Raw genomic sequence first — 57,671 nt, 5'->3', positions numbered from 1 at the left:
GTGTGGCCATGGGGCATTTTATTATTAATGAAGATTTAGAAAAACAAGGTCCTGTAGAAATTCAAGCTGTAGGGAAAAGTTTTAATCAAATGGTAACTGCATTAGAGAACTTATTAAATGCACAAAAAAGGATGCTTTCTGATATATCTCACGAACTAAGAACACCATTAGCAAGATTAAAACTATCTGCCGCAATTATTCGTCGTCGTTATGGCGAAACACCCGAGTTAGCTAGAATAGAACTTGAAGCTGAACGTTTGGAACAAATGATTTCAGATATATTAAATATCTCTCGTCAACAAATTAATAGCCATCTTGAACATGAAATTTCTCCAATTTCAGATATTTGGGAAGATGTCATTGAAGATACTAAATTTGAATTTGAACAATTAAATAGAGAACAAAATATCCATAAAAAACTCATTATAGAAAATAATATTCAAGAACCACATCGTTATTTTATTAATGGCAATGTTTCTGCACTCGCTGGTTCATTAGAAAATATTATTCAAAACGCTAAAAAATATGGTAATGAAATTATTAAAATCTCTTTTTCTATCCATAAAGATCAACTAATTATTGGTATTGAAGATGATGGTAATGGCATAGATCCAAGTGAATACCATAAAATTTTTGAGCCTTTTTATCGTGTAGATACTGCTCGTACTAGAGAATCTGGTGGATTTGGTTTAGGGTTAGCCATCGTAGCTAATACTGTTAAACAACATCAAGGATCAATTCACGCTCATCGCAGTGAACTTGGTGGTTTATCTGTTAAAATTCATCTTCCTTTATGGTTTGATTAGTAAATCAAAAATTTTGTGATATAAATTACAAAAAATAGATTTAATCATTGAATATTTTAAAATTAATATTCTTTTTATGATTAGGTTATGTTATGGTTTCGCCCATTTGTTAATCCCATAATAATTGGAGCCCATGAATGGAAGCCTTTCATAATTTAATCAATCTAATTAACGAGCCACTGTGGAATATCGTTATTATCACCCTATTAGGTACTGGACTTTATTTCACCCTCTCACTTTTCTTCGTTCAAATCCGTTTGTTGCCACAAAGTATTCGAGAAATGCTAGGCGGCAGAAGTGTTGAACGTAAACATGCAATCACCCCATTCCAAGCCTTTGTTACTGGTTTAGCTAGTCGTGTTGGTGTTGGTAATATCGCTGGTGTATCCATTGCCATTACAATGGGAGGACCAGGTGCAGTATTCTGGATGTGGGTAACCGCTTTATTAGGAATGAGTAGTGCTTTTGCCGAATCTTCACTTGCCCAATTATTTAAAGTCAAAGATTTAGCAGGGCATTTCCGTGGTGGTCCTGCTTATTACATTACTGCTGGATTAAAACAACGCTGGTTCGGTTGGCTATTCGCTATTTCACTTATTGCTACCTATGGTTTTGTTTTTAATGCTGTACAATCCAATACCATTGCCGAAGCCAGTAATGGGGCTTGGGGATTTTCTCCACAAGCAGTTGGTGTCGCACTAGTAATCCTTACTGCACCAATGATCTTCGGGGGTATTCGTAGAATTTCTCGCATTGCAGAAGTATTAGTTCCATTAATGGCATTACTATATATTGGCATGGCTATCTATATCTTATGTGCCAATATCAGTATGTTACCTGCAACCATTAATTTAATTCTCTCATCTGCTTTCAATTTTGACGCTGCTGCTGGAGGTTTCTTTGGAGCAGTATTCTCACAAGCAATGATGTACGGAATTAAACGTGGTCTTTACTCTAATGAAGCAGGTATGGGATCTGCACCAAATGCTGCAGCTACCGCAGATGTAAAACACCCTGTTAGCCAAGGTTTAATCCAAATGTTAGGTGTTTTTGTTGATACCATTATTATCTGTACAGCAACTGCAGTGATTGTCTTGCTTTCAGGTGAGTCAATTAATTCTGGTGTTACTGGTGCCCAACTTACTCAACTCGCGATTGAACATCAAGTTGGTGCTTGGGGGAAAGATTTCCTTGCGATTGTACTCTTTATGTTTGCCTTCTCAACCATCATTGGTAACTATGCTTATGCCGAAGGAAATATCCAATTTATTAAAAACAACCCAACCGTGATTATGATTTTCCGTATGGCGGTATTAGCCATGGTCTATTTTGGTGCGGTACAAAAAATGGCGCTCGTTTGGGATATGGCGGATACCTTTATGGGAATTATGGCGATGATTAACTTAATTGCTATTTTGTTACTCTCTCCATTAGTTTGGTTACTCTTAAAAGATTACCAATCTCAACTCAAAACGACCAAAGAACCTGAATTTAAAGTGGAAAAATATCCTGAACTAGCTGCTAAAGTTAAACCAAACATTTGGCGTTAATCTTTATTACAAACAAAAACGGTAACCTCATCTTTGAAGTTACCGTTTTTATTACCTTATAAACGTAAACTATGCTTGAGCGATAATTCCTTTATGCCGCAACAAAGCATCTAACTTCGGTTCCCGTCCTCTAAAACGTTTGAACAGTTCCATTGGCTCTTCTGAACCACCTTGTGTCAGAATATTATCTAAGAAAGATTTTCCTGTTTCAGCATTAAAAATTCCCTCCTCTTCAAAACGAGAGAACGCATCAGATGACAACACTTCTGCCCACAAATAACTATAATATCCCGCAGCATAACCACCAGCAAAAATATGACTAAAGCTATGTGGTGTTCTGACCCATGTTGGTGTTTTGATCACGGCAACATCTTGTTTCACTTCCGCAGAAATAGTTGTAACTTGATCACTCTTACTTGGATCAAATTCATAATGCAGACGGAAATCAAACAAACCAAACTCTAGTTGACGTAAAATAAACATCGCTGCTTGGAAGTTCTTCGCTTTAATTAATTGTGTTAACTTCTCTTTTGGCAGGGCTTCGCCTGTTTGATAATGACTTGAAATAAATTGTAAGGCTTCTTCTTCCCAACACCAATTTTCCATAAATTGACTTGGTAATTCGACAGCATCCCATGGTACGCCATTAATACCTGATACATCACCTGTTTCAATCTTAGTCAACATATGATGAATACCATGTCCAAATTCGTGGAATAATGTTGTTACTTCATCATGGGTAAACAATGCAGGTTTATCGCCAATCGGACGATTAAAATTACAAACTAAATAAGCCACTGGCTTTTGTAACGAACCATCTATCTTACGCTTGCGACTAATACAATCGTCCATCCAAGCACCACCACGTTTATGTTCACGAGCGTATAAATCCAAATAAAAACTTCCTCTAACTTCATTCTTTTCATCGATTAAGTCAAAGAAACGTACTTCTGGATCGTAAGTATCTACATCAAAACGTTCGACAGCTTTAATCTTGAAAATTCGTGCAACCACTTCAAACAATCCTGCCAATACGCGATTTTCTGGGAAATATGAGCGTAATTCTTCATCATTAATCGCAAATAACGCTTGTTTTTGCTTTTCACTATAAAAAGCAATATCCCATGCGGCAAGTTCATCAATACCAAAATGTTGTTTACAGAACTGTTTTAGATCTGCAACTTCTTTTTCTCCTTGTGCTTTAGAACGATCTGCTAAATTTTGCAAGAAATCTAATACTTGACGTGGACTTTCTGCCATTTTTGTCGCAAGTGATAAATCTGCATAGGTTGCAAAACCTAATAATTTCGCTAATTCATAACGTAAAGTCAGAATTTCTTGCATAATTGCCGAGTTATCCCATTTCCCTGCATTCGGACCTTGATCTGATGCTCGAGTCGTAAATGCACGGTACATTTCTTCACGCAATGCACGATTTTCACAATATGTCATAACAGGTAAATAACTTGGAAACTCTAACGTAAAGCGATAACCTTCAAGTCCTTTACTTTCTGCTGAGGCTTTTGCGGCTTGCAAGGCACTTTCTGGTAATCCGACTAATTCATTTACATCAGTAATTACCTTTTCCCATCCCATGGTTGCATCTAAAACATTATTACTAAATTGGGAATTCAATTCAGATAAACGAGTCACAATTTCTGCATAACGTTGTTGTTGCTCTGCTGGCAAAGAGATACCAGATAATTCAAAATCACGCAGACTATTTTCAATCGCTTTCTTTTGATCTTTTGCCAATGTAGCGAATTCGGCACTGTTTTTTAATTGTAAATAGGCTTGATATAATCCTTGATGTTGTCCAACCCACGTACTGTATTCTGACAATAATGGTAAACAGGCTTGATAAACTTCCCTTAGTTCTGGACTATTTTTGACTGCATTTAGGTGTGAAACAGGCGACCAAGCCTTACTTAACTTATCATTGACTTCTGCAAGTGGAAGATAAAAATTTTTCCATGTAAATGTAGTTTGTTTTAAGACTTGTTCAACGGTATCACGGCATTGTTGGATTAATTGAGTAATGGCTGGTTGAATATGTTCTAATTTGATTTTTGAAAATTCTGGTAATCCTTGCGGATCAAGTAATGGATTCGACATAATAATTATCCTTTTTTATAAAAAAACACGCCCCTAGTTATTGGGGATAAGCATTAGATTTCAAGAGTATTATCTTAAGAATTTTCTATTACTCCTCATTTTTATATCATAATGCAGAGAAATGAAATTTCCTTTTCAAATTGTGCCAATATTGCGTAGAATATTGATTACATTTCACTCATCCTACACAGAATTATGAATAAATCGATCAAAGTTGAACAATTAGAGAACCAAATCAGGGAACGTTATGACAGTTTAAGTAAACGCTTAAAGCAGGTCGCTAAATATATTTTAGATAATCCAAATAGCGTTGTATTTGATACCGTAGCTGTTATCGCTGAACGAGCAGAAGTTCCGCCATCAACCTTAATCCGCTTTGCAAATGTGTTTGATTTCAGTGGTTTTAATGAAATGAAGCAAGTCTTTAAAGAAAGTTTGATGGAATCAACAGCTGATTATAAAGAACGTGCCGAATTGTTTCATAAGATGGATGCAGACCATACTGAACAAAATAGCCCTGAAAATATTCTAGCGGTGTTCTCTCATGCGAATGCTACCGCATTAACTCAACTAGCAACTAACATTGATATTAAACAACTCAACGATGCAGTGAAATTGTTAGATAAAGCCAACAATATTTTTATTATTGGATTGAAACGTTCTTACAGCATTGCTTGTTATTTAAATTATGCTCTGCATCACCTCAATCGCCGTTCTTATATTATTGATGGTCTTGGAGGAATGTTTGAAGAACAGTTAAATCTGATTAAACCTGGTGATGTAGTCGTAGCAATCAGTTTTGCACCTTATGCAAAAGAAACACTGAATATTTTGGATTCCGTGGCACAAGCTGGTGTTAAACAAATCGCTATTACAGATAGCCAACTTAGTCCATTAGTGAGTTTTAGCGATATCGCTTTTGTGATTAAAGAAGCGCATATCAATGGTTTCCGTTCACAATGTTCAACGATGAATTTGGTTCAGAGCCTTGCAATTTCCTTAGCTTTCCAACAAGAAGAAAACTTACAATAATTCATAAAAAAATAACCTAACCAATTACTGGTTAGGTTATACGTTTACTCTTCTACTTAAAAAAGCCTATTTAACCACGATACTTCTTCCAAAGATGGATTAAGCGACGATATTTCTCTGAAACTGCACTAACCAATGCTTGATCATCTAACTCATTAGCTAACCATTGTGCAGAAGGTTCGCCAAAAATTGTTCTTCCAACAGCAAAACCTTTTACCATTGGTGCTAATGCAGCCTCTTTAAACGTTGCATCAAATACGCTTTCTGGTGCATCTAAACCTAAAATCAAGATACCTCGACAATATTTATCATTTGCATTGATTACTGCAGTAAGTTGTTGCCAAGTAATAGATGTCATTCCTGGTAATTTCCACCAATCTGGTTTAATACCCAACTGATAGATATGGCGAACAATATCTAAATAATAAGTTTCATTTTGCTCCATATCTTTTGGCAAAATAACCTCTAACAATAGCTCATGTCCAGTTCGACAACACGCTTGATACACCTCTAATAATTTATGGTCTTGGCGTTGTTTAATGCTTTCATTGTCATTTGGGTGATAGAAAGTTAAACATTTTACAACGTGTTCTTTCGGCCATGAAATTAATTGACTACCTAAATCCCCATGTTCAAGCTCTAGTGGACGTGAACCTGGTTTTTCAATAGGACGACCAATCCACCATTTTTTCCCTGTGATCGCATTCAACGCATCTTGCCCATAGGTAGTATCGGCTAAAATACCTGCTTGACCTTGGTAAATGCCTTCTTCTTTTGCTGTTTGTTCAGCAGCTTGTAACAATAACTGTTTAAGTTTTGGAATCCGTTTAACATCAGCCCCGCACTTCGCAGCCATATCTTCTAGCTGCATCCGATGGTCAAAGGCAAAAATACAGAGATTTTCCCAATCTTGTTTACGGGTAGTAACACGATGTAAATGATTTAAGGTTTCATCTAAATCAGGACGAGGAACCGATTCGGCACGAGAGAGATAGTCATCTAGCTCAGCTTTAGTTGGCATCGCTGGTGCACAACCATGGCGAGAAACGACTAATGCACCACAAGCATTCGCATAACGGCACGCTTGCTCCCAACCTTCACCGTTTACATAACCACGCAATAAGCCCGACATAAAGGCATCACCTGCCCCTAAGACATTTAATACGGCAACCCGCACTCCATAAACATTTAATCCGCCATCAAGATCATCTGGAATAGCTCCCTCAAAGACCGAACAACCTAAAGCACCTCGTTTACAGACTAATGTTGCTTGTGTGAATTTACGTACATTTTTTAATGCGGTTAAAGTATCGGTTGAACCTCCTGCGATATGAAACTCCTCTTCTGTACCAACCAATACATCAAAATGGTGTAGCACTTCTTGTAAAGACTTAGTTACTGCTGCAGAATCAATATAGCGAGTTTCCCCATCACCTAACGACGTTAATCCCCACAACACAGGACGATAATCAATATCTAATAAACGCTTCGTACCATTACGCCCTGCATATTCCAATGCCGTTAACACCGCATGGCGAGTTTTTGGGTGAGATAAGTGTGTACCTGTAATCGCTAATGCTTTAGCTGAAGCAATATAGTCTTCACTAAAATCCTCTGCGGTAATTGCCATATCCGCACAGTTATCACGGTAGAAAATCAGTGGGAAGGTTTCTGTATCTTTAATACCTAAAATAACAAGCGCAGTTAAACGTTCTTTATCCGTAATCAAATGGCTAGTATCGACACCTACACTTTGTAATTCTTCACGCAAGAAACGCCCCATATGTTCATCACCAACTCGTGCTAACATAGAAGACTTTAAACCTTGAATAGCTGTTCCATAAGCTACATTACCAGATGAGCCACCTAAATATTTAGAAAAGCTACTTACATCTTCTAAACGAGAACCTATTTGTTGTGAGTATAAATCCACTGCAACACGCCCTAAACAAATGACATCTAATGTTTTAGACATTTCCTGCCTCCTAAAATCAGTTTTAATTCACATTCAAAGAAAATAAAAAATCTATCGATTTTAATTTTAGAATAAAAATTTCAATTTTCCACCTATTATGCTCTATTTTGCGATAAAGATCGCAAAATTTTTTCTTACAAACCATAAAAAATTTTTTTCTCTACCCAACAGAATAAGTTAACTGAACAATTAATCCTCATTTTTTAGTAAAAATTTTTAAAATAGTTGATCTACTTCTCAAAAATGAAATTTATATTTCATATTTCATTTTATTGAAAAATTTTTTGAGTAAAATAGATGCCAATCAAGAGTAATTGATCCGATTTATTAAAAGGAGAAAGCAATGAAAACTCAACGTCTCACTGTTGCTCAAGCACTCGTCAAATTTCTTGATAATCAATATATTGAAGTTGACGGTAAAGTAACAAAATTCGTTAAAGGTATCTTTGGCATTTTTGGTCATGGGAATGTATTAGGTTTAGGCCAAGCATTAGAACAAGACAGTGGTGATTTAATTGTTCATCAAGGACGAAATGAACAAGGAATGGCACATATCGCAACTGGCTTTGCCAAACAAAAGCTCAGAAAACAAATTTATGCGTGTACTTCTTCCGTAGGTCCAGGTGCAGCAAATATGATCACTGCTGCCGCAACCGCAACAGCAAACCGTATTCCACTATTATTATTACCAGGTGATGTATTCGCTACTCGTCAACCAGATCCTGTATTGCAACAAATTGAACAACCTTATGATTTAAGCATCAGTACTAACGATGCATTCCGTGCTGTAAGTAAATATTGGGATCGTGTAACTCGTCCTGAACAATTAATGAGTGCGTGTATCAATGCAATGCGTGTTTTAACTGATCCAGCTGAAACTGGTGCCGTTACTATTGCATTACCACAAGATGTACAAGCAGAGGCGTATGATTATCCTGACTATTTCTTTGCCAAACGTATTCATAGAGTAGAAAGAACGCCTGCTACCGAAGCAATGCTTACCCAAGCTGTTGAATTAATTAAAAGTAAGAAAAAACCATTAATTATTTGTGGGGGCGGTGTTCGTTATTCTGAAGCAGCACAACAACTCAAAGCATTTGCTGAAGCCTATCAAATTCCATTTGCCGAAACGCAAGCAGGCAAAAGTGCGATTGTGGCAGATCACCCATTAAATGTAGGTGGTGTTGGTGAAACTGGCTGCTTAGCAGCAAATTTACTTGCTAAAGATGCTGATTTAGTGATTGGTATTGGTACACGTTATACCGATTTCACCACTTCCTCTAAATGGATTTTCCAAAATGAAGAAGTTGACTATCTCAATATCAATGTAGCACGTTTTGACGCTTATAAACTTGATGGCGTACAAATGACTGCTGACGCAAAAACGGCACTCCAACAGTTACAACCTCTACTTGTTGGCTATCAAGCACAATGGGGTGAACAAGTTACCGCAGCTAAACAACAAATGGCAGAAGAGTTACATCGGGTTGCACACGTTACTTACGCAGAAAACTTTGTGCCTGAAGTCAATGATGCATTACCTAATCGCAACAAAATTTTTGATGAATTTATCAAATTAACAGGTTCTTGCTTAACACAAAGCCGTGTACTTGGCATTTTAAATCAACAACTTGGTGAAAATGACATCATTGTGGCTGCCGCAGGTAGTTTACCAGGCGACTTACAACGTGTATGGCAAGCAAAAGGGGAGAACACTTACCATCTTGAATATGGCTACTCTTGTATGGGATATGAAATTGCCGCCTCTTTAGGGGCAAAATTGGCAGAACCAAACAAAGAAGTTTATACCTTACTCGGTGATGGCTCTTACCTCATGTTACACACTGAATTAGTGACTGCCGTACAAGAACACAAAAAAATTAATGTTGTGCTCTTCGACAATATGACCAATGGTTGTATCAATAATTTACAAGTTGGACACGGTATGGACAGTTTCTGTACTGAATTTCGTTTCAGAAATCCAGCCACCAATAAACTAGATGCTGGCTTCATTCCGATTGATTTTGCTATGAATGCGGCAAGTTATGGTTGTAAAACTTATACCGTTCGCAATGAAGATGAATTACTCGCTGCTTTAGCTGATGCTAAAACACAAACTGTTCCAACATTAATTGATGTAAAAGTTTTACCTAAAACGATGGTTCACGGTTATGGCAGTTGGTGGCACGTTGGGGTAGCAGAAGTTTCTAGCAAAGAACGTATTCGTCAAGCCTATGCTCACTCACAAGTACGCATCAATGAAGCAAGACGTTATTAATATTTACTCATTTTTCCTTTAGGAGATATTTATGAAATCTGAAAATGTAAAACTCGGTATTGCCCCTATCGGCTGGACCAACGACGATCTTCCAGAATTAGGGAGCGAAAATACATTTGAACAATGTGTGAGTGAAATGGCACTTGCTGGCTATCAAGGTTGTGAAGTAGGCAATAAATATCCTCGTGATATTGCAGTATTAAAGCATAAACTTGATGTTCGTGGCATCCAAATTTGTAATGCGTGGTTTAGTACATTCTTTGTTGATGGTAAAAAAGAAGAAACTATTCAAGGATTTATTCAACATCGTGATTTCTTACACGCAATGGGAGCAAAAGTTATCGGTTGTTCAGAACAAAGTCGTAGTATTCAAGGACAAGCAAAATCTATTTTCAAAGAAAAAACTGTCTTTACTGAAGCAGAATGGCAACTACTAGCAGAAGGCTATAACGAATTAGCCAAATTAGCTGCTGAAAAAGGAATGAAAGTTTGTTTACACCACCATATGGGTACTGGTATTCAAACCCCAGCTGAAATTGATAAATATATGGAAATCACCAATGATGATGTTTATCTCCTCTTCGACTCTGGCCATATCTATTATTCTGAAGGTAGCCAACAAGCTATGTTAGCGGTACTGGAAAAATATGTTGATCGTATTGTTCATGTGCATTTAAAAGATGTGCGTGATGAAGTAGTTGCAGAAGTAAAAGCAAACGATCTCAGTTTCTTAGAGGGGGTGAAAAAAGGAACCTTTACTGTACCTGGAGATGGTGTTATTGATTTCAAACCAATTTTTGACATTCTCGAAAAACATAATTACAAAGGCTGGATGGTCGTCGAAGCAGAACAAGATCCTGCATTAGCTAATCCATTTGAGTATGCCGTTAAAGGTCGTAAATATATTAAAGATGTAGCTGGAATTTAAGGAGTTTTAAAATGATTAAAGTGGGTATTATTGGTGCAGGTCGTATCGGTCGTGTACATTCAGAAAGTATCAGTAAATATGTGAAAGGAGCAGAAATTAAAGCCATTTCAGATATTAAAGTTACAGAAGAACTACAAAGTTGGGCGGCTAGTATGGGTATCCCAAATGTTTACGATGATTATCGTAAAATTCTGCAAGATCCAGAAATTGACGCAGTATTAGTGTGTTCCTCAACCAATACACACGCCCCTATTTCGATTGAAGCCGCACAAGCAGGCAAACATATCTTCTGTGAAAAACCAATTGATCCAAATAAAGATAAGATCCGTGAAGTACTTGATGTTGTTGCCAAAGCAGGCGTTAAATTCCAAGTTGGTTTTAACCGTCGTTTCGATCATAACTTTAAAGCGATTAAAGATCGTGTTGTAGCTGGCGATATTGGCGAACCACATTTAATTCGTGTTACCTCTCGTGATCCAGACGCACCACCTATTGAATATGTAAAAGTATCTGGCGGTTTATTCTTTGATATGACAATTCACGATTTCGATATGATCCGTTATTTATCTGGTAGCGAAGTAGTGGAAGTCTATGCGGCTGGTGGCGTATTAGTGAACCCTGAAATTGGTAAAGCAGGCGATATTGATACAGCAGTGATTACCTTAAAACTTGCAAACGGTGCGATTGGTGTGATCGATAATAGTCGTAAAGCAGTTTATGGTTATGACCAACGTGCTGAAGTATTTGGCTCAAAAGGTGCGGTACAAACTCGCAACGATACTGATTCAACCGCTGTTTATTCTTGCGAAGCTGGCGTGATTGCAGAAAAACCAAAATATTTCTTCCTTGAGCGTTATATGCAATCATTTGCTGATGAAATTAAATGCTTCGTAGATTCAATCGTTAATGATAAACCAACACTAGTAAACGGCAATGATGGTTTACAACCAGTGTTAATCGCTTTAGCTGCGAAAAAATCATTAGATGAAGGTCGTCCAGTTAAAATTAGCGAAGTCGCTTAATTGACTTTATGTAGTAAAAATCCCCGAAAAATCGGGGATTTTTTGTTGAAAGAACTACACCGAAAATGGATATTTAATCGCTGGGTGGCATTGATAATTATGTACTTTAAAATCATCTAATGTTACCCAAGTTTCTAGATCTTCTAACGTTTTAATGTCTGGATTGATTTCTAATTGTGGCAATGGCAACGGTTCACGTTTTAATTGCACATTCTGCATCAGATCTAATTGATCTTCATAAATATGCGCATTAATAATTTTATGGAACGCTAGCCCTGGTTTATTCCCTGTAATTTGTGCAACAAGTGCTAATAAAGTGAAAACTTGAATCTGATTAAATGTTAAGCCTAACGGTACATCACAAGAACGTTGATAACTGGTGAGATAAAGCGTATCACCCAATAAAGAAAAAGTATGGGTATGCATACAAGGTCGCAGACAACCTAACTCAATTTCACCTGGATTATAGAAAGTCAGAATCTCACCACGATCATCAATTTTTTGACTTAGATTATGGATAATCTTCTTTAACTGATCGACTGTTTCACCATTGGGCTTACGCCATTGTCTGCCTTGTACACCATATACACGCCCCATATCATCTTCGCCTTGACGGTTTGGATTCGCTAACCAAGCGGCATTCTCATTGGCATTAGCATCCCATGTTTTTGTCCCTAAACGACGAAAATCTGCTGCATTACTATAACCTCGTAGATAACCTAATAATTCAGCAATCGCCGCTTTCCAAAAACTCTTACGTGTCGTGATTAACGGGAATTGATTATTTGCCACATCATAAGTTAAATCAGCATTAATCACCGTTAAACAACGTTTCCCTGTACGCTTATTTTCCACCCAAACGCCTTCATTAATAATACGTTGGCACAAATCGAGATATGCTTTCATCATTGTTTTCCTTGTCGTTGATAGGCAAACCAAATTAAACCAAATCCAATCAAAATCATTGGTGTCGATAAAATTTGTCCCATTGAAATTTCATGACCGAAATAGAGTCCGAGTTGTGGATCAGGTTCACGGAAAAATTCGACAATAAAGCGGAATAATCCGTAACAGAATAAAAATAAGCCAGAAACAGAACCTATTGGACGAGCTTTACGAATAAAAAGATTTAAAATAATAAACAGTGCAACACCTTCTAAACAGGCTTCATAGAGTTGGGAAGGATGGCGTGGCAAATAACCTCCTGACGGAAATAATACAGCCCAAGGCACATCAGTTACACGTCCCCATAACTCATCATTGATAAAGTTACCAATTCGCCCCATTCCTAAACCAAATGGAATCAACGGTGCGACAAAATCAGCTACTGCAAAGAATTGACGTTTCTGACTACGTGCAGTAAGCCACATTGAAATAATGACACCAAGTAAACCACCATGAAAAGACATTCCGCCTTCCCAAACTCGGAATAAATAGGCTGGATCGCTTAAAAAGAGATCAAATTGATAAAACAGTACATACCCAATTCGTCCACCTAAAAACACGCCTAAAAAGCCGTTAAAAAGTAGGTTATCAAATTGATCGACTGTCCAACCACTATTAGGTTGTTTAACTCGACGAATCCCTAACCAACGAGCAAACAGAAAACCAATTAGATACATTAAGCCATACCAGCGTAATGCAATAGGTCCAAGAGAAAATATAACAGGATCAAATTGAGGATAAGTTAAAAACTCACTAGCCATACCATTCCTTTTTTATTATTTTTTTATTTAATAAACATATCGATCGCAATACCAATCAATAATAACGCAAAATAACGTTTTAAAATTGGCACTGGCAGTTTATTGGTTGTACTCGCGCCTAGCTTTGAAGTAAAAAAAGAGGTTAATGTAATCCCAACAACTGCAGGTAAATAAACATAACCTAATGAAAAATCAGGCATATTAGGTGTATTCCAGCCACCAACAATAAAACTGAACATACCTGATAATCCCAACAACATTCCACAAAATGCAGATGAGCCTATTGCTTTTTTCATATCAATACCGCGTGAATTCAAGAATGGCACAATAAAACCGCCACCACCGATACCAGCGGCACTAGATGCTATTCCAATGAGAATTCCACCAACCACTGATGCTGTTTTGGTTAGCGTTTTTGTGACCTCTTTTGGACGAATTGATAACACCATTTTGGCCGCTAAATAAACCACTAAACAAGCAAACACCTTACTTGTAATTGCCTTATCTAACTTGCCAATAAATAGACCTGAGATAAAGACCGAAATCATAATAACTGGTGCTAAGATTTTAATGGCATCCCATACAATATTACCTAATTTATGGTGACGTTGTGCAGAGGAAAATCCTGTAATCACAATGGTAGCAAATGAAGTTCCTAATGCCGAAGACATTACCAACTCACTAGGTACGCCTGCCATTGGCAGTAAATAAACTAAAACGGGGACAATAATTAGTCCCCCACCAATGCCAAATAAACCTGCAAGAAAACCAACTATTGCGCCCACAACTAGGCAAATTAGAAAAAATGTTAACATTTTTAACCCCTTGTTTTATGTACTGGACGCTTTTGGTATTTAGTTGAAGCTGATTTTTTTTCGATATAAGTTCGTCTATTTTCATTATTTGAACCAGTTGAACTTATCATTTCTTTTTCACTAAATAAAACAGAGGCAAATTCCTTCATCACTTTACGATATACATCTCGCTTAAAGGAAACAACTTGTCGTACTGGATACCAAAAACTGACCCAGCGCCAACCATCAAATTCTGGCGATACACTTGTATTAACATTGATTTTACTTTCTGGACTGGTGAGTTGTAACAGAAACCAACGCTGTTTCTGTCCAATACAGACAGGTCTAGAATCAAAACGAATTAGACGTTTAGGTAATTTATAACGCAACCACTGCTTTGAACTATAAATAATTTTTACATCATTTTGGGTCAAGCCAACCTCTTCATACAGCTCACGATACATTGCTTGTTCAGGCGTTTCACGTGGGTTAATTCCCCCTTGTGGAAATTGCCAAGAATTTTGATTGTAACGTTTTGCCCAAAAGACTTGCCCCTTCTGGTTACAAATAACAATACCGACGTTAGGACGATAACCGTCGAAATCGATCACTATCGACAACCTTAAATATTAAACTTTTGTTGATAAATATGATGGTGATTTTTCCATAATATTGTTTTTTTCTCAAGTTTCGCATAGATGTCAAGATGATTCTCTAGACATAACAATAATGAGTCTCTAATCTGATTTCTCTTAAAATTTATGCTACCATTGAGCCGTATTGCTGTTTATACAAGGAAATCTCAATGCCTCAATTCACAGTTAAATCTTGCATAAAAACGATGTTTACAAATTGTAAGCAGTGCTTAACTGTGCATTATAAAAAGTTATTAAAGGTTTTTATCTCTCTATGTTGTTTAGGTGCAGTAATCCTTGTTTCAGTCGATATGGGAATCAGTTTCTGGGTGCGTGATCGCATCTATCAAGATATTAATCAACTCCCCTATCGTCCTTATGGATTAGTATTAGGAACAGCAAAATATTTCAAAAACAATACTTTAAATCTTTTTTATTACAATCGTCTGTCTGCCGCAGAACAATTAGTCAAACATCATAAAGTTGATTATTTATTGCTTAGTGGTGACAACCGTACTATGCAATATAATGAGCCACAACGAATGTTTAAAGATTTACTCAAAATGGGTGTTCCTTCGCAAACAATGTATTTTGATTACGCTGGATTCCGTACTTTAGACTCGATTATTCGTGCCGATAAAGTCTTCAATGTGCAATCTTTAACCATTATTACGCAACGTTTCCATTGTGAAAGGGCACTATTTATTGCAAAACACTACAATCTTGATGCTATTTGTTTTGAAGCAGACTACCCTGAAGGGTATCCAATGGTGAGAATCCGTGAGTTTTTTGCCAGAGTACAAGCTGTCTTGGATATTATCTTAGGCAAACAACCTTATTTCCTTGGTAAACCAGAACCATTGCCCCCACCAATTTTACCGCCTTATAACGAATAAATACTAGATTTAGCTATTGTTATCCGTGCCAGAAAAAACGATAATAGCCCCCTTATTTTTAGGTGATAGGACAATGATTAGTTATATTCTGTTAATTATTAGCACAGCATTAATCAATAACTTTGTGCTAGTGAAATTCCTAGGGCTATGCCCATTTATGGGAGTTTCTAAAAAAGTAGATACGGCAGTGGGAATGGGGTTAGCAACAACATTTGTTTTAACTGTTGCTTCACTCGTTGCTTACCTTGTTGATCATTATATTTTATTACCACTCAACGCTATCTATTTGCGTACTCTTGTATTTATTTTAGTAATTGCCGTAGTTGTACAATTCACTGAAATGGTTATTAATAAAACGAGTCCAACACTTTATCGCCTATTAGGTATTTTTTTACCGCTAATTACAACAAATTGTGCCGTACTCGGTGTGGCACTACTCAATGTCAATTTAGCGCATAATTTTAGTCAATCTGTGATTTATGGTTTTGGTGCTGCCTTAGGTTTTTCATTAGTACTCGTATTATTTGCAGCGATGCGTGAACGTATTGAAGCTGCAGATGTACCATTTCCATTTCGAGGTGCTTCTATTGCCTTAATTACAGCGGGTTTAATGTCTGTTGCCTTTATGGGATTCAGTGGATTAGTGAGAGTCTAATGTCTTGGTTGTTATCGCTATCACCCTATACTTTAATCTTATTTAGTGTTGCTTTATTGGCACTAATTTTCGGTGCTATTTTAGGATTTTCATCGATTAAATTGAAAGTCGAATCTGATCCTATCGTTGATAAAATCGATGCTTTACTACCACAAAGTCAATGTGGTCAATGTGGTTACCCTGGTTGTCGTCCTTATGCAGAGGCCATCTCGAATGGTGATGTGATTACTAAATGTGTGCCTGGTGGGCAGCCATTAGTAGAAAAATTAGCTGATTTACTCGGTGTTGAAGCACCACAAGGTGTTTTTGACGAAGAGCCAGTGGTAAAAGTGGCTTTTATTCATGAAGATATGTGTATCGGTTGCACTAAATGTATTCAAGCCTGTCCAGTAGATGCCATTATTGGTGCAAATAAAGCATTACATACTGTTATTCCTGATCTCTGTACAGGGTGCGAACTCTGTGTTGCACCTTGCCCGACAGATTGTATTACGATGGAAAAAGTTGAACCAACCATTGATTCTTGGAATTGGAAATATGATCAAAATTTAATTATTCCAATCGTCGAAGTACAAAACAGCCCTGATGCAAAAGAGATGAAAAATTAGGAAAGTCGAAATGTTAGATGATGTATTAACCCGAATTAAACAGAATCGATTGTGGGATTTTCCTGGCGGTATTCATCCACCAGAAATGAAGCAACAATCAAATGGCAGTAAACTTTCGACATTAAAACATCCAGATACTTATTACATTCCACTAAAACAACACGCTGGGAATGCTGGGCAATTATTAGTGCAAGTTGGCGATTATGTATTAAAAGGACAGCCTTTAACACAAGGTGAAGATTTCCGTACTTTACCTGTTCACGCACCAACATCAGGGACAATCACAGCGATTGGCGATTATGCCTCATCTCACCCCTCTGGTTTAAATGAGCCAACGATTACTTTACAGGCTGATGGCAAAGATCAATGGCGTGAGCGTCAACCACTAGATGATTTTCTAACTGTTCCGCCAGAACAATTAATCAAAAAAATCCATCAAGCAGGTATTGCTGGCTTAGGAGGTGCAGTATTTCCAACCGCTTCTAAGATCGCTAGTGCTGAAAATAAAGTCAAATTGTTGATCATCAATGGTGCAGAATGTGAACCTTATATTACTTGCGATGACCGTTTAATGCGTGATCGCAGTCTTGATATTGTCGAAGGGATTCGTATTTTGCGTTATATCTTACGGCCTGAAAAAGTTATTTTAGCGATTGAAGATAATAAGCCTGAAGCAGTACAAGCGATGCAGCACGCATTATCTGGTGCAAATGATATTGAAATTCGTGTGATACCAACAAAATATCCTTCTGGTGCAGCGAAACAACTGATTCAAGTTTTAACAGGATTAGAAGTACCAAATAATGGGCGTTCTTCACAAATTGGCGTGTTAATGAATAATGTGGCGACGGCTTATGCTGTTAAAAAAGCAATTATCAATGATGAACCTTTAATCAAACGTGTCGTTACCTTAACTGGCGATAAAATTCCACAACCAAAGAATGTTTGGGCAAGAATTGGTACACCAATTTATCATCTCTTGCACGAAGCTGGATATCAATATGATGAGCGTTTCCCTGTGTTTATGGGAGGCCCAATGATGGGATTTATCCTGCCAAATTTAAATTCGCCAGTTACCAAAGTAACTAACTGCTTAATTGCTCCTGATCATTTTGAGTATCAACCCCCGCCAGCAGAACGAAATTGTATTCGTTGTTCTGCTTGTTCAGATCACTGTCCATTAAAATTGATGCCACAACAACTTTACTGGTTTGCGCGTAGTGAAGATCATAAAAAGTCGGAAGAATATAATCTAAAAGATTGTATTGAGTGTGGTATTTGTGCCTATGTATGCCCAAGCAATATTCCATTAATTCAATACTTCCGCCAAGAAAAGGCAAAAATTGCTGAATTAGCACTAAAAGCCAAATTAGCTGATGAAGCAAAACAACGCTTTGAAGCTAAACAAGCTAGAATGGAACGAGAAAAACAAGAACGAGATCGCCATACCCAACAAGCCGCTGAAGCTCGTCGTGCCGAAATGGCGAAACAACAAGGTGTTGATCCTGTTCAAGCCGCATTAGAACGCATTCGTCAGAAACAAGCTGAAAATGCAGTAGATAGCAAACCAACAATTAAGACCATTACAGGCGAACACGGTGAAATTTTACCAGACAATAGCGATATTATGGCAGCGAGAAAGGCTCGCCGTTTAGCAAAACAAACTCAAGTAGCCGATCAAAGTGAAAATAATACTGCAACTGATAAACAAGCCGCTATCGCTGCTGCGATTGCTCGTGCGAAAGCAAAAAAAGCACAACAACAGGCAGAGAGTGAAACAACTTCTGCTCCATTAGTGGCAACCACTGCAGAAATAGAAAAAACGGAAACAGATCCTCGCAAAGCTGCTATCGCTGCTGCGATTGCTCGTGCGAAAGCAAAAAAAGCACAACAACAGGCAGAGAGTGAAACAACTTCTGCTCCATTAGTGGCAACCACTGCAGAAATAGAAAAAACGGAAACAGATCCTCGCAAAGCCGCTATCGCTGCTGCGATTGCTCGTGCGAAAGCGAAAAAAGCACAACAGCAGGCAGAGAGTGAAACAACTTCTGCTCCGTTAGTAGCAACCACTGCAGAAACAGAAAAAACAGAAACAGAAAAAACAGAAACAGATCCTCGCAAAGCCGCTATCGCTGCTGCGATTGCTCGTGCGAAAGCGAAAAAAGCCGAACGAGAGGGAAAAATAGATAATGTTTAGAATAGCCAGTTCACCACACGTTCATTCCACCAGTTTAACGACGAAAGTGATGCTTTGGGTTATCATTGCAATGATCCCAGCTATTATTGTGCAAACCTACTATTTTGGCTTCGGAACACTAATCCAAATTGCCTTAGCTGTCAGTTTTGCAATATTACTTGAATGGGGGGTTACAAAATTACGTGGTAAACGCCATTGGCAGGATTTATCCGATTTAAGTGTCGTATTAACGGCTTTAATTTTAGCTGTCGCCATTCCACCTTATGCACCTTATTGGTTGATTTTGCTTGGGATCTTCTGTGCAGTAATTTTAGGAAAACACGTTTATGGTGGACTAGGGCAGAATCCATTTAATCCTGCGATGGTTGGTTATGCCATCTTATTAGTATCATTTCCAGCTCAAATGACAGCTTGGGCATTACCAAACCATTTATTGCTAGAACCAACGAGTTTGCGTGATGCGTATCTTTTGATTTTCCATGGCGTAAGTAGTGATGGTTATAATTTACATCAACTCACCTCTACGATTGATGGCGTAACACAAGCTACGCCATTAGACAGTGTGAAAACAGGAATCAAAAATCATCTTGAATTAACACAGATCGCTACTTCACCAATATTCCAACATACAGATTGGCAACAACACCTCACAGTCCCAATGGGGATTGGCTGGTGGCAAGTAAATTTAGCGTTCTTACTTGGTGGGCTTTTTTTAATTTGGAAAAAGATTATTCACTGGCAAATTCCAACCGCACTATTAGTCACCTTAACATTATTTAGCACCGCTACTTGGTTATTTGCACCAGCAACTTTCCCTTCACCATTATGGCAATTATTCTCTGGTGCAACCATGTTTGGAGCATTCTTTATTGCAACCGATCCAGTCACGGCATCAATCACGCCAAAAGGGAAACTCTATTTTGGTGTATTAGTCGGGATCTTACTTTATGTAATTCGTTTTTATGGTGGTTATCCAGATGGTGTTGCATTTGCTGTCTTGCTCAGTAATATTTGCGTCCCATTAATTGATCACTATACTCGACCTCGTCTATACGGTCGTTAAGGAGAACCTAATGGCAACCATTAAACGTACAACGATTAATTACGCTTTGATTTTAGGTTTCGTTGCATTAATTTGTACCCTAATCACATTAGGGATGTATCTATTAACACAAGATCGTATCCAACAGGCAATGGAAAACCAACAACGCCAATTATTAGCGGAAGTGCTACCAAAAAATTTTGCTGATAATAATCTGCTCGCAGCCTGTTATCGTCCCAAAGAGAATAGTCATTTACAAAATATTTCACGCTTATATTTAGCCCAAAAACAACAAAATATTGTCGCTTACCTATTTGAAACCACTGCACCCGATGGCTATTCTGGCGATATTCGCATTTTAGTTGCGGTAACACCAGAAGGTAAGGTATTAGGCGTGCGTGTGTTGGAACATCATGAAACACCAGGACTAGGCGATAAAATTGAAACTCGCTTATCCAACTGGATTTATGCGTTCACTAATAAAATCTTTAAACTAGAAGAAAGTGATAAATGGGCCGTAAAAAAAGACGGTGGTGATTTCGACCAATTCGCAGGTGCCACTATTACCCCACGAGCCGTTGTGAATGCAGTAAAAAAGGGATTGGTACAATTTTTAGCTCAACCATTTACTTTTAATCCAGAACAATTTACTCGATGCCAATAGTGAGAAGATCATTATGAATCATGGAACATCAATAGTAGATACATTACCAGAACAACAGACTAAAACTTCCGTCTGGAAAACCCTATTTTGGCAAGGTATCTGGAAAAATAACTCAACATTAGTACAGTTGTTAGGACTTTGTCCTCTTTTAGCTGTATCTAACACCGTTGCCAATGCGTTAGGTTTAGGACTGGCAACCTTGTTAGTATTAACTTGCACCAATACTGTTGTTTCTCTATGCCGTCATCTTATTCCAAAGGCAATCCGTATTCCGATTTACGTTATGATCATTGCCTCCACAGTAACGATTGTGCAGTTGGTGATGAACGCCTACACCTATTCGCTTTATCAATCGCTTGGTATTTTTATTCCGTTAATTGTAACTAACTGTATCGTTATTGGACGTGCGGAAGCGTATGCCTCAAAAAATCCAGTACTCCATTCTATGTTTGACGGTTTTTCAATGGGACTGGGGATGACATTGAGTTTAGTAGCACTTGGTGCATTACGGGAAGCGATTGGTAATGGGACTTTGTTTAGTGGTATGGAAAATTTATTTGGTCAAGCTGCAAAAGCCTTAAAAATTACGCTTTTCCACGCAGATAGCCATTTCCTATTAGCTATTCTTCCACCAGGTGCATTCTTAGGTTTAGGTGCATTATTAGCACTGAAAAATATCATTGATCGGAAAAAATAATGAACCAACAGAAAAGAGTTGAAATTCTGACACGTTTACGTGCAGCTAATCCACATCCAACAACAGAGCTACAATATAACTCACCATTTGAATTGCTCATTGCTGTAATCCTATCTGCACAAGCGACAGATGTTGGTGTGAATAAAGCAACGGCTAAACTTTTTCCTGTTGCTAATACTCCACAAGCCATTCTCGACCTTGGACTTGATGGTTTAAAAAGCTATATCAAAACAATTGGCTTATATAATAGTAAGGCAGAAAATATTATAAAAACCTGCCGAGATTTGGTCGAAAAGTATAATGGTGAAGTACCAGAATCAAGAGAAGCACTGGAATCACTTGCTGGGGTTGGGCGTAAAACTGCCAATGTTGTATTAAATACTGCTTTTGGTTGGCCTACCATTGCTGTTGATACCCATATTTTCCGAGTTTCTAATCGTACTGGATTTGCACCAGGTAAAGATGTTGTCGCAGTAGAACAAAAATTACTCAAAGTTGTACCTGATGAATTTAAAGTTGATGTTCATCACTGGTTAATTTTGCATGGACGTTATACCTGCATTGCACGTAAACCACGTTGTGGCGCTTGTTTGATTGAGGATCTCTGCGAATTTAAAGATAAAACAGAATATTTAAAATAGGAGATTTTCAATGACAAGTTCAGCAGAAAGACAAACTTGGTCTAGCCGACTGACTTATGTACTAACTGTTGCAGGGGCAACTGTTGGTTTTGGTGCTACTTGGCGTTTCCCTTATTTAGTTGGCGAAAATGGTGGGGGTGCCTATGTATTTCTTTTCTGTATTGCAATGGTGTTGATTGGTATTCCAATGATTTTGGTAGAAAATGTTATTGGTCGCCGAATCCGTGTTAATGCGATTGATTCTTTTGGTGGCAAGATCCATAACAAACCAATCCCTTCTTTTTGGAAATTAGTCGGTTATCTTAGTATGCTCGGTTCGTTTTGTATTATGGCATACTATATGGTGCTTGGTGGCTGGGTCATTAATTATATTGTTAGCTTAGTTGGTGGGAGTTTGGATATTAGTCAACCTATCACTGCCGAATTAACCAAAAATTTTTTCCAAACAACGGTAATGGATAATCCTGCCCTTATCAGTCTTTATACCTTTATTTTTGTATTAGTGAATTACATTATCTTGGTAAAAGGTGTAATTGATGGTATTGAAAAATCCGTTAAATATCTGATGCCATTACTATTTATCTTTTTAATCTGTATGGTAATTCGCAATATTACGCTTCCAGGTGCTTGGGAAGGCATCGTATTTTATTTAAAACCAGACTTTTCTAAAATTACACCACAATTATTTGTTTTCGTCTTAGGACAAGTCTTTTTCGCCTTAAGTCTGGGATTTGGCGTTATCGTTACGTTATCTAGCTATTTAAAGAAAGGTGAAGACTTAGTACAAACTGCGGTAATTACAGGGTTTGTGAATACGGTTATTGCCGTGCTAGCTGGTTTTATGATTTTTCCTTCTCTGTTCACCTTCGGTATTGCACCAAACTCAGGCCCAACCTTAGTCTTCCAAAGTTTACCAATCGTGTTCTCACATATGTGGGCAGGCAAATTTTTTGCCATTATTTTCTTTAGTTTATTACTGATTGCTGCACTCACAACCTCATTAACTATTTATGAAGTAATCATTACTGCGCTTCAAGAGAAAACTAAAATCAATCGTCGTTTAGCTATTTTCTTAGTATTAGGGGTTATTTTTGTGTTAGGTAATGTGCCGTCCATTTTGAGCTATGGACCATGGCATGACATTCAGTTATTTGGTAAGAATATCTTTGACGCATTTGATTTCATTAGTGGCAATATTCTCTTTATGCTCACCGCTTTATGCTGTGCTATTTTTGTTGGTTATGTGATGAAAGATGAAGCAAAGAAAGAATTACGCTTACCCGCTAATTCAAAATTAGCTGTATGGTGGTTTAATTATGTGAAATTTATTGTGCCACTTGTGATTATTGTCATTTTTATTAGTAATTTGCTTTAAGACAGGCAATATCCAGATAAAAAAATACCAGCATTTCTGCTGGTATTTTTGCATTTTGAGGTGGATAGATGATTACATCATACCGCCCATTCCACCCATGCCGCCCATTCCAGCAGCACCTAAATCTGCTTTATCTTCTTTTGGCAATTCTGTTACCATACATTCAGTGGTAATCATTAAGCCAGCGATTGATGAAGCGAATTGTAATGCAGAACGAGTTACTTTAGTTGGATCTAAGATACCCATTTCAAGCATATCACCATAAACTTCTGCACCTGCGTTATAACCAAAGTTACCTTCGCCTGATTTCACTTTGCTTGCAACAACAGAGGCCTCTTCACCAGCATTGGTTACGATTTGACGTAATGGTGCTTCCATTGCACGCAATGCAAGTTTAATACCAACATTTTGATCTTCATTTTCACCAGAAAGTTTATCAGCCACTTTGCTTGCAGCACGAATTAATGCCACACCGCCTCCTGGGACGATACCTTCTTCAACTGCGGCACGGGTTGCGTGTAACGCATCTTCAACACGCGCTTTTTTCTCTTTCATTTCAACTTCAGTTGCAGCACCTACTTTAATTACAGCCACACCGCCAGCTAATTTAGCCACACGTTCTTGTAATTTTTCTTTATCGTAATCAGAAGTAGATTCTTCGATTTGTTGACGAATTTGCGCAACACGACCTTGGATTTGTGCTTCATCACCGATACCATCAATGATAGTGGTATTGTCTTTAGAAATTACAACACGTTTTGCTTGACCAAGATCTTCTAATGTTGCTTTTTCTAATTCCATACCGATTTCTTCAGAAATCACAGTACCAGCAGTTAAGATCGCAATATCTTGTAACATTGCTTTACGACGATCACCGAAGCCAGGTGCTTTTACGGCGGCAACTTTCACGATACCACGCATTGTATTTACCACTAATGTTGCAAGCGCTTCACCTTCTACATCTTCAGCAATGATAAGTAATGGTTTACCTGCTTTTGCAACTGCTTCTAATACAGGTAACATTTCACGAATGTTAGAAACTTTTTTATCAACAAGAAGAATGTAAGGACTGTCAAATTCTACTGTTGCTGTTTCTGGTTTGTTGATGAAATATGGAGAGAGGTAACCACGATCAAATTGCATACCTTCTACAACGGCTAATTCATCTTCTAAACCTGTACCATCTTCAACAGTGATAACGCCTTCTTTACCTACTTTTTCCATTGCTTGAGCAATGATTTGACCTACTACGCTATCAGAGTTTGCAGAGATAGTACCTACTTGTTCAATTTCTTTTGAAGTTTCACATGGTTTAGAAAGGTTCTTTAATTCTGCTACGACTTCAGCAACCGCTTTATCAATACCACGTTTTAAATCCATTGGATTCATACCTGCTGCAACCGCTTTTAATCCTTCATTTACGATTGCTTGTGCTAAAACGGTAGCTGTGGTTGTACCGTCACCAGCGGCATCATTCGCTTTAGACGCAACTTCTTTCACCATTTGTGCGCCCATATTTTCAAATTTATCTTCTAATTCGATTTCACGTGCAACTGATACACCATCTTTAGTAATTGTTGGTGCACCAAAAGATTTATCTAATACTACGTTACGACCTTTAGGTCCTAAAGTTACTTTTACTGCATCGGCTAATACATTGACGCCTTTTAACATTTTTACACGCGCGTCATTACCAAATTTTACATCTTTTGCTGCCATTGTTTTGCTTCCTTATGTTCTCTAATTAATTACTCTACAATCGCCAAAATATCGCTTTCAGAAATGATTAACACTTCTTCACCATCAATTTTTTCTGATTTCACGCCATATCCGTCGTTAAAAATCACTACGTCACCCACTTTTACATCTAGTGGTTGTACTTGACCATTTTCTAAAATACGACCTTTACCTACTGCTAACACTTTACCACGAGTTGATTTTTGTGCTGCAGAACCAGTTAAAACGATACCGCCTGCTGAACGAGTTTCTACTTCTTCACGTTTTAAAATTACACGGTCGTGTAATGGACGAATATTCATAATAAAAGTACTCCTATAAGTTTTAGCTAAATATGTGTGTTATTGGGATACCCCTTTTTGACAACGGCTCTAGAAATGGGGATCACAAAATCGCTTTCAAGGGTAACAAGTGAAAAAATTTTTCATACTACAACCCATAAAAAAAACTAATGAATAAGATAAAAATAACTCCTGTTTAGTAAATTTGATTTTATGATCCACATCACAAAATTTGTAAAAAACTCTCTCTATAATAGGCGCCAATTACATTAGGTGATAGAAATGAAAATTAGGATTTTTCATTAATCTATCATTATGATTTTTATTATAAAATATATGAATTGAGGTGTCTTATGAGCGAATTCCGTAAAGAAGTTGACTTACTAGGTGAAAGAGATATTCCAGCTGATGTATATTGGGGAATTCATACCCTTAGAGCGATCGAAAACTTTAATATTTCTAATAATACGATCTCTGATATTCCTGAGTTTGTACGTGGTATGGTAATGGTTAAAAAAGCTACCGCAATGACTAACGGCGAACTTGGTGCAATTCCACAAAATATTGCAGATGCAATTATGGCCGCTTGTGATGAAATCCTCACAACAGGTAAATGTATGGATCAATTTCCATCTGATGTTTACCAAGGTGGTGCAGGCACTTCCGTAAATATGAATACTAATGAAGTGGTTGCGAATATTGCCTTAGAAAAACTTGGTCATAAAAAAGGTGAATACCAATATCTAGATCCAATGGATCACGTCAATTCTAGCCAATCAACGAATGATACTTATCCAACTGGCTTCCGTATTGCGGTTTATAACAGCATTTTAAAATTAGTCGATAAAATCCAATATTTGCACGATGGTTTTGCCAATAAATCTGTTGAGTTTGCGAATGTATTAAAAATGGGTCGTACTCAATTACAAGATGCTGTACCAATGACTGTTGGACAAGAGTTCAAAGCATTTGCCGTCTTACTTGATGAAGAAATTAAAAACTTACTCAAAACAGCTGCCTTATTATTAGAAGTAAACCTTGGGGCAACTGCAATCGGTACTGCATTAAATACACCAAAAGGTTACACTGATTTAGTGGTGGAAAACCTTGCTAAAGTAACTGGTTTACCATGTGTGAAAGCAGAAAACTTAATTGAAGCGACTTCTGACTGTGGCGCTTATGTTATGGTACATGGTGCATTAAAACGTACTGCAGTAAAACTTTCTAAAGTATGTAATGACTTACGCTTACTTTCTTCTGGACCTCGTGCTGGTTTAAATGAAATCAACTTACCAGAATTACAAGCTGGTTCTTCTATTATGCCTGCAAAAGTAAATCCTGTTGTACCAGAAGTGGTCAACCAAGTTTGCTTTAAAGTAATGGGTAACGATATTACTGTTACTATGGCAGCTGAAGCAGGACAATTACAACTTAACGTAATGGAACCTGTGATTGGTCAAGCAATGTTTGAATCTATCAGTATTTTAACTAATGCTTGTGTTAATCTTCGTGACAAATGTGTTGATGGCATTACTGTTAATAAAGAAGTTTGCGAAAATTATGTCTTTAACTCAATCGGTATTGTTACCTATCTTAACCCATTCATCGGTCACCATAATGGCGATAAAGTAGGTAAGATTTGTGCGAAAACTGGTAAAGGTGTAAAAGATGTTGTGCTTGAATTAGGTTTACTCACCGAAGAACAATTAAATGATATTCTTTCAGTAGAAAACCTAATGAATCCAACTTACAAAGCTAAACTTAATAAATAAGTTATTCCAAATAGCATACAAATTATAAGTTTGTATCTTACCCCAAAGAAGAACCCGTCGCCCAACGGGTTCTTTCTTTTAACCGATTTTTCAATGTACGGTTGCATTTTCAATCTCACAGCTTAGAATGAAAACCTTTCGTCAAATAACACTTTTTAGCCCGCATTGTTTGGTGCTAATACACAAACTTTCATCATAATATCGAGATAACTATGCCACAAATTGCAGAAAATCCTTTCGTCTTGGTTGACGGTTCTTCTTATTTATATCGTGCTTATCATGCTAATTTCCGTCTTGGTTTATCTAATTCTGCTGGTGAACCTACTGGAGCAATGTATGGTGTGTTAAATATGCTGAAAAGCCTATTAAAGCAAGTCCAACCAACCCATATTGCCGTCGTATTTGATGCAAAAGGTAAAACATTTCGTGATGAAATGTTTGAGCAATACAAATCCCATCGCCCACCTATGCCAGAAGATTTACGCCAACAAATTCAACCCTTACATCAAATGATTGAGGCATTAGGTTTACCTTTATTAATCGTTGAGGGAGTTGAAGCCGATGATGTAATTGGCACACTTGCCAAACAGGCTTCGGCACAAGGTCGAGATGTATTAATTAGTACAGGCGATAAAGATATGGCACAGCTAGTTGATGATCGCATTACCTTAATTAATACCATGACGAATACCATTTTAGATCGGGAAGGTGTGATTGAAAAATATGGTGTTCCGCCAGAATTAATTATCGATTTTCTCGCCTTAATGGGGGATAGTTCCGATAATATCCCTGGCGTTGCTGGTGTAGGTGAAAAAACGGCTCAAGGTTTATTACAAGGCATTGGTAATCTTGAAACTATTTATGCCAATTTAGATAAAGTTGCAGGATTATCTGTACGAGGGGCAAAAACGTTAGCCGAAAAGTTAGTCACTGCCAAAGCGGATGCAGAGTTATCTTATAAACTTGCTACTATCAAAACTGACGTTGTTTTAGATACAACCGTCGAGCAATTAACTTTACGTCCCGAAAATCGGGATCAATTAATTGAATATTTTGCTCGTTATGAATTTAAACGTTGGTTAAATGAGTTACTCAACGATCAGCCACAACAAACAGATAAGCCTGCCTCAGCTCTTTCTGTTACCACTGCCAATACTCGCCCTGCCACTACGACAGCAAAAGTTGAAATTGATCGTTCACAATATCAAACGATTCTCACTGAATCACAACTCGCTGACTGGTGTGAGAAATTAGCGAAAGCAACGTTGTTTGCTATTGATACAGAAACCAATAGCCTTGATTATATGCAGGCAAAATTAGTGGGAATTTCCTTTGCGTTAGAAAATGGAGAAGCGGCGTATTTACCATTACAACATCAATATTTAGCTTGCCCTCCGCAACTTGAACTCACTACGACACTCGAACAATTAAAGCCGATTTTAGAAGATCCTCGCATTAAAAAAGTTGGACAAAATCTAAAATATGATCTCACGATCTTTGCTCGTCATGGGATTGATTTACAAGGTGTAGCATTTGATACCATGTTGGAATCTTATACATTAGATAGCACCGGTCGCCATAATATGGACGACCTTGCTAAACGTTATTTACAACACGATACCATTCATTTCGAAGATATTGCTGGTAAAGGCAAAGGGCAACTGACTTTTGATCAAATAGAGATTCCTAAAGCAGCTGAATATGCCGCTGAAGATGCTGATGTCACCATGAAATTACATCAAGTATTGTGGCAACAACTGCAACAAACCCCAAGTTTAAAGCAATTATTTTCCGATATTGAATTACCACTTGCTCAGGTTTTAGCACGAATGGAACGCCATGGTGTATTAATTGATAGCGACCTTCTCTATCAACAATCTCAAGAAATTAATGCACGTTTAATCCAATTAGAACAACAAGCACATCAATTAGCAGGGCAACCATTTAATCTTGCTTCCACCAAGCAATTACAAGAGATCTTATTTGATAAATTAGGACTACCCATTCTAAAGAAAACGCCAAAAGGTGCACCTTCAACCAATGAAGAAGTATTAGAAGAGTTAGCTTATGAACACGAGTTACCAAAACTGCTAGTCGAACATCGTGGTTTAAGTAAGCTAAAATCAACTTATACCGATAAATTACCACAAATGATTGATCCTGATACAGGACGAGTGCATACCTCTTATCATCAAGCTGTGACGATTACTGGGCGATTATCCTCTTCTGATCCAAATTTACAAAATATTCCAACCCGTAGCGAAGATGGCCGCAAAATTCGCCAAGCCTTTATTGCACCAAAAGGCTATAAAGTGGTCGCAGCTGACTATTCACAAATTGAGTTACGCATTATGGCTCACCTTTCAGGTGATGCTGGTTTAGCCTATGCGTTTTCACACGGCTTAGATGTCCACCGTTCAACTGCAGCAGAAATGTTTGAAGTTCCATTAGAATCAGTTACGGCTCAACAACGTTATAGTGCTAAAGCCATTAACTTCGGTTTAATTTATGGAATGAGTGCATTTGGATTATCACGTCAACTCAATATTCCGCGGAATGAAGCACAAACTTATATTGATCGTTATTTCCAACGTTATCCAGGTGTCAAACAATTTATGGCAGACATTCAGGAAAAAGCAAAACAAGAAGGCTTTGTTGAAACCTTATTAGGTCGTCGCCTATATTTGCCTGAAATCAGTTCTAGTAATGCGATTCGCCGTAAAGCAGCAGAACGTGTCGCTATTAATGCCCCAATGCAAGGTACCGCTGCGGATATTATTAAAAAAGCGATGATCGATCTTGATCGATTAATTGCAGATAAAGATGATATTCGTATGGTGATGCAAGTACATGATGAATTAGTATTTGAAGTAAAAGAAGAAAAAGTGGCTGAATACCAAGCACTAATTAAGCAAGTAATGGAAAATGCAGTCAAACTCACCGTGCCATTAATTGTGGAAGTTAATGCTGGCGATAATTGGGATCAAGCACATTAATTAGAATAGAGATAAGAATATAAATTAGGTTTCGCATTGCGAAACCTAATTTTTTGTTGGATTACAATAAATAACTTGCAGCTTTTACCACAATCTTAACTGCATTTTCTTCCGTTGCTTTCATTGTTGCTTCATTTGGAATTTCTTGTTGTGTACGATTGACAATCGCTCCCGCAACCATACCCGCACGCAACCCTAAAGCAGAACACATAGTAAACAAAGTTGCTGATTCCATTTCAAAGTTCATTACATTGAGTTCCTGCCACTGTTTTAATGAACCTTGGAAACGACGCCATACTTTACCAGAATAAGTATCGTAACGTTCTTGGCCTGGATAGAAAGTATCAGAAGAGGCAGTAATACCGACATAAGTTTTATTCGGATTTAACTCTTGTGCAGCACGATACAATGCAGTGGTACATTCAAAGTTCGCAACTGCTGGATATTCTAATGGTGCAAAGTGCTGGCTTGCGCCATCTAAACGTACTGCACCTGTGGTAATTAATACATCACCAACATTGATTTCTGGTTGAATTGCCCCTGTTGTTCCAATACGCAAGAACGTTCTTACACCTAATTGGGCAAGCTCTTCTACTGCAATAGACACAGATGGTCCACCGATACCAGTTGAACACACAACAACCGCTTTGCCATTTAAATAGCCTAACCAAGAGGTAAATTCTCTGGTTGAGACTAAAAATTTCGGATTTTCTAGCTGTTTCGCAATCACAGGTACACGTTCAGGTGCACCAGGTACGATAGCTAAAGTTGCTCCGTCTAAATCACTTTTCTTAAGACCTAAGTGAAAAACATCCGACATAATTCCCTCCTTTATTATGATTATGGTTTTATATCTCGGAGAATAGGATTTTGCATCGAAATTAAAGTTTCAGTAGATTGAATTTCATCAATTAACTGAATTTTCGTTGCCAAAACATGATGCAGCTCTTCAATAGTATGCGTCATCACTTTAATAAAAATAGAATAATTTCCTGTGGTGTAATAAGCCTCTACCACTTCATCAAATTCTTGTAATTTAGCAATCACTTTTTCGTAGTCTTTCGCACTTTTTAAGATAATGCCAATAAAACAACACACATCATAGCCAAGGCGTCTTTCGTTAATTTTTACTTTTGTGCCTTCAATAATGCCAGATTGACGCATTTTTTCGACTCGTACATGAATCGTACCAGGACTTACTCCAAAGTTTTTTGCCATTTCAGCATAAGGTGTACGTGCATCTTGTGTTAAGACACGCAAAATTTGTTGATCAAGATGATCAATATTACTGATTGGTTGCATACTTGTCCTTTTAGACTGTGGAATTATTAGATATTATATAATTTATAGAGATAAAAAATAAATTTCTTCTAATGATAAGGAGCTTCAGCAGTAGTTTCAAGACAAAATCTGGTTATACTGCTGAATTCAGATAAAAGTGTGAAGCTGATCAATATTTTCTATTGCTCTTTAACTCTCTAAAGCGAATAAATCGACTTGCTTGACTCGTTGCGGTAAGTCACCGCTTAAGCCTGTTGCTTGTGCGATAAATTGTTGTTTCACGGGTAAAAGTTTATCTGTTAGGCTCAACCCAATGCCGCGTACTAATTTTTTCAATGGCATATCCCCCGCAAACAGATCTTTAAATCCTTGCATCGCAACCAACATCTTCATTGCTTCAGTTTTACGCCAACGTTCATAATGACGTAAATGACGATATGCACCTATATCTTTATTGTGAGCTAAATTAACCTCGATTTCTTGTGCTAAGGCTAATGCGTCCATAAAACCTAAATTTACGCCTAAACCTGCTAGCGGATGAATAGTATGTGCAGCATCCCCAATTAATGCCACTCTATCTTGTACAAAATGGCGGGCAAATCTGGCACATAATGGATAGATATTACGTTCACTCACAACTCGACATAAGCCTAATCGATTATCAAACGCCGTAGTTAAACGGCGGTTAAATTGCTCCTCATCACACACTGCTAATGCTTTTGCTTGTAATGGATCTTGTGACCATACAATGGAACTTAAATTCGGTTGATGTAATGGTAAAAAGGCTAAAATGGACTCTGAGGAAAAAATTTGCCGACAAACTTGTTGATGAGGTTCTTCAGTTTCAACATTACAGACCAATGCAGTATGTTGATAATCACGAAAACTCAAAGGGATCTGAATTTGCTCACGCAACCAAGAATTCGCACCATCTGCGCCAACAACTAATTTAGCTACAACAATTTCGCCATTGTCTAAACTTAATACCGCATTGTTCTCATTAATCCCCACAGAGATTGGTTTAGCCAATAGCAACTCCGCATTTGCTTGTTGTTCTACCGCTTCATATAACGCTTGACGGATAATTTGATTCTCAACTATATGCCCTAAATGATCGATACCTAAATTTTGTGTATCTAATTGAATATTGGCGAAACTATCCTTTTCCCAAACGTACATTTGAGCATAAGCAGTAGCTCGCCACTGCTGAATTTGTTGCCAAACTCCAAATTGGCGCAACATAGCTTCTGAGGCAAGATTTAACGCACTAACTCGATTAGTAACACTGGTTAATTGGAAATGTGGTGTTTGCGTTTCAATTATCGCAATCGAACAAGACACCTCTTTCAATGCTTGAGCTAATGCCAAGCCCACCATACCGCCACCAATAATGACTATATCGAAAGTTTTCATAAAATCCGTCCTAATGTTGGTTGTACAAACAAATTACGCAAGCCAGAACAATGACTTAAGCTCAGTAAACCAAGATTTCGTAATAGCTGAAAAGGTAAGAGATCATTACTAAAACTTTGTACTAAGTTACTGGTGAGATTCATTATTCGTTGTTGATCTTGTATTCGATCGTTTTGGTATTGTTGTAGCATCTGTTCAGAACCAATATCTTTTTTTGTATTCACAATCGCTTCTGCTAAAGCAAATACATCACGAATACCTAAATTAAATCCTTGTCCTGCAACTGGATGCAAAGTTTGTGCCGCATTACCCACTAATGCCACTCGTTGTCCAATAAACGAAGCACTGCGTTTTAGTTTTAATGGATAAGCTGTGCGGCGACTTACTGAAGTAAATTTCCCCAAACGCCAACCAAAACGTTGCTGTAAATGTTGTAAAAAAGCCTGATCATCGAAACCGAGTAATTGTTCTGGTTGTTTGGTACAAAAAACCAATGACATCATATTGTTTCGCATCGGCAATAAGGCAATCGGACCATCAGATGTAAATCGTTCAAATGCTCGTCCTTGATGCGCCACTGATGTCATCACATTGGCAATTACGGCACTCTGATGGTAATCCTGTTCAATATAACTAGTAATGCCAGCCAGTTTTGCCAGTTGTGAATCGGTACCATCTGCTGCGACCAGTAATTTTGCGCTTAATTCACATCCGTTATCCAATAATACATTGACTTGCTCGGCTGTCGTTTGTAATTGTTGAATGGTATGAGGACAGAAAAAATCAATATTCGCTTTATCCGTCAAGGCTTGGGCAAACATCTCGCCCATATGATGTAAAGAAACCACAACCCCCACTTGCGTTAAGTGCATATCGCTTGCATTAATTTCTACAATACCACTATGCCCACGATCTGACACATGCACTTGTTTAATCGGCTCAGCAAATTGTTTTATCCGATCCCACAATGTTTGTTGTGAATTAAATTGAATACGGTTTAATTTACGACAAGTACCATCTGATAATGCAACACAACGACTATCAAATCCTACACCTTGATGTTGCGATCGTTGCTGCTTTTCAATCACCGCAACCTTGAGTCGAGATGAACTCATAGTGTGCAATGCTAGTGCAAGTGTTAGCCCATTCATTGCCCCACCGCCTATAATTACATCGTAGTGTTGCTGTTGCATTGGTTAATCCTTTTGTGCCATTAAGGCTTCAATATCGGCAATTTCTTTTGGTACAGCGGCAGTTAATACTTTATTACCATATTCCGTAATTAACAGATCATCTTCAATCCGCACACCAATACCACGATACACCTCAGGAATATCTTCTGCATTCGGAATATATAAGCCAGGCTCGACTGTGACCACCATTCCAGGTTGCAATTCACGTTGACGATCGACACCGTAACTGCCTACATCATGCACATCTAAGCCGAGCCAATGCCCTAAACTATGCATATAAAAACGGGTGTAAGCTTTTTCTGCAATAAGTGTTTCTACATCACCTGATAAAATACCTAAGCGTACTAAACCAGCGACTTTAATGCGTAACACTTCATCATTTGCTTGTTTAATGGAACCGCCATTGACTAATAATTCAATAGCACGTTTTTGTGCGTCCAAGACAATTTGATAAATTTCACGTTGTGCAGGACTAAACTTACCATTCACAGGGAAAGTACGCGTAATATCCCCTGCATACATTGCAAACTCACAGCCAGCATCAATTAACACCAGATCACCATCTTGCATTAATCGATCATTCTCCGTGTAATGCAGGATACACGCATTTTCCCCACTCGCGATAATAGAAGGATAGGACTCCCATCTTGCACCAAAACGATTAAATTCGTGCAGCATTTCACTGGCTAATTCGTATTCAAAACGTTGTGGGCGAGCTTGTTTCATCGCCCGAATATGGGCTAATGCAGAAATTTGCCCAGCTTGTTGCATTAAGCGAATTTCATTATCTGATTTAAATAAACGCATTTCGTCTAAAATATGTCGCCAACAAACCAATGTAGTTGGTGGCGTAATGCCTTGTCGTTGCTGGGTACGCATCCAAGACAATGTTTGACGAACAATCTCATCTCCCCACGCTTGTACTTCTTCAGCGTGATAAAGGGTATCTAAACCATTTAATAATTGTGGTAACTGTTGACGCACCTCATCAATGGAAATGGCTTGATCTAAATGTAATGTTGCAGGAGCTTGTTCAACCCCTAAACGGCGTCCATTCCATGTTTCCATTAATGGATCAGAAGGGCGTAGAAACAGAATACTTTGCTCACCTTGTTCATTCTTTTTCAATAACAGGATCGCATTTGGTTCATTGAATCCTGTTAAATACCAGAAGTAATTATCTTGACGAAATGGGTAATTAGATGAAGCGGTACGTTGTTGTTCTAAATTGGAAAAAACTAATAAGCCACTATTATTAGGTAGTTGAGCTAATACTGCTGCTCGGCGTTGTTGAAACTCTTCAATTGGCATCTCTGCCATATAACTTAAATCCACAATAACTTCCTCTTAGTGAATTGTTTTATGTGTTGTAGTTGATTGATTAAAGTGAGAATAAAATAGCATTGCAATGGTGCGTAAATATTCAATGACCTCTTCTAAAGCATGTGCAAGACTCTCTTCATCATCATCTTCTTCATAACCAAGTTGGCAAATTTCACGTAAATCCGCTAACGCTTCGGCAATATCTTGTTGCTGCTCCTGTTGTAAATTCGGTTGGGCTAGCCCTAAGCCCAGTAAAAAATGGTTACACCACTCACTTAATGCAGCAATATTTTGGTAAGTATCGTCTAGATTGCCTAAATCGAGATCAAAGGTAAATTCACTAAGATCAGATAGACTTTGATTTAATGTTTTATATAACTCTGCAATTTTACTAATAAGTTGTACCGGATAAGCGTGATCATCATTAGTAAACTTATATAACAAAGGTTTCCAACTTTCATCACGGATCCCACCACAAATAAATCCAGTTAGTAGCCCGTGTAGTTCAACTCCATTTAATGCAATATCGACTTGTTTTAATTCTTTTGTAAGCTGTGCTGCTGTAATGACCATATTTTTTCCCATTTAATGACAAACGTTAGCCATTCTAACACCAACCAGAATATCCACCAATAATCTATGACGAAACTTATTTGCTATGGCATAATATCTGCCATTTATGAATTATGATTTCTGTCTAAAGAGGTTCTTGTATGTCTAAAAATATTGATTTGTATATTTTTGGTCAAAACCTACGTTTAAGCTGCCCTGAAGATCAACATCAGGCACTAAGAGAAGCGGCTGATATTTTGGAAAAGAAAGTATCAGAACTAAAAAATCGTACGGGTATTATTCAATTAGATAAAGTGTTAACGATTGTTGGATTAAATTTATGTCATGAATTAATCACTCAACAACAACAAAATTCAGAACGAGAAAATCTTATTAATAATAAAATTGAACAAATAGAACACTCTTTAAGCACTATTTTATCAAATATGCCAACACACAAATAAAAGATGATTTAAATTAAGGAAATTAAATTCTCTGACTAGGCAAATTGATAAAATTAATGTACTATTAAAACCATCCTGAGGTGTGCGACAATGGGTTACGTCCCTGAGCCGATACTGATATATTTTCGAGTTGGTTACCTACAATCGGTGAGCATGCTTGATTTATCAAGAAGCCTAATGACTGTAAGACTGACTCCCTTGAACCGTAGGGTTCAAGGACCGACCACCCGTATCGGCACCTCGGGTTCTAAATAAAGTAGCCAAGCCTATGTCTATTATTTCATCTTACTCTCAAATTATATTTCCAGAGAATTCTGCATTTAATAAAACTAACCAAAGACAACAATTACGGCAATTTATCCGTAAACAACGATCTGCTTTATCCATTCAACAACAATTAGATGCAGAACAAAAAATTATTGCCCCCGTACTAGAATTCTTACACACACGTCCCGTAAAAAATATTGCCATTTACCTTTCTTTCGATGGTGAACTTTCGACAAAAGCGTTAATTCAAACACTCTGGCAACAAGGCTATCATCTCTATTTGCCTGTATTACATCCTTTTAGCGATGGCAATCTCTTATTTCTTGCTTATACGCCTGACACACCATTACGAAAAAATAAATTCTCAATTAGTGAACCAAAATTAGATGTCACTCAAGTTTTACCTGCTAATCAGTTAGATATTATTTTCACACCTCTCGTTGCTTTTGATCAGCAAAAAAACCGTTTAGGTATGGGAGGTGGTTTTTACGATCGTACCTTAGAAAATTGGCAACAGAAAAACTTTCTACCAATTGGCTTAGCCCACCAATGTCAACAGGTAAGTGAGATCCCTTGTGAAGCATGGGACATTCCATTATTTGATATTTTTGCAGTTTAGGTGGAAGGTATTCAGAAAAAAATGTCGGATATTTTGTATCCGACATTTTTAATATTTGCTTAGCGTCTCTATTGGGCTGCTGCCTGTGTCGGCTCAATAGAAGCACGATCAATCGCAGTATGATAACCCGCTGCACCTTTGCCTCTGAAACTATAACGAGAGCCTTTCCACTCTACAATATTTAACGCCATTGGCATTAACTCATCTGCTGCAGCTAAAGTCATTTCTGCTTTAATATGTTGCACTGCAGAAATTGTACCTAAACGACCATTAAATTGATAAGTCGATTGATACGGAACCACTACTGTTTCAGTGACTTCTGGTTCAGTTACTACTTCATCCAATACAACTTGTTCAACAACTACTGTATCTACTTCTGATACAGGCGTTTCTATTGTTGCTGGTTGCTCAGCAGCTTGTGCTAATAATGCCTGATTTAAACTACTATTTGGTTTAGATTTTGCCTCTTTTCCATTTGCAGCCATAGTTAATACAGGCTCTAATGGACGCGGATTTGGTTCTTGGCTTGCCACCGCAGAAGTAACAGGAATCAAGGTTTCATTAGTATTTTGTTTTTGTTGTTCTAACATCTCATCAACAGAAACAAATGCACTGTTTTTCTCTTTCTCAACACGAGTCACAAATGGCAGGCAAATCTTACCACTCGCCAATTCAGGGGATGCTACCGCCATAAATAATGGCATTGGTGATACCACTTCTGCCACATGACGACGTCTGCGATTGTTCATACGTAAATGACGAGGTAAACGACGTGAACGATTGTTCTCTTTATGCGTTTTCTCTTGTCCTACATTTTCTTCTGTTTCTGCTGCCCCTTGAACATCGGTTTCAAGCGGAGCATTACTTAATGCCACTTCAGTAGTTTCTACAACTGAATTATCAACTTTTACTTCTGTTGACAATACTTCTTTTGTTGTTTCAACTACTGGAACCACTTCAGATACAGCCACCGCTGTTTCTACTACGGCATTATCACTCACACTATTTTCTTGTTCGGTTGATACCTCATTATTTAAACGTACTTTCTTACGTAAATCACGGCGTTGACGACGAGAAGCAACCTGTTGCTCTTTACTATTTTCGTCTTCTGGTTTATTACGAGTTACCGCAGTCGAAACATTCGCCTCATTCAACTCTTCATTTACTGGTTTACGAGCAGTACGTTTAGTGCGTTTTGTAGTTTCATCTTTCTCTGTTGTAAGATTTGCCTCTTTACGACGAGTATCTTCGTTATTACGACGATCACGTTGACGATTATCACGGTTATCACGGCGTGGGCGTTTATTATTACGAGAATTAGATTGTTTACCTTTCTCTTCAGTTTCTTGATCAGCAAATAGACCTTTAATCTTTTGCCATAAACGTCTGAATAGTGAAACTTTCTCTTCTTCTTTACGTTTTACCACTGGTGCAGGTGCTGGAATAGTAATTTCTACTGCAGCAACCTCTGGCTGTGCTGGAGCTGCATTTGCTGTCACTTCCGTTACACGACTTATTAAGGATTCTTCACCATCAGATTCCTCTTGAATATCATGTAATTTCGTCAAGTTATAGCTTAATGTATGATTATCCTCACCATCACGTAAACGGAATACTGAAAAATGCGGTGTTTCCATTTGTTCATGTGGCACAACGATAATTTGTACATTATGACGCTTCTCAATCTCGGTGATCGCACGGCGTTTTTCATTCAACAAGTACGTTGCAATTTTTACAGGCACAATAGTATGTACTTGTTTAGTATTTTCTTTCAGTGCTTCTTCTTCTAACAAACGTAAAATTGAAAGCGATAATGACTCATTATCACGAACTTTCCCCGTTCCTTGACAACGTGGACAAATATGATGAGTTGACTCATTTAATGATGGGCTTAGACGTTGACGTGACATCTCTAATAAGCCGAAACGTGAAATACGGCTAATTTGAATTCTAGCACGATCTTGACGTACCGCATCACGAATTCGATTTTCAACTTCACGTTGATGACGCGCTGGTGTCATATCGATAAAATCAATCACAATTAAACCACCAAGGTCACGTAACCGTAATTGACGAGCAATTTCATCCGCTGCTTCTAAGTTAGTGTTTAATGCAGTTTCTTCAATATCACCGCCACGTGTTGAACGTGCTGAGTTGATATCAATCGCGGTCAACGCTTCTGTTACGTCAATAACGATAGAACCACCTGATGGTAATTGCACTTCACGTTGGAAAGCCGATTCAATTTGTGATTCAATTTGGAAATGACTGAATAATGGCACTTCACCTTGATAAAGTTTGACTCGATTAATAAAGTCTGGACGCACCAATTTGATATGCTCTTTTACTTTGTCATATACCTTACGGCTATCGATTAAGATTTCACCAATATCACGACGCAAATAATCACGAATTGCACGCACAATAACATCACTTTCTTGGTGAATTAAGAATGGTGCTGGACGTGATTCTGACGCTTGCTTAATCGCTTCCCAGTGATGTAATAGAACATGTAGATCCCATTGCAACTCTTCAGGTGATCTTCCCACACCAGCAGTACGCACAATTAAACCAACACCATCTGGTACTTCTAATGAACCAAGTGCTTCTTTTAACTCTAAACGTTCATCCCCTTCAATACGGCGTGAAATACCGCCAGCACGAGGATTGTTTGGCATAATCACTAAATAACTACCAGCCAAAGAGACAAAAGTTGTTAACGCAGCACCTTTATTACCCCGTTCTTCTTTGCTAACTTGCACAATGACTTCTTGTCCTTCGTGCAAAATATCACGGATATTTGGTCTGCCTTGATAAACATAGCCTTCTGGGAAATATTCTCTAGCAATTTCTTTTAAAGGAAGGAAACCATGTCGTTCTGCACCATAATCAACAAATGCAGCTTCTAAACTTGGTTCTACTCGGGTGATTTTTCCTTTATAGATGTTGGCTTTCTTTTGTTCATGCCCTGGAGATTCAATATCGAGGTCAAATAGACGTTGACCATCAACTAGAGCGACACGCAACTCTTCCTTTTGCGTGGCGTTAATTAACATTCTTTTCATCGTTATTTCTCTATTCTTGTTATAACTTTTATAAAAACGATGATAATACAAACACTTTAATTCTGTTGTTGCAGTATGCCAATCTCCCGATTCTCATTGTGCTAAAACGTAACGCAATTTAACATACAAACATGACTGTTCCATTGTTTGTACTAAATGGTTACTTTGAACTGATTATATTGAATTTGCTTAATTCGTGTCCTGTATTAACATCTCTAAAATTGGTGTCTTACGCCCTACTGCTGCACCAAAAATCAAGTTAAAAAGCACTATTTTGTGATTGATAAAGACAAAACAGCAAATGTGTTAATTGCCCACAAAAAAATGCTCCTTATTATTCCATTTTATCGGCCTTTTGCAAAGCTAAAGATCCTTAATTTCCTATCACTTACTGTGAAAAAAATTGCGTAATTTTTCGCAACTCCTGATGCTTAATGGTATGATACGCCGAATTTTTTAAGGTTAGAGAAATTATGAGTCATTCTGAAAATAATGTAATTAATGCGAATGTCCGTTTTGTGACGATTGAAAGCGATGAGGATCAACAACGCATCGATAATTATTTATTAGCCAAATTAAAAGGTGTACCCAAAAGTTTAATCTATCGCATTATTCGTAAAGGTGAAGTACGGGTAAATAAAGGTCGAGTCAAACCTGAATATAAATTACAAGCGGGTGATATAGTGCGAATCCCACCAGTAAGAGTGAGTGAAAAAACCGACACTGTTCCCGTTTCCACCAAACTTAATAAAGTGAGTGAACTAGAACAACAAATCTTATTTGAAGATGATCAACTCCTAATAATCAATAAGCCTTCTGGTATTGCGGTACATGGTGGCAGCGGTTTAAGTTTTGGGGTAATCGAAGCATTACGCGCTTTACGTCCACAAGCAAAATTTCTCGAACTGGTACACCGTTTAGACCGTGATACTTCAGGGATTTTATTGGTTGCGAAAAAACGTTCTGCCTTACGCAATTTGCATGAGCAGTTACGTGAAAAAACAATCCAAAAAGATTATTTGGCATTAGTTAGAGGTGAATGGCAATCACACTGCAAAGTGATCAAAGCACCGCTATTAAAGAATGAATTATCTAGTGGCGAACGTATTGTTAAAGTCAGCGATCAAGGCAAGCCATCTGAAACCCGTTTTAGGGTAGAAGAACGTTTTAGTTTTGCAACGTTAGTGAAAGCCTCTCCTGTTACAGGTCGAACACATCAAATTCGGGTACATACACAATATGCTGGACATCCAATTGCGTTTGATAGCAAATACGGTAACAAGGAATTTGATCAACAACTTGCACCATTTGGCTTACAGCGACTTTTTTTACACGCTTACTCCATTCGTTTTACTCACCCTAAAAGCGGAGAGGAAATGGTTGTTCAAGCACCATTGGATAAAGCGTGTAAGCAGTTGTTAGTACAATTAAGAAACTTAACTCAATATTCCTAGTTAAAGCTGACTGCTAATAAGGATAATTTTAAGAATAGGTGTAGGTTAGCGCTTATCCAACTATCCAACATTAGTTTGTTGACAACGTCAGCTTAATTAAATGTTAGTTTATTTTTCACTAAATTTTAGCTTTAGGTTTCGACCTAAAGTTGGATTTAAAAATTCGGCTACACAATTTCCCCATTCTGCAAATAAAAAGTAGCTCCTTCTTGCCAATGAGGTTGTTGGAGTTGTTCAGGGGTAATGGCGGTAATAATCACTTGCGATTGGCTTTCTTTAAGACGCTGTGCCAATAATGCTCGTTTATTCGGATCCAATTCTGAAGCAAAATCATCAATTAAAAAAATACAACGCCGTTGTTGCTCACGCATTAAATGTTCACCTTGTGCTAAGCGCAAGGCACACATTAATAATTTCAACTGCCCACGAGAAAGAATATCTTCTGCTGGCAAACCATTGGCTTTAAATTTAAAATCCGCTCGTTGTGGTCCTGACATCGTGTAACCAACTGCTTGATCACGTTGAAAATTTGCTGCCAAAACCTCTGCATAATCTTGATCTTTCGTCCAGCCTTGATAAAACTGGGTATCAATTTCGACTTCAGGCAAAAATAGCCGACAAGTCGCCTCAATTTCTGCCTTTAATGTTTCGGCATACTGCTCACGCCAAGTACTAATTTGATGTGCGATCTGCTGCAACTGCTGATCCCAAATCTTAATTTGGGCATATTCATTGACTTGCTGTAATGCCGCATTACGTTGTTTCAACAAGCGATTCATCATTGACCATAACTGATGAAAGTTTGGTTCAAGATGAAATAGTCCCCAATCCAGAAATGCTCGGCGATAACTTGGTCCACCATTAATTAAAGTAAGTCCTTCAGGGGTAATTAATTGCATTGGCAAGAGATGGGCTAAATCAGAAATTTTATTACCATCTTCACCATTAATCCGAATCGTACTTTCACCTTGGCGAGTTTTCTGTAATCCAACTGACCAGCTTGCTTGTTGATCTTCTATCTTTGCATATAGCGTAAACGCAGTTTGTTCATACTGAATCACTCGACTGATCACAGAACTTTTAAAGGAACGTCCATGCCCTAAAAAATAGATCGCTTCTAAAAGACTCGTTTTCCCACTGCCATTATGTCCAATCAAAAAATTAAAGCCTGAGTTTAAGGCTAAACTCACGGCTTTAAGATTTCTAAAATGTTGAATATTGAGTTGAGATAAAGCCATAACTACAGACGCATTGGCATAATCACATATTCTGCATTGCTTTCTTCACAATCTTCCATTAAACAACTGGAAGTTGCATCCGTTAAACGAATACGCACAGATTTACATTTCAACGCATTGAGTACATCAAGGATATAGCTTACATTGAAACCCACTTCCATTGGTTCACCTGTATAACTAACATCGATCACTTCTTCTGCTTCTTCCTGATCTGGATTTTGCGCTAAGATTTTTAATTGATTTGCTTCAATAATTAAACGTACACCACGGAAACGTTCATTAGATAAAATTGCTGCTCGAACACAAGCCTGCTTTAATGAGTTCCAATCCACTTCTAAAATACGATCTGCATTGCGTGGTAATACTCGGCGATAATCAGGGAAACGACCATCAATGAGCTTAGAGGTAAAAATCACATTATTGAGATGCACTTGGATATTATTTTGCCCCATACGGATATGTGCGTTTTCACTGTTACTATCCAATAACCGCATTAATTCAATTACCCCTTTGCGTGGCACGATAATCGCGTAATCTGGCACATTTTGTGCTAATTGAATTCCACAAACCGCTAAACGGTGTCCATCTGTTGCCACCGTTCTTAACACATTACTTTCAGTTTCAAATTTCATCCCATTTAAGAAATAACGGGCATCTTGATTCGCCATAGAAAATTGCGTTGCTTCCATTACTCGGCGTAACACGGATTGTTCCAAACTAAATTCGACATCAATATCTAGCTGTGTCAGATTTGGATAACTATCTGCTGGCAAAGTCGCTAAATTAAATTTACTACGTTCAGCGGTAACTAATACACGATCATTTTCATAATTTACGGTAATTTCAGCATCATCATTTAATGAACGGCAAATATCTAAGAATTTGCGTGCTGGGATCGTAAATACGCCATCCTCACTAGAGGAAGTTAATTGCACAAAAGTAGAAAGTTCTACTTCAAGATCTGATCCAGTTAACGTCAAACGATCGCCTGCAATTTTCACCAAAATATTATTTAATACAGGCAAAGATGGACGACTACTTAAAACACCGCATACTTGCTGTAAAGGTTTTAATAAATTTTCTCTTGCTACGATAAATTGCATATGTCCACCTTAAGTTGATAATGTTCTGATCAGATTTGCATAATCTTCACTGGTATTATTGTCTGAATCACGTAATTCGGCGATCTTACGACATGCATGTAATACTGTTGTATGATCACGATCGCCAAATGCTCGCCCGATTTCTGGCAAACTATGATTAGTTAATTCTTTCGCTAATGCCATCGCCATTTGACGAGGACGTACAACCGAGCGTGCCTTGCTTTTCGACTTTAAATCAGCCACTTTAATCCGATAGCGTTCCGCCACCACTTTTTGAATATTATCTAGCGTCACTGAACGATCATGTACTGCCAACATATCTTTTAGTGTTTCACGCACAAAATCGATAGTAATTGGTTGCCCCGTAAAATTAGCATTAGCACTTACTCGGTTTAATGCACCTTCTAATTCACGCACATTAGTTCGTAATTTTTGTCCAATAAAAAATGCCACTTCTTCAGGCAAGACAATATTACTCTCTTCTGCTTTCTTCAATAAAATAGCTACCCGTGTTTCCAACTCTGGCGGTTCAATCGCTACACTTAACCCCCAGTTAAAACGAGATTTTAGCCGTTCTTCGATTTTATCAATCTCTTTTGGATAACGATCCGAGGTTAAAATGATCTGTCTGCCACCTTCAAATAAGCTATTGAAAGTATGGAAAAATTCCTCTTGTGAACCTTCTTTACCTGCAAAAAATTGAATATCATCAATTAATAACGCATCTAATGAACGATAGAATTTTTTAAATTTATCAATACTTTCTGTTTTTAACGCTTTAACCAATTCTTGTACAAAACGTTCAGAATGGATATAAACCACTTTAGCATCTGGTTTATTTTTCAAGATTCCATTACCAATCGCGTGCAATAAGTGAGTTTTGCCTAATCCAGTGCCACCATATAAAAAGAGAGGGTTATAACCTTCATCGCCAATTTTTTCTGCTACTTTTTGTGCTACAACACGGGCTAATTGGTTAGATTTACCTTGTACGAAATTATGAAATTCATACTTAGGATTTAAATTCGTTTTAAATTTACCTGTTTGATTGCTTACAGGTTGAACAGTCTCACCAGTTTGTACTACTCCCATTATTGGAACTGCTTCTTTAACAGGGCGAGTTCCTTCACGAACTCGCACACTAAATTGAGGATCCGCAGTTAAAAAATGAACAATTTCTTCAATTTGGGCTAAATATTTATCTTGCACCCAATCACGCACAAATCGATTTGGCGCATAAAGTACCATTGTATTTTCTGAAATATCTGCTTGTAGTGGACGAATCCAAGTGCTGAAGTCAAGCTGGCTAATTTTATCTTGCAGCTGTAAAAGGCAACTTTGCCAAAGAGAAGATAATCTGTGCTGTTCCATAGGTATGTTATGCTAATTGTTATCAAAAATTTTCAATGATCCATCTAAAACCGATGGTTATCATACAATAAACTCGGATTAAGATCTTCCCAAAAGATCAATTTTTCTCGAGGAGTTTTTTATCATCTTCAAACACTAAGGTTGCGAACATTCTGTTTTCTACGATGCGAAGTGATAAAAAGTGAATTTTTCTGTTTATCTATTTGACGAAAAGCAAATTTCTGATTAGAATTGCGTCCTCTTTTTATTGTAACTTTTTGTTTTAATATCTATGGCTTTACTCAAAGTACATTTGAGTTATGCCTTTAATTTGTATTAAAACGTCAATTTATTAGGTAGATTAGAAAATGAAACGTACTTTCCAACCTTCTGTATTAAAACGTAGCCGCACTCACGGTTTCCGTGCTCGTATGGCAACTAAAAAAGGTCGCCAAGTTTTAGCTCGTCGCCGTGCTAAAGGTCGTGCACGTTTAAGTGCATAATCTGCTGATCCACGAGTGTCTAAGCTAGGATTTTCAAGGGAGTTACGTCTGCTAACTCCCGTTCAATTTAACTTCGTATTTCAACAACCTTTCAGGGCTTCTTTACCTGAAATTTCTATTATTGCTCGTCCCAATACACTCCAACATCCTCGATTAGGTTTAACTGTTGCCAAAAAATATGTAAAGCGTGCTAATCAACGTAATCGAATTAAACGTGTTTGTCGTGAAAGTTTCCGTTTACAACAACACCAATTACCAAGTTATGACTTTATTATTATTGCACGTAAAGGGATAGGCGAATTAGATAATGCGTTGTTATTTAAAGCGTTGGATAAATTATGGCAACGACATCTACGTTTCTCAAAAAAATCTTAATTGGGTTAATCCGCTTGTATCAGCTCTTTATTAGTCCATTAATTGGTCCACGTTGTCGCTTCACGCCAACTTGTTCTCAATATGGTATAGAAGCAATTCAACTACACGGAGTGATAAAAGGGGGTTGGCTTACTGTGAAGCGTATATTAAAATGTCATCCTTTTGGTTCATCAGGGTATGACCCTGTGCCACCTATTGATAATCATAAACCACAGAGAAAAAAATAATGGATTCAAGACGTAGTTTACTTGTCATTGCGTTATTGTTTATTTCATTTCTTATCTATCAACAATGGGAAATTGATAACAATCCGCAATTAGCTCAACAAAACCAACAAGCACAAACGCAAACTCAAGTTACTCAAACTGATACTCCAGCAAGTAGTAACAGTGCTATTCAGGATATAACCAATAACCGTCAACAAGGACGTATTATCACGATTGAAAGTGATGTATTACGTTTAAAAGTTGATACCCTTGGTGGTGATGTTATTGAAGCACAATTATTAAAATATGGTGCAGAATTACACTCAAATACCCCATTTTCATTGTTAAAAAATACACCTGAACACGTTTATATTGCACAAAGTGGTTTAATTGGACCAAATGGCAGTGATAATGTTTCTGGTCGTGCAGATTATCAAGTAGATGGTGATCATTTCACTTTAGCAGAGGGACAAAACGAACTTACTGTTCCATTTACGTTTACTAAAGACGGCATTACTTATCGTAAAGTATTCACGCTAACACGTGATAGCTATGATGTAAAAGTTAACTTTGAAATCAACAACACCACTGCTGCACCAATTCAAGTTCAACCTTATGCACAACTAAAACATACATTAGTAGAAAGCTCAGGTAACATCGCAATGCCAACCTATACAGGTGGTGCTTATTCTTCTGCGGATACGAACTATAAAAAATATTCGTTTGATGATATGAAGAAAGCAAATTTAGACATTAAAACTAAACAAGGTTGGGCTGCTGTTTTACAACACTATTTTGCATCTGCTTGGATCCCTAACCAAGATGCTGAAAACCAACTTTATAGTTCAACGCAAGGTAATTTTGCTTATATCGGCTATCGTGGTCCAATGACAACGATTGCTAGCGGTGCTACAGATACGATTAAAAGCCAGCTTTGGGTTGGTCCTAAATTACAAAACCAAATGGAAACTGCTGCACCGCACCTTGATTTAACCGTAGATTACGGTTGGGCATGGTTTATCGCTAAACCACTCTTTAAATTATTACAAATCATTCACAACCTTGTACAAAACTGGGGTCTTGCAATTATTGGGGTAACTATTGTAGTTAAAGCAATTCTTTATCCTTTAACAAAAGCACAATATACCTCAATGGCTAAAATGCGAATGTTACAACCAAAAATTCAAGAATTACGTGAACGTTTTGGTGAAGACCGTCAAGCAATGAGTCAAGCGATGATGAAGCTTTATAAAGAAGAAAAAGTAAATCCGCTTGGTGGCTGCTTACCATTAATTCTACAAATGCCAATTTTTATCGCGTTATATTGGACTTTCTTAGAAGCAGTAGAATTACGACACGCGCCATTCTTTGGTTGGATTCAAGACTTGTCTGCACAAGATCCATATTACATCCTACCGTTATTAATGGGTGCATCTATGTTCTTATTACAAAAAATGTCGCCAACACCTGTTGCAGATCCTATGCAACAAAAAGTGATGACATTTATGCCAGTAATGTTTACTTTCTTCTTCCTTTGGTTCCCTTCAGGTCTAGTGCTTTACTGGGTGGTATCTAACGTCATTACCATTATCCAGCAGCAACTTATTTATCGAGGCTTGGAGAAGAAAGGTTTACATACACGTAAAAAATAAGATTTAAACAAATAAGGCATCTTCTACAAGATGCCTTAAATTTATGCAAAACTGAATTCATTTAGTAAAAATAACTATGGTACAAACAGAAACAATTGTTGCACAAGCAACTCCTCCAGGTCGTGGAGGAATCGGTATTTTACGTATTTCAGGACCTCTGGCGAGTGAAGTCGCACAGCAGGTTTTAGGGAAATGCCCGAAACCGAGAATGGCAGATTATTTACCTTTTAAAGATAGTGATGGAACAATTCTTGATCAGGGTATCGCCCTCTTCTTTAAAGCACCGAATTCTTTTACTGGTGAAGATGTTCTAGAGCTACAAGGACATGGTGGGCAAGTTATTCTCGATATTTTATTAAAACGTATACTACAAATTCATGGCGTACGTTTAGCTCGACCTGGTGAATTTTCTGAACAGGCTTTTTTAAATGATAAAATCGATTTAGCACAAGCAGAAGCGATCGCTGATCTGATTGATGCTAGCTCAGAACAGGCAGCACGTTCTGCCTTAAAATCATTACAAGGGGAATTTTCAAAACAGATTCACCAATTAGTTGATCAATTAATTTACTTGCGAACCTACGTTGAAGCGGCGATTGATTTTCCTGATGAAGAAATTGATTTTCTCGCCGATGGTAAAATTGAAAATTTATTAAACCAAATTATCCAACAGGTCGATAATGTACAAGCACAAGCTAAGCAAGGATCTTTACTGCGTGAAGGTATGAAAGTCGTTATTGCAGGGCGACCAAATGCAGGTAAATCTAGCTTATTAAATGCACTTGCAGGTAGAGAAGCAGCGATTGTGACTGATATTGCAGGAACGACTCGTGATGTCTTACGCGAACATATTCATTTAGATGGAATGCCGTTGCATATTATTGATACAGCAGGTTTACGCATAGCTACTGATGAAGTAGAACGGATTGGTATTGAACGTGCATGGCAAGAAATTGAACAAGCTGATCGTGTCTTATTTATGCTTGATAGTACTACCACAAAAGAAACTTTACCTGAAAAAATCTGGCCTGACTTTATGTCAAAATTACCGCAATCTATGCCAGTAACGATTATCCGCAATAAAGCAGATCTGAGTGGTGAAACAAAGGGTATTTCATTAGAAAATGGTTATACTACTGTTACCTTATCGGCAAAAACACAACAAGGGATTCAATTACTCAAAGAGCATCTTAAAGAGAGTATTGGATATCAGACTGTGACTGAAGGTGGTTTCCTTGCACGCCGCCGTCATTTAGAGGCATTAAATCAAGCAGCTGAACACTTACAATGTGGTCACGTCCAACTCACTCAATTCTATGCTGGTGAATTATTAGCAGAAGAATTAAAAATGGCACAAAACGCATTAAGTGAAATTACTGGGGAATTCACTTCAGATGATTTACTCGGTAATATTTTCAGTTCTTTTTGTATTGGAAAATAAAAAGTGTGTGGTATTTAATACCACACTTTTTAATTTAATTATTATTAAAAATAGAATAATAAAGTTATATATTTTAAATTGCTTATAAAGCTATTATGGATAATAACAATTTAATGTACTTTCTTATGATATTTAATTTTTGGAGAGTGATGTACTTTCATTACTTTTTTTCCTGGCGTACCTGGCTTAATTAAAATCACCTTTGATTTATTGATACTTCTATAACGAGAATCATGTAATACACAACCACTCAATATTGTTGCTAATAATGTAATAACTAATAATTTTTTCATATATACCTACTCTTCTTGGATTGTTTTTCATAGGATTCTAAAAATAAAAAAACAAACCAGCAAATAATTATTCCTTACCATAACTACATCGAATTAAAAGAAATATTATTCTCGTTACTTATCCACTAATAAAAAGGTGAACTTAATATTGTTTCCATAGAAACAATTTATAGTTCACCTAATTAATCAATCTTAATATATCACTTTAATTCTGATAACTTTCACTTAAGCCTTGTTCTGCTAAAGTTTCATCACGATCTTTTGCTGAAACTCGTAAACGTGCAAAATAATCTTTCGTTTCTGCAACAATGACTTTTCGTAAACCAATTAATGCAATTAAATTTGGAATTGCCATTAAGCCATTTACTATATCAGCTAAACTCCAAATAATATCTAATTTAATAAATGCACCACCAGCAATTAATAAAATAAAACAGGTACGGAAAATCTTAATTCCTTTAATACCAGTTAAATATACAAAACAGCGTTCGCCGTAATAACACCACCCGAGAATAGTTGTAAAGGCAAAAAAGAGTAATCCAATCGTAACAATAGTTGCCCCAACACTATGCCCTAATCCTTGCGCAAAAGCTAAATTCGTGACTGCTGCCCCTTCAATTGGTGACTGCCATACGCCAGTGACCACAATCACTAACCCTGTCATCGTACAAATAATAATAGTATCGAAGAATGTACCTGTCATAGAGATTAAACCTTGACGCACAGGTTCTTCTGTTTGAGCCGCTGCTGCCGCAATTGGTGCACTTCCTAATCCAGATTCATTAGAGAATATACCTCTCGCCATTCCCGACTGAATCGCTTTTAACACTGTAAAACCAATCGCACCACCTAAAGCAGCTTCTGGATTAAAAGCACTATGAATAATTAATGCAAATGCATCTGGGATAACTTGCCAATTTAGCACTAAGATAACAACTGATGTCCCCACATAAAGCACAGCCATAAATGGCACAATTAACGAAGAAACAACAGCAATACGATTTACGCCACCAAGAATGATCATTGCAACTAATACAGTCATTACAATCGCTGTGATGATTGTCGATACACCAAAAGTGTCATTCATTGCATGCGTAATTGCATTAATTTGTGGGAAAGTTCCAATACCAAAGAAAGCGACCAATACACCAAAAATAGCAAATAAATTGGCTAACCACTTAACGCCTAATCCACGCTCAATGTAATACATTGGACCGCCAGACATAAATCCATTCTTATCTTTAGTACGATATTTAACCGCTAATAAGCATTCTGCATATTTGGTTGACATACCAAAAAATGCCACAATCCACATCCAAAAAATCGCACCTGGACCACCTGCTTGAATAGCAGTAGCTACCCCAACAATATTCCCTGTTCCGATAGTTGCAGATAACGCGGTACATAACGCCGCAAACGCAGAGACATCTCCCGCACCAGTGTTCCCTTTTTTGAAAATATAACGTAATGCTCGAGGCAATGCCCAAATTTGCAAAAAACCTAAGCGAAAACTGAAATAAATACCAGTTCCACCTAATAAAATCAGTAATGGTGGCCCCCAAACAAAGCTGTCTATTGCAGCCAATATTTGATTAAAACTCATGACTTCCTCGTAAATAAAAATGCTAAATACAAGGAGTAGAAAAGAATAAAAAGAAATATCGTAATAATACGATAAATGTGAAATGAAATTTGTTCTTTCCTGCCCCTGTCCTTTTGCCTGAGCGTTTCAAAAATCTACTGATTTTTTTGCGCCTTCGGCGTCCGTTTAAAACGGATCTCTCCAAGGGTTCGTCCAGTAACAGTCCATGCTGTAAACAGCGCCTGAAAGAGTTTACCTCGTCGGCGTAGAGTCAATTCTCTACTCTCCAGCTACCTTCATCCGAACTCGGTTCTAATGAAACCAAGCGAAATTCTAACAACTTCTCTATACTAGCTCAAGCCGTATAGCCTATCTTTCTATAATAATTTTACTAAACGGTTTAAATCAGCCTGAATCGCACCAGCTGTCATTTTTACGCCTGCACTTGGACCGTGAATCACTAACGGATTATCGCGATACCATAGACTTTTAATCAGGAACAGATTTTCACCTGGCAATACTCGACTAATTGGGTCATCTTGCCCACAAATTTCTAAACCAATTTTTGATTGTCCATTCGCCAAGAAACGTACCACATAACGCAACGTACCATGCTCCTCTTTAGCATCGTGATAATGTTCTTGGATTAATGGATCAATTTCATGTAACTGTTCAAAAAAATCCGTCAAAGGTAAATTTAGCATTGATTCAGGAATTAAAGATTCAACTTTAATTGCAGTGCGATCTAAATCATAGCCCGCCGTTCTTGCGACGATTAATAACTTACGCAACGCATCTAAACCACATAAATCTTCCCGTGGATCACGCTCCGTCATTCCCTGTTGCCAAGCTTGTTCCAGTAACATTGAAAATGGCACCGTACCATCATATTGATAAAATAACCAAGCTAGTGTACTCGAAAAAGTACCTTCAATTGATAAGATGGTATCACCGCTTTCAACAAGATCATGCACAGTTGTATTAATTGGCAAACCACCGCCTACAGTTGCGTTATATAACCAATAACTTCCAGATTGCAAAAAGGCAGCTTCAATTTGATGGTAAGTATCAAGGTCAAATGCAGCAGCACGTTTATTCGCACTAATCACATGGAAACCATATTTTGCATAATCAGCATAGTGTGCGGCTACTTGATCACTATTCGTAAAATCTAAAATAACCAATTCATCAAAAGGATGCATACTCATCCATTGCAATAATTCTTCTGATACAAACTCTCTTCCAAACTGCTCAAACTGATTATCCCAATTATTTTCTTTGATTTGCGGCAATAAACCTTGATGGTCAAGCCACGCTTTCTGACTGGAAACAATCCCAATTAATGAGAAATCAAAATGGCTGCGTGCCGCAATTTTTTCTTGTTCTTGACGAAATAAGTTAACCCACGTTTTCGCTACTTCACCTTTACCTAAAACCACTAAACCTACTGTTTTATGGGCTCTAAATAGATCGTCATGTACATTACGCAATAACTCTCTTGTTACTGATTGTCGTAAAATAGCAACTACACTGATATTCTCTTCTGATTGCCACATAAATTCTAATGGCTGAGTTTTCAACATTTGTGAGAAACGCAGCATCTGTAACGAATTTTGGCAAACTCCCGCACCAACAATTCCTAATAAAGCTAAATCATAGCGAATCGAGATAGAATCTGTGATCAGTGGCAACTGCTTAAATTGTATAAATGCCGTGTCAATATATTCATTAGTATAAACTAAACGCAATGTACGGCTACTTTCAATAAATTGTTCAACAAGCGCTTCTAATTGATTGTCTTGCAACCAGGTACGGAAACGTTGCAGCCAACTTTGTAACACTTGATTTTGGGGAATAACTAACTCAATCCAACCAATTTGATTATGGAATGTAACGATTTTTGCTTGAGCCGAAGATGAATAGATATGTTCAACTCGCGTTGTTCCTTCATTTGGTTTTAAGCTACTGCGTAACTGTAATTTTAATTTAAACTCTTTAACGGGTTCTAACGTACGACTGTGTAATACTGGTGCCCCTAATCTGGCTAGTTCATTAGCTTCATCTAGACGTACTAGTGGCAATAAAGTCGCATTCTTAACATATCGTGGATCAGCCGAATAAACACCAGCCACATCACTCCAAATAGTCACATTCTCTATATCAGCTAAACCAGCAATTTGTGTTGCCGAATAGTCAGAACCATTACGTCCAAGCAATACTGTTTCACCATCTGAATTACGGCTAATAAACCCAGTAATAATTAAACGTTTATCTGGATTGGCTTCCAGAATTGGTTGTAAACGTCTTTTACTTGGTGCCACTCGCACTTTAGGTAATACTGTACGCTCTGCCACCATAAAATCACGTGCATCAACAAATACTGATGGGATCCCTTGTTGATTAAGATATGCTGTCACTAAACGAGTTGACCAAATTTCTCCGTGACCAACAACTTCAGCATAGATTGCCTCGTTAAACGGTTTATCTAATAATGAGGATAAGTAAAGAATATCATCAACAAAGGATTGGGCGATCTCTTCTGGGTGATTTAATAAGGCATTTACTAAAGAGAGATATTGATGACGCAGATTTTGTAAAATTCGATTAGCACTCACCGTATCAGTATGTGACGCTTCAACCCATTCAATCAGCAAATTAGTTGTTTTACCTATTGCCGAGATCACAATAATATCGTTTTCTTTACTGTAATTTTGGATAATTGAGGCAACTCCTCTGATACAATCCACATTGGCCAAACTGCTTCCGCCAAACTTATGAACTTGATAACGAGAAACCGTCTGCATCCTTGACCTCCTTATTTATGGCAATAGACAGAAACGCTGCGTATTCTAACACAATCCCGATATAACACTGCACAACAAAATAGTAGCAATTAAGAAATCTAGATGTCTTTAAGGCTAGATTGTCATCATGTGTAATTTTGATTAAAATACTACACATTGTGTGGAATTTAGAGGGGATTCATCATGGCTGATTGGGATGGCAAATATATTAGTCCTTATGCAGAACACGGTAAAAAAAGTGAACAAGTAAAAAAAATTACAGTATCTATTCCAATTAAAGTATTGGAAATCTTAACTAATGAACGTACTCGTCGCCAAATTCGCAATCTCCGCCACGCAACTAATAGCGAGTTACTCTGTGAAGCCTTCTTGCATGCGTTTACAGGCCAACCATTACCAACTGATGAAGATCTATTAAAAGACAGACATGATGAAATCCCTGAAGATGCTAAAGTATTAATGCGCGAAAAAGGCATCGATCCTGATAAATGGGAATACTAATTTACTAATTTTATTAAAAAATAGTGGTGCTGTTTCTAAGATGGCACCATTATTTTTATTCATTTTTTATCCCAACAAATACTTTGATATACATCAAACAACATATGTTGATTGTTAGTTAGAATCATTTTCCCATAAACAATGTTAGGAATATTTCTTATTTAGATTTAGAATAAGCTATCGGAATTTAATAAGAAGTTAGGAAGTCGTTATTATGTCTGTTTATCCACTTCATCAATTAGCTAAACACCAACAAGCCTACATTAAAGATATTATTGATAATCCTGTATTTGGATCTCAAGATCGTTCGGTTAGTCGTCGTTTAGCAGATTTAGGTTTTTCTTCACATCGTCCCGTTACTATTATTGCCAAAGGACTACTCGGAAAAGGTCCTTATGTTGTTCGCCTTGATAATCATTCACAATTTTCTTTACGCAAGGCTGAAGCAGAAAAAATTCTTTGTTACCTAAAATAATATGTTGTTATGACAAATCATCTTAATATTGCTTTGATTGGCCCACCAAATTGTGGGAAAACTGTTTTATTTAATGCACTAACTGGTTCTAATGCACGAATTGCAAATTATCCTGGTGTAACAGTAGATAGACGAGAAGGTACTTTACTGGGTCATCAGAATATTTCTATTCTTGACCTGCCTGGTACATATAGCTTACATACTACCAGCCCAGATGAAGAAGTTTCACGAAATGTGTTACTTGGTCATTTAGGCGATATTCCAGATGCCATTATTGCGGTAGCCGATGCGACTAATTTACGTATGACATTACGTATGGCACTTGAGTTAAAATCTCTCGGTTTACCTATGATCATATCAATTAATCTCTATGATGTTGCTGTTGCTCGTGGCTTAAAAATTAATACTGAAAAAATGAGCCAACTATTAGGTATTCCTGTAATAGATACTATTGCTGTGAGTAAAAAAGGCATTGAAAATGTTAAATATGCAGTTGAGAAACTCATTACAGAAATTAAACCAACGCACAAAATAAGTGCTGAACTTGAACAAATTACGAATAATTTAGATAGTGAACAGTTATTCAAACAAGTTGACCACCTTCTTGCTGAAACAGTGCAAAATATCAACTCATTACCTCGCTGGCATCAAACATTAGATCACATCTTTTTGCACCCAGTATGGGGATTATTAACGCTTACTATTGTTATCTTATTAATGTTCCAAGCAGTTTATGCGTGGGCAGCGCCATTTATGGATCTTATCGAAGAGGGATTTGGTTGGTTATCTGAATGGTTAGTAAATACTCTACCAGAAGGTGTTGTAAGAGATCTATTAGTTGACGGAATTGTAGCAGGAGTTAGTAGCGTATTAGTCTTCTTACCGCAAATTACTATTTTATTTGCTCTATTACTCATATTAGAAGACTCTGGTTATCTACCTCGTGGTGCCTATTTATTAGATAGCTTCCTAGCAAAAAGTGGTCTATCTGGTCGTTCTTTCATTCCTTTGTTATCGGGTTTTGCCTGTGCAGTTCCAGCCATTATGTCAGCCAGAACCATAACTGATCCTCGTGAACGTTTAGTAACCATTGCCATTGCACCATTATTAACCTGCTCTGCACGCTTGCCTGTTTATGCATTGATTATTGCAGCAGTTATTCCAAACCAAGAAGTATGGGGTGTTTTTAATTTACAAGGACTAACGTTATTTGCTCTATATGCTATTGGAGTTATTTCTGCTGGTTTTATTGCTTTTATCTTAAAACTCTTTGCAAAACATAAAGGTAAAGTACAACAATTCCCTCTTCTTATGGAATTACCGACTTATCGTGTACCGAATTTTAAACATATTCTAGTAACATTATGGGAACGAGTAAGTGCTTTCCTTAAGCGTGCTGGAACGATTATTTTTGCGTTAAGTATTATCTTATGGGTTTTGGTCAGCTTTCCATCTGCTCCTGAACAAGCAGCTGGACCTGCTATTGATTACAGTTTTGCGGGAATGCTAGGACATTTACTTCAACCAATTTTCCACCCAATTGGCTTTACTTGGGAAATGTGTATCGCAATGGTTCCAGGAATTGCTGCACGAGAAGTAGTAGTAGCCGCATTAGGTACAGTTTATGCTGTTGGTGCAGCATCTGAAGAAGCAACCCAACAATTCCTGATACCTTTAATTCATAATAGTTGGGGCTTACCAACCGCCTTATCATTCTTAGCTTGGTATGTCTATGCACCAATGTGTATGGCAACTTTAGCTGTGATCAAACGTGAAACAAAATCAACCAAGCAAACTTTGCTAATTACCCTATATCTATCGGCACTAGCTTATTTCTTTGCTTATGTTGTTTATCATATCGCACTGGGAGTCGGCTTATGATCCAATATCTTATTGTTCTTGTACTCTTTATTGCGGCTATCACTTACTTAGTACATAACTTTAAACAAAAACGTGCTAAAGGTAGTACATGCGGTGATTGTTGCCGTTGTGGTACACAAACAAAACAAAAGTCCTGTCATTAAAAAACGAAAAGAGTACCATTGTGATCTGACCCCGAAAAGTTGGACGATTATTTTAAGGACTGAATTCTGTATTGAACAGGACTCAGTCCAT

The 57,671-nt window shown here is 37.5% G+C and carries 49 protein-coding genes, 1 other RNA gene, 1 pseudogene and 1 riboswitch (1 of these 52 running past the window's edge); of the genes and pseudogenes, 30 read left to right on the top strand and 21 right to left on the bottom strand.

Annotated elements, in window-relative coordinates; genetic code table 11:
* Together cpxA and ACFFHT_RS01995 are read left to right on the top strand one after the other, a co-directional pair.
* Positions 1–806: the 3' portion of an envelope stress sensor histidine kinase CpxA gene (cpxA, locus tag ACFFHT_RS02000; protein ID WP_382372964.1), read on the top strand. It extends 613 nt beyond the left edge of the window; only the last 806 of its 1,419 coding nucleotides appear in the window; its start codon lies off the left edge, out of view; the stop codon is at positions 804–806.
* A 137-nt stretch (positions 807–943) separates the two neighbouring features.
* Positions 944–2,356 carry an alanine/glycine:cation symporter family protein gene (locus tag ACFFHT_RS01995; protein WP_382372962.1) on the top strand — a complete coding sequence of 471 codons (1,413 nt, stop codon included), beginning with the start codon at positions 944–946 and terminating at the stop codon, positions 2,354–2,356.
* 69 nt (positions 2,357–2,425) lie between these two features.
* Here ACFFHT_RS01995 and prlC read toward each other — a convergent pair whose 3' ends face one another.
* Entirely contained in the window at positions 2,426–4,471 is a 2,046-nt protein-coding gene (gene prlC, locus ACFFHT_RS01990) for an oligopeptidase A (RefSeq protein WP_382372961.1), read from the bottom strand.
* A 195-nt stretch (positions 4,472–4,666) separates the two neighbouring features.
* On the opposite strand from prlC, the gene ACFFHT_RS01985 reads away from it, so the two are divergent.
* Positions 4,667–5,503, top strand: a complete 837-nt coding sequence (locus ACFFHT_RS01985; protein WP_382372959.1) for a MurR/RpiR family transcriptional regulator — start codon at positions 4,667–4,669, stop codon at positions 5,501–5,503.
* A 70-nt stretch (positions 5,504–5,573) separates the two neighbouring features.
* Here ACFFHT_RS01985 and ACFFHT_RS01980 read toward each other — a convergent pair whose 3' ends face one another.
* Positions 5,574–7,478, bottom strand: coding sequence for a bifunctional 5-dehydro-2-deoxygluconokinase/5-dehydro-2-deoxyphosphogluconate aldolase (locus ACFFHT_RS01980; RefSeq protein ID WP_382372957.1), 1,905 nt, complete (start codon positions 7,476–7,478; stop codon positions 5,574–5,576).
* 343 nt (positions 7,479–7,821) lie between these two features.
* Between ACFFHT_RS01980 and iolD the strand changes: the two genes are divergently transcribed.
* From iolD to iolG, 3 genes are read left to right on the top strand one after another with little or no spacing between them, the layout of a single operon-like run.
* Positions 7,822–9,756, top strand: coding sequence for a 3D-(3,5/4)-trihydroxycyclohexane-1,2-dione acylhydrolase (decyclizing) (gene iolD, locus ACFFHT_RS01975; RefSeq protein ID WP_382372955.1), 1,935 nt, complete (start codon positions 7,822–7,824; stop codon positions 9,754–9,756).
* Positions 9,757–9,787: 31 nt separating this feature from the next.
* Complete coding sequence (gene iolE, locus ACFFHT_RS01970; protein WP_382372953.1) at positions 9,788–10,684, top strand: myo-inosose-2 dehydratase; 897 nt, start codon at positions 9,788–9,790, stop codon at positions 10,682–10,684.
* Positions 10,685–10,695: 11 nt separating this feature from the next.
* Positions 10,696–11,706 carry an inositol 2-dehydrogenase gene (gene iolG, locus ACFFHT_RS01965; protein WP_065239325.1) on the top strand — a complete coding sequence of 337 codons (1,011 nt, stop codon included), beginning with the start codon at positions 10,696–10,698 and terminating at the stop codon, positions 11,704–11,706.
* A gap of 54 nt (positions 11,707–11,760) precedes the next feature.
* Here the strand turns inward: iolG and ACFFHT_RS01960 are convergent, their stop codons facing one another.
* Genes ACFFHT_RS01960 through rppH form a run of 4 tightly spaced genes read right to left on the bottom strand, consistent with a single transcriptional unit; the run spans position 11,761 to position 14,817 of the window.
* The gene (locus ACFFHT_RS01960; RefSeq protein ID WP_382372988.1) at positions 11,761–12,612 is read right to left on the bottom strand and encodes a thymidylate synthase; all 852 of its coding nucleotides are present in this window, start codon (positions 12,610–12,612) and stop codon (positions 11,761–11,763) included.
* Positions 12,612–13,412: a prolipoprotein diacylglyceryl transferase gene (lgt, locus tag ACFFHT_RS01955; protein ID WP_382372951.1), complete on the bottom strand. Its 801-nt coding sequence runs from the start codon at positions 13,410–13,412 to the stop codon at positions 12,612–12,614. Before lgt ends, ACFFHT_RS01960 begins: the two co-directional genes overlap by 1 nt.
* A gap of 23 nt (positions 13,413–13,435) precedes the next feature.
* Positions 13,436–14,227: a sulfite exporter TauE/SafE family protein gene (locus ACFFHT_RS01950; protein WP_382372949.1), complete on the bottom strand. Its 792-nt coding sequence runs from the start codon at positions 14,225–14,227 to the stop codon at positions 13,436–13,438.
* Between the two features lie 2 nt (positions 14,228–14,229).
* Positions 14,230–14,817, bottom strand: a complete 588-nt coding sequence (gene rppH, locus ACFFHT_RS01945; protein WP_382372947.1) for an RNA pyrophosphohydrolase — start codon at positions 14,815–14,817, stop codon at positions 14,230–14,232.
* A 230-nt stretch (positions 14,818–15,047) separates the two neighbouring features.
* On the opposite strand from rppH, the gene ACFFHT_RS01940 reads away from it, so the two are divergent.
* From ACFFHT_RS01940 to ACFFHT_RS01900, 9 genes are all read left to right on the top strand, one after another.
* Positions 15,048–15,737 carry a SanA/YdcF family protein gene (locus ACFFHT_RS01940; protein ID WP_382372986.1) on the top strand — a complete coding sequence of 230 codons (690 nt, stop codon included), beginning with the start codon at positions 15,048–15,050 and terminating at the stop codon, positions 15,735–15,737.
* 73 nt (positions 15,738–15,810) lie between these two features.
* Complete coding sequence (gene rsxA / locus ACFFHT_RS01935; protein ID WP_382372945.1) at positions 15,811–16,392, top strand: electron transport complex subunit RsxA; 582 nt, start codon at positions 15,811–15,813, stop codon at positions 16,390–16,392.
* The gene (gene rsxB, locus ACFFHT_RS01930; protein WP_382372943.1) at positions 16,392–17,000 is read left to right on the top strand and encodes an electron transport complex subunit RsxB; all 609 of its coding nucleotides are present in this window, start codon (positions 16,392–16,394) and stop codon (positions 16,998–17,000) included. The genes rsxA and rsxB overlap by 1 nt, the downstream gene beginning before the upstream one ends.
* A 10-nt stretch (positions 17,001–17,010) precedes the next feature.
* A complete protein-coding gene (rsxC, locus tag ACFFHT_RS01925) occupies positions 17,011–19,197 on the top strand; it encodes an electron transport complex subunit RsxC (protein WP_382372941.1) in 2,187 nt (728 codons plus the stop codon).
* Positions 19,190–20,260, top strand: a complete 1,071-nt coding sequence (rsxD, locus tag ACFFHT_RS01920) for an electron transport complex subunit RsxD (RefSeq protein WP_382372939.1) — start codon at positions 19,190–19,192, stop codon at positions 20,258–20,260. The genes rsxC and rsxD overlap by 8 nt, the downstream gene beginning before the upstream one ends.
* A 10-nt stretch (positions 20,261–20,270) precedes the next feature.
* Positions 20,271–20,903 carry an electron transport complex subunit RsxG gene (rsxG, locus tag ACFFHT_RS01915; protein WP_382372937.1) on the top strand — a complete coding sequence of 211 codons (633 nt, stop codon included), beginning with the start codon at positions 20,271–20,273 and terminating at the stop codon, positions 20,901–20,903.
* A 13-nt stretch (positions 20,904–20,916) separates the two neighbouring features.
* Positions 20,917–21,600, top strand: a complete 684-nt coding sequence (locus tag ACFFHT_RS01910) for an electron transport complex subunit E (protein ID WP_382372935.1) — start codon at positions 20,917–20,919, stop codon at positions 21,598–21,600.
* Complete coding sequence (gene nth, locus ACFFHT_RS01905) at positions 21,600–22,241, top strand: endonuclease III (protein WP_382372933.1); 642 nt, start codon at positions 21,600–21,602, stop codon at positions 22,239–22,241. The genes ACFFHT_RS01910 and nth overlap by 1 nt, the downstream gene beginning before the upstream one ends.
* Before the next feature lie 10 nt (positions 22,242–22,251).
* Entirely contained in the window at positions 22,252–23,616 is a 1,365-nt protein-coding gene (locus ACFFHT_RS01900; RefSeq protein ID WP_382372931.1) for a sodium-dependent transporter, read from the top strand.
* A gap of 72 nt (positions 23,617–23,688) precedes the next feature.
* Here the strand turns inward: ACFFHT_RS01900 and groL are convergent, their stop codons facing one another.
* Positions 23,689–25,335 (bottom strand): chaperonin GroEL, encoded by a 1,647-nt coding sequence (gene groL / locus ACFFHT_RS01895; RefSeq protein WP_382370235.1) that lies wholly within the window; start codon positions 25,333–25,335, stop codon positions 23,689–23,691.
* Positions 25,336–25,364: 29 nt separating this feature from the next.
* Positions 25,365–25,655, bottom strand: coding sequence for a co-chaperone GroES (locus ACFFHT_RS01890; protein ID WP_065234389.1), 291 nt, complete (start codon positions 25,653–25,655; stop codon positions 25,365–25,367).
* A 332-nt stretch (positions 25,656–25,987) separates the two neighbouring features.
* Here ACFFHT_RS01890 and aspA point away from each other — a divergent pair, with 332 nt between their 5' ends.
* Both aspA and polA read left to right on the top strand, forming a co-directional pair.
* The gene (aspA, locus tag ACFFHT_RS01885; protein WP_382372929.1) at positions 25,988–27,406 is read left to right on the top strand and encodes an aspartate ammonia-lyase; all 1,419 of its coding nucleotides are present in this window, start codon (positions 25,988–25,990) and stop codon (positions 27,404–27,406) included.
* Between the two features lie 182 nt (positions 27,407–27,588).
* A pseudogene (gene polA, locus ACFFHT_RS01880) lies at positions 27,589–30,402 on the top strand (DNA polymerase I); the annotation flags it as partial.
* 61 nt (positions 30,403–30,463) lie between these two features.
* Here polA and udp read toward each other — a convergent pair.
* From udp to ACFFHT_RS01850, 6 genes are all read right to left on the bottom strand, one after another.
* Entirely contained in the window at positions 30,464–31,222 is a 759-nt protein-coding gene (gene udp, locus ACFFHT_RS01875; protein ID WP_382372927.1) for a uridine phosphorylase, read from the bottom strand.
* A 20-nt stretch (positions 31,223–31,242) separates the two neighbouring features.
* The gene (gene asnC, locus ACFFHT_RS01870) at positions 31,243–31,695 is read right to left on the bottom strand and encodes a transcriptional regulator AsnC (protein WP_382370386.1); all 453 of its coding nucleotides are present in this window, start codon (positions 31,693–31,695) and stop codon (positions 31,243–31,245) included.
* Positions 31,696–31,872: 177 nt separating this feature from the next.
* The gene (locus ACFFHT_RS01865) at positions 31,873–33,096 is read right to left on the bottom strand and encodes an FAD-dependent monooxygenase (RefSeq protein ID WP_382372925.1); all 1,224 of its coding nucleotides are present in this window, start codon (positions 33,094–33,096) and stop codon (positions 31,873–31,875) included.
* The gene (gene ubiH, locus ACFFHT_RS01860) at positions 33,093–34,289 is read right to left on the bottom strand and encodes a 2-octaprenyl-6-methoxyphenyl hydroxylase (protein ID WP_382372923.1); all 1,197 of its coding nucleotides are present in this window, start codon (positions 34,287–34,289) and stop codon (positions 33,093–33,095) included. Before ubiH ends, ACFFHT_RS01865 begins: the two co-directional genes overlap by 4 nt.
* A gap of 3 nt (positions 34,290–34,292) precedes the next feature.
* Complete coding sequence (gene pepP / locus ACFFHT_RS01855; RefSeq protein ID WP_382372921.1) at positions 34,293–35,624, bottom strand: Xaa-Pro aminopeptidase; 1,332 nt, start codon at positions 35,622–35,624, stop codon at positions 34,293–34,295.
* Between the two features lie 12 nt (positions 35,625–35,636).
* On the bottom strand, positions 35,637–36,185 hold the full coding sequence (locus tag ACFFHT_RS01850) for a UPF0149 family protein (protein WP_382372919.1): 549 nt from the start codon (positions 36,183–36,185) through the stop codon (positions 35,637–35,639).
* Between the two features lie 140 nt (positions 36,186–36,325).
* Between ACFFHT_RS01850 and ACFFHT_RS01845 the strand changes: the two genes are divergently transcribed.
* The 3 genes from ACFFHT_RS01845 to ACFFHT_RS01835 all read left to right on the top strand — a co-directional run bounded on the left by ACFFHT_RS01845 (position 36,326) and on the right by ACFFHT_RS01835 (position 37,514).
* Positions 36,326–36,628 carry a cell division protein ZapA gene (locus tag ACFFHT_RS01845; RefSeq protein WP_382372917.1) on the top strand — a complete coding sequence of 101 codons (303 nt, stop codon included), beginning with the start codon at positions 36,326–36,328 and terminating at the stop codon, positions 36,626–36,628.
* A 69-nt stretch (positions 36,629–36,697) separates the two neighbouring features.
* A non-coding RNA gene (ssrS, locus tag ACFFHT_RS01840) (6S RNA) lies at positions 36,698–36,879 on the top strand.
* Positions 36,880–36,896: 17 nt separating this feature from the next.
* On the top strand, positions 36,897–37,514 hold the full coding sequence (locus tag ACFFHT_RS01835) for a 5-formyltetrahydrofolate cyclo-ligase (protein WP_382372915.1): 618 nt from the start codon (positions 36,897–36,899) through the stop codon (positions 37,512–37,514).
* A 68-nt stretch (positions 37,515–37,582) separates the two neighbouring features.
* Here the strand turns inward: ACFFHT_RS01835 and rne are convergent, their stop codons facing one another.
* Positions 37,583–40,579, bottom strand: coding sequence for a ribonuclease E (gene rne / locus ACFFHT_RS01830; RefSeq protein ID WP_382372913.1), 2,997 nt, complete (start codon positions 40,577–40,579; stop codon positions 37,583–37,585).
* 473 nt (positions 40,580–41,052) lie between these two features.
* On the opposite strand from rne, the gene rluC reads away from it, so the two are divergent.
* Positions 41,053–42,033 carry a 23S rRNA pseudouridine(955/2504/2580) synthase RluC gene (gene rluC / locus ACFFHT_RS01825; RefSeq protein ID WP_382372911.1) on the top strand — a complete coding sequence of 327 codons (981 nt, stop codon included), beginning with the start codon at positions 41,053–41,055 and terminating at the stop codon, positions 42,031–42,033.
* Positions 42,034–42,200: 167 nt separating this feature from the next.
* Here rluC and recF read toward each other — a convergent pair whose 3' ends face one another.
* From recF to dnaA, 3 genes are read right to left on the bottom strand one after another with little or no spacing between them, the layout of a single operon-like run.
* Positions 42,201–43,271, bottom strand: coding sequence for a DNA replication/repair protein RecF (gene recF, locus ACFFHT_RS01820; RefSeq protein ID WP_382372909.1), 1,071 nt, complete (start codon positions 43,269–43,271; stop codon positions 42,201–42,203).
* Positions 43,272–43,273: 2 nt separating this feature from the next.
* Positions 43,274–44,374: a DNA polymerase III subunit beta gene (dnaN, locus tag ACFFHT_RS01815; RefSeq protein ID WP_382372907.1), complete on the bottom strand. Its 1,101-nt coding sequence runs from the start codon at positions 44,372–44,374 to the stop codon at positions 43,274–43,276.
* Positions 44,375–44,383: 9 nt separating this feature from the next.
* A complete protein-coding gene (gene dnaA, locus ACFFHT_RS01810) occupies positions 44,384–45,745 on the bottom strand; it encodes a chromosomal replication initiator protein DnaA (protein ID WP_382372905.1) in 1,362 nt (453 codons plus the stop codon).
* Positions 45,746–46,092: 347 nt separating this feature from the next.
* Here dnaA and rpmH point away from each other — a divergent pair, with 347 nt between their 5' ends.
* The 5 genes from rpmH to mnmE all read left to right on the top strand — a co-directional run bounded on the left by rpmH (position 46,093) and on the right by mnmE (position 49,901).
* Positions 46,093–46,227, top strand: a complete 135-nt coding sequence (gene rpmH, locus ACFFHT_RS01805; RefSeq protein ID WP_013745661.1) for a 50S ribosomal protein L34 — start codon at positions 46,093–46,095, stop codon at positions 46,225–46,227.
* Between the two features lie 15 nt (positions 46,228–46,242).
* Positions 46,243–46,602, top strand: a complete 360-nt coding sequence (gene rnpA / locus ACFFHT_RS01800; RefSeq protein ID WP_382372903.1) for a ribonuclease P protein component — start codon at positions 46,243–46,245, stop codon at positions 46,600–46,602.
* Positions 46,566–46,829, top strand: a complete 264-nt coding sequence (yidD, locus tag ACFFHT_RS01795) for a membrane protein insertion efficiency factor YidD (protein WP_382372901.1) — start codon at positions 46,566–46,568, stop codon at positions 46,827–46,829. The genes rnpA and yidD overlap by 37 nt, the downstream gene beginning before the upstream one ends.
* Entirely contained in the window at positions 46,829–48,460 is a 1,632-nt protein-coding gene (gene yidC / locus ACFFHT_RS01790; RefSeq protein WP_382372899.1) for a membrane protein insertase YidC, read from the top strand. The genes yidD and yidC overlap by 1 nt, the downstream gene beginning before the upstream one ends.
* Positions 48,461–48,536: 76 nt before the next feature.
* Complete coding sequence (mnmE, locus tag ACFFHT_RS01785; protein ID WP_382372897.1) at positions 48,537–49,901, top strand: tRNA uridine-5-carboxymethylaminomethyl(34) synthesis GTPase MnmE; 1,365 nt, start codon at positions 48,537–48,539, stop codon at positions 49,899–49,901.
* Between the two features lie 110 nt (positions 49,902–50,011).
* On the opposite strand, the gene ACFFHT_RS01780 is transcribed toward mnmE, so the two are convergent.
* The 3 genes from ACFFHT_RS01780 to metL all read right to left on the bottom strand — a co-directional run bounded on the left by ACFFHT_RS01780 (position 50,012) and on the right by metL (position 54,580).
* Positions 50,012–50,194 (bottom strand): hypothetical protein, encoded by a 183-nt coding sequence (locus ACFFHT_RS01780; RefSeq protein ID WP_382372895.1) that lies wholly within the window; start codon positions 50,192–50,194, stop codon positions 50,012–50,014.
* 205 nt (positions 50,195–50,399) lie between these two features.
* Positions 50,400–51,797, bottom strand: coding sequence for an alanine/glycine:cation symporter family protein (locus tag ACFFHT_RS01775; protein ID WP_382372893.1), 1,398 nt, complete (start codon positions 51,795–51,797; stop codon positions 50,400–50,402).
* A 95-nt stretch (positions 51,798–51,892) separates the two neighbouring features.
* Positions 51,893–51,991, bottom strand: a riboswitch (glycine riboswitch).
* 162 nt (positions 51,992–52,153) lie between these two features.
* Positions 52,154–54,580, bottom strand: a complete 2,427-nt coding sequence (gene metL, locus ACFFHT_RS01770) for a bifunctional aspartate kinase/homoserine dehydrogenase II (protein WP_382372891.1) — start codon at positions 54,578–54,580, stop codon at positions 52,154–52,156.
* 183 nt (positions 54,581–54,763) lie between these two features.
* Here metL and metJ point away from each other — a divergent pair, with 183 nt between their 5' ends.
* From metJ to ACFFHT_RS01750, 4 genes are all read left to right on the top strand, one after another.
* Positions 54,764–55,081 carry a met regulon transcriptional regulator MetJ gene (metJ, locus tag ACFFHT_RS01765; RefSeq protein ID WP_065233630.1) on the top strand — a complete coding sequence of 106 codons (318 nt, stop codon included), beginning with the start codon at positions 54,764–54,766 and terminating at the stop codon, positions 55,079–55,081.
* A gap of 214 nt (positions 55,082–55,295) precedes the next feature.
* Positions 55,296–55,556 carry a FeoA family protein gene (locus tag ACFFHT_RS01760; protein WP_065233631.1) on the top strand — a complete coding sequence of 87 codons (261 nt, stop codon included), beginning with the start codon at positions 55,296–55,298 and terminating at the stop codon, positions 55,554–55,556.
* A 9-nt stretch (positions 55,557–55,565) separates the two neighbouring features.
* Complete coding sequence (gene feoB / locus ACFFHT_RS01755) at positions 55,566–57,437, top strand: ferrous iron transporter B (protein WP_382372888.1); 1,872 nt, start codon at positions 55,566–55,568, stop codon at positions 57,435–57,437.
* A complete protein-coding gene (locus ACFFHT_RS01750) occupies positions 57,434–57,580 on the top strand; it encodes a FeoB-associated Cys-rich membrane protein (protein WP_382372886.1) in 147 nt (48 codons plus the stop codon). Before feoB ends, ACFFHT_RS01750 begins: the two co-directional genes overlap by 4 nt.
* The last annotated feature ends 91 nt before the right edge of the window (positions 57,581–57,671 follow it).

It is taken from the genome of Gallibacterium melopsittaci (assembly GCF_042433085.1).
In the GTDB taxonomy this organism is placed as follows: domain Bacteria; phylum Pseudomonadota; class Gammaproteobacteria; order Enterobacterales; family Pasteurellaceae; genus Gallibacterium; species Gallibacterium melopsittaci.
The sequence above is the reverse complement of the archived record's forward strand: the minus strand, read 5'-3'. Positions and strand labels throughout refer to the sequence as shown.

Excerpts from the sequence above, each read along its gene's own strand:
- ACFFHT_RS01940 (WP_382372986.1), top strand. The coding sequence starts at position 15,048 with ATGTTTACAAATTGTAAGCAGTGCTTAACTGTGCATTATAAAAAGTTA.
- nth (WP_382372933.1), top strand. The coding sequence starts at position 21,600 with ATGAACCAACAGAAAAGAGTTGAAATTCTGACACGTTTACGTGCAGCT.
- dnaA (WP_382372905.1), bottom strand. The coding sequence starts at position 45,745 with ATGGAACAGCACAGATTATCTTCTCTTTGGCAAAGTTGCCTTTTACAG.
- ACFFHT_RS01775 (WP_382372893.1), bottom strand. The coding sequence starts at position 51,797 with ATGAGTTTTAATCAAATATTGGCTGCAATAGACAGCTTTGTTTGGGGG.
- recF (WP_382372909.1), bottom strand. The coding sequence starts at position 43,271 with ATGGCTTTATCTCAACTCAATATTCAACATTTTAGAAATCTTAAAGCC.
- aspA (WP_382372929.1), top strand. The coding sequence starts at position 25,988 with ATGAGCGAATTCCGTAAAGAAGTTGACTTACTAGGTGAAAGAGATATT.
- ACFFHT_RS01995 (WP_382372962.1), top strand. The coding sequence starts at position 944 with ATGGAAGCCTTTCATAATTTAATCAATCTAATTAACGAGCCACTGTGG.
- yidD (WP_382372901.1), top strand. The coding sequence starts at position 46,566 with ATGGCAACGACATCTACGTTTCTCAAAAAAATCTTAATTGGGTTAATC.
- ACFFHT_RS01865 (WP_382372925.1), bottom strand. The coding sequence starts at position 33,096 with ATGAAAACTTTCGATATAGTCATTATTGGTGGCGGTATGGTGGGCTTG.
- groL (WP_382370235.1), bottom strand. The coding sequence starts at position 25,335 with ATGGCAGCAAAAGATGTAAAATTTGGTAATGACGCGCGTGTAAAAATG.
- ACFFHT_RS01950 (WP_382372949.1), bottom strand. The coding sequence starts at position 14,227 with ATGTTAACATTTTTTCTAATTTGCCTAGTTGTGGGCGCAATAGTTGGT.
- ACFFHT_RS01845 (WP_382372917.1), top strand. The coding sequence starts at position 36,326 with ATGTCTAAAAATATTGATTTGTATATTTTTGGTCAAAACCTACGTTTA.
- dnaN (WP_382372907.1), bottom strand. The coding sequence starts at position 44,374 with ATGCAATTTATCGTAGCAAGAGAAAATTTATTAAAACCTTTACAGCAA.
- rsxD (WP_382372939.1), top strand. The coding sequence starts at position 19,190 with ATGTTTAGAATAGCCAGTTCACCACACGTTCATTCCACCAGTTTAACG.
- rsxG (WP_382372937.1), top strand. The coding sequence starts at position 20,271 with ATGGCAACCATTAAACGTACAACGATTAATTACGCTTTGATTTTAGGT.
- feoB (WP_382372888.1), top strand. The coding sequence starts at position 55,566 with ATGACAAATCATCTTAATATTGCTTTGATTGGCCCACCAAATTGTGGG.
- iolD (WP_382372955.1), top strand. The coding sequence starts at position 7,822 with ATGAAAACTCAACGTCTCACTGTTGCTCAAGCACTCGTCAAATTTCTT.
- ACFFHT_RS01750 (WP_382372886.1), top strand. The coding sequence starts at position 57,434 with ATGATCCAATATCTTATTGTTCTTGTACTCTTTATTGCGGCTATCACT.
- ACFFHT_RS01980 (WP_382372957.1), bottom strand. The coding sequence starts at position 7,478 with ATGTCTAAAACATTAGATGTCATTTGTTTAGGGCGTGTTGCAGTGGAT.
- metJ (WP_065233630.1), top strand. The coding sequence starts at position 54,764 with ATGGCTGATTGGGATGGCAAATATATTAGTCCTTATGCAGAACACGGT.
- yidC (WP_382372899.1), top strand. The coding sequence starts at position 46,829 with ATGGATTCAAGACGTAGTTTACTTGTCATTGCGTTATTGTTTATTTCA.
- ACFFHT_RS01760 (WP_065233631.1), top strand. The coding sequence starts at position 55,296 with ATGTCTGTTTATCCACTTCATCAATTAGCTAAACACCAACAAGCCTAC.
- iolG (WP_065239325.1), top strand. The coding sequence starts at position 10,696 with ATGATTAAAGTGGGTATTATTGGTGCAGGTCGTATCGGTCGTGTACAT.
- rsxB (WP_382372943.1), top strand. The coding sequence starts at position 16,392 with ATGTCTTGGTTGTTATCGCTATCACCCTATACTTTAATCTTATTTAGT.
- ACFFHT_RS01960 (WP_382372988.1), bottom strand. The coding sequence starts at position 12,612 with ATGAAAGCATATCTCGATTTGTGCCAACGTATTATTAATGAAGGCGTT.
- rsxA (WP_382372945.1), top strand. The coding sequence starts at position 15,811 with ATGATTAGTTATATTCTGTTAATTATTAGCACAGCATTAATCAATAAC.
- metL (WP_382372891.1), bottom strand. The coding sequence starts at position 54,580 with ATGCAGACGGTTTCTCGTTATCAAGTTCATAAGTTTGGCGGAAGCAGT.
- rpmH (WP_013745661.1), top strand. The coding sequence starts at position 46,093 with ATGAAACGTACTTTCCAACCTTCTGTATTAAAACGTAGCCGCACTCAC.
- ubiH (WP_382372923.1), bottom strand. The coding sequence starts at position 34,289 with ATGCAACAGCAACACTACGATGTAATTATAGGCGGTGGGGCAATGAAT.
- ACFFHT_RS01900 (WP_382372931.1), top strand. The coding sequence starts at position 22,252 with ATGACAAGTTCAGCAGAAAGACAAACTTGGTCTAGCCGACTGACTTAT.
- ACFFHT_RS01835 (WP_382372915.1), top strand. The coding sequence starts at position 36,897 with ATGTCTATTATTTCATCTTACTCTCAAATTATATTTCCAGAGAATTCT.
- rsxC (WP_382372941.1), top strand. The coding sequence starts at position 17,011 with ATGTTAGATGATGTATTAACCCGAATTAAACAGAATCGATTGTGGGAT.
- ACFFHT_RS01850 (WP_382372919.1), bottom strand. The coding sequence starts at position 36,185 with ATGGTCATTACAGCAGCACAGCTTACAAAAGAATTAAAACAAGTCGAT.
- iolE (WP_382372953.1), top strand. The coding sequence starts at position 9,788 with ATGAAATCTGAAAATGTAAAACTCGGTATTGCCCCTATCGGCTGGACC.
- ACFFHT_RS01780 (WP_382372895.1), bottom strand. The coding sequence starts at position 50,194 with ATGAAAAAATTATTAGTTATTACATTATTAGCAACAATATTGAGTGGT.
- ACFFHT_RS01910 (WP_382372935.1), top strand. The coding sequence starts at position 20,917 with ATGAATCATGGAACATCAATAGTAGATACATTACCAGAACAACAGACT.
- ACFFHT_RS01890 (WP_065234389.1), bottom strand. The coding sequence starts at position 25,655 with ATGAATATTCGTCCATTACACGACCGTGTAATTTTAAAACGTGAAGAA.
- udp (WP_382372927.1), bottom strand. The coding sequence starts at position 31,222 with ATGTCGGATGTTTTTCACTTAGGTCTTAAGAAAAGTGATTTAGACGGA.
- prlC (WP_382372961.1), bottom strand. The coding sequence starts at position 4,471 with ATGTCGAATCCATTACTTGATCCGCAAGGATTACCAGAATTTTCAAAA.
- mnmE (WP_382372897.1), top strand. The coding sequence starts at position 48,537 with ATGGTACAAACAGAAACAATTGTTGCACAAGCAACTCCTCCAGGTCGT.
- lgt (WP_382372951.1), bottom strand. The coding sequence starts at position 13,412 with ATGGCTAGTGAGTTTTTAACTTATCCTCAATTTGATCCTGTTATATTT.
- ACFFHT_RS01985 (WP_382372959.1), top strand. The coding sequence starts at position 4,667 with ATGAATAAATCGATCAAAGTTGAACAATTAGAGAACCAAATCAGGGAA.
- rluC (WP_382372911.1), top strand. The coding sequence starts at position 41,053 with ATGAGTCATTCTGAAAATAATGTAATTAATGCGAATGTCCGTTTTGTG.
- rne (WP_382372913.1), bottom strand. The coding sequence starts at position 40,579 with ATGAAAAGAATGTTAATTAACGCCACGCAAAAGGAAGAGTTGCGTGTC.